The sequence below is a fragment of the Paraburkholderia phenazinium genome (assembly GCF_900141745.1).
GTDB lineage: Bacteria > Pseudomonadota > Gammaproteobacteria > Burkholderiales > Burkholderiaceae > Paraburkholderia > Paraburkholderia phenazinium_B.
Window position 1 is genome coordinate 3,326,741 of record NZ_FSRM01000001.1, and the last position, 57,671, is coordinate 3,384,411.

Consider the following 57,671-nt stretch of genomic DNA (forward strand, 5'->3'; position numbering starts at 1 on the left):
AGCGCACTTTTGGGAACCCAAAATTATAGCACGCGCAAGTTAAGGTTTTCTGGTATTCCCTTAGTTGCAACGCGCGCATGGGCCGTACGACTTCCATGCTGCCGACGGCCGGCCTCATATTTCCTTACATCGCATTTCGCGAATCGCGCAGCCACAACGCCTTAATCGATGGCCCTCGCGCGCAGGATTGTCCTCCATTACCGCCGATCTTTTAAGCGCTTGAGACGCCAGAGATCGTTGCCTAAGCTGTAATAACGCTTGCCGAGTCAATTAACGACAATTTATAATCCTGCATAGTCAACCATTGCAGTCGCATGAGAATCATGACCGATCAGATCCCCACGCCGCCGCCGGAAATCAGTTCCTATCAGCTCGGCGAAAGCGTCGGCTACCTGATTTCCCGCGTGAGATCGACCATGTCGAACGAGATCACGCAGCGCACCATGGCCGAACTCGGCATCACCAGCCAGCAAGGCAGCATCCTGTTCATGGTGGCCAGCGGCAAGTGTCTGCTGGCGGCGGAACTGGCCCGCGAATACGGCATCGATGCAAGCGCAGTCACGCGTCTGGTCGACCGGCTCGAAAAACGCGACCTGCTCACCCGGGTTCGCAGCAGTGAAGACCGGCGCGTCGTGCGGCTCGCGCTAACACCGGAAGGCCAAAGCGTGGCCGCCCGCATGCCGGCGATTTTCAACAGCGTCGTGGATGGCTTTCTGGCGGGCTTTACAGCCGAGGAAGTCGGTTTCCTGAAGAGCATGCTGCGCCGCGTGCTGATCAATAGCGGTTGTGATCTAACGGGCATAACCCGTGACGTAGCAAGCAATTCTGACGTCAAATCGTCATAAGCTGGTTGCACTGTCCATCATTACAATTCACTGACCATGAGTGCAGCGATGAAATCCCTTTCCCTGTCCGCGCCCGCCGTCTCGTGCCGGGCCGCTGTCGCCGCTGCGGTGACGGCGCTGGCCCTCGCGGGGTGCGCGAACTACAGCGGTATCAAGAGCGACAAGCAGATCGCGCCGGCGACGCAGTACGAATCGAGCCAGAGCCTGCCGGCGCAGGGCGGCCAGTGGCCGTCGCTCGACTGGGCCAATCAGTTCGGCGACCCGCAACTGCCACAGTTGATCGCAGAAGCGCTCGAAGGCAGTCCGTCGATCGCCCAGGCTCAGGCGCGGCTCGCAAAGGCTTCGTCCTATATCGAATCCACGCGCTCGGCGCTGTACCCAAAGGTCAACGGCAGCTATTCGTGGAACCGCGAGATTTTCTCGCAAAACTCGATCTACCCGCCGCCCTACGGTGGCACCTGGTACAGCGAAAACAACGTGCTGGCGAGCGCCTCCTGGGATCTGGACCTGTGGGGCAAGAACCGTCAGCGCCTTGGCCAGGCGGTCTCGCAGGAGAAAGCGGCGGAAGCCGACGTGCAGCAGGCGCGTGTGACGCTCGCCGCGTCGGTGGCGAGTACGTATAACCAGCTTGCCCAGCTGTACGCGCTGCGCGATATCGCTGCGCGCGAAATCGCCAATCGTCAGGACATTGGCCGCATCACCCATGGCCGCGTTGTCGCTGGTCTCGACACCAACGTCGAGCAGCAGACCGCCAACGGCAACATCGCGACGAGCCAGACCAACCTGAGCGATCTCGATGGCCAGATCGCCAACGTGCGCTATCAGCTGGGTGCGCTGCTTGGCAAGGGACCGGATCGCGGCTTGCAGATCGCCAAGCCGGTCCTGACGGTGGGCGACCCCGTCATCCTGCCGGATAACGTGCCTGCCGATCTGGTCTCGCGCCGCCCCGATATCGTCGCCGCACGCTGGCAGGTCGAAGCCGAGATGCACGACGTGAAGGAAGCGAAAGCAGAGTTCTTCCCGGACATCAATCTGTCCGCCGCTGCGGGCTTCGATGCGTTCGGATGGGGCAAATTCCTGACCTCGTCGAGCCGCAACATGCAGTTCGGGCCGGCCATCCACCTGCCGATCTTCGACGCCGGCGCCTTGCGCTCGCAGTTGAAAGGCCGCTACGCCGACTTCGACCTGGACGTCGCCAACTACAACCAGACGCTGATCAGCGCGCTGTCGGATGTCGCCACACAGATCACAACGATCCGTTCGATCGATCAGCAATCGGGTGACGCACAGCGCGCGCTCGACGCCTCGACCAAGGCATACCAGCTGGCCGTGATCCGCTACAAGGCGGGTCTGTCGGAACAACTGCAGGTGCTGACCGCCGACCAGAACCGCCTCGCCGCCGAACAGACGGTGACGAATCTGAAGATGCGCCGCCGCGACATGCAGATCGGTCTCATCAAGGCGCTCGGCGGCGGTTTCGACGCGACCCAGACTGGTCTCGTGGTACCGGCCGATGCACCGGACGGCGCGTCCGCCTCACCCGCGGCACAAGCGGCTCCGGCAGCGCAGACGACACCGGCCACGCCAACTGCTCAAGCGACCAGCACGGCACAAACAGCAGCACCGGCAGCGAACTGAATCCGAATGCCCACCCGAATAAACGACGCAGATTGAGAGAATACGGAGCATATCAATGAGCACCCCCCAGCAACCTGCTGCCAACGCACAACCGGCGAACAACAGCAAACGCAAGCGCATGATGGCGTTGCTCGTCATCGTGATCCTGATTGCCGCGATCGCCTACGGGTTTTACTACTTCCTCGTCGCGCGCTTCCACGAGTCGACTGACGACGCGTATGTGAACGGCAACGTCGTGCAGATCACGCCGCAAGTGACCGGTACGGTCATCGCGGTGAACGCCGACGATACGCAGACAGTCAAGGCCGGCGACCCGGTCGTCGTGCTGGACCCGGCGGATGCACGCGTCGCGCTGGAACAGTCCGAGGCCAATCTCGGCCAGGTGGTACGCCAGGTGCGCGGCCTGTTCGCCGACGACAACCAGTACCAGGCCCAGGTGGAAGTCCGTGAAGCGGATCTCTCACGCGCCCAGGACGACCTGCGCCGCCGCATGCTGGTCGCCCAGACCGGCGCCGTGTCGCAGGAAGAAATCTCGCACGCCCGTGATGCCGTGAAGAGCGCCCAGGCCGCACTCGACGCCGCGAAGCAACAGCTCGCATCGAACCGCGCGCTGACCGCCAACACGACGATTGCCGACCACCCGAACGTGGAAGCCGCAGCTGCCAAGGTGCGCGACGCCTATCTGGCGAGCGCCCGCAACACGCTGCCGGCGCCGGTCACCGGTTACGTTGCGAAGCGCTCGGTGCAGGTCGGCCAGCGCGTCTCGCCGGGCAATCCGCTGATGGCGATCGTGCCGCTGAACGGCGTGTGGGTCGACGCGAACTTCAAGGAAGTTCAGCTGAAGCATATGCGCATCGGCCAGCCGGTCGAACTGACGGCCGACGTGTATGGCTCGTCGGTGGTGTTCCACGGCAAGGTGGTCGGCTTCTCGGCTGGCACGGGCTCGGCGTTCTCGCTGCTGCCGGCACAGAACGCCACGGGTAACTGGATCAAGGTGGTGCAGCGTCTGCCGGTGCGGATCGCGCTCGACCCGCAGGAACTCGAAAAGCATCCGCTGCGTATCGGCCTGTCGATGGACGCCGACGTCAGCATCAAGGACGAAAACGGCGGTCAGCTGGGCGAAGCACCGAACACGATCTATCAGACCAACGTGTTCGACAAGTACGGCGATCAGGCCGACGCCGAAATCGCCCGCATCATTGCTGAAAACGCGGGTCAAGGCGGCGGTGGACAGAAGTCGGCTGCCCGCGATACCAATGCACCCGCCAAGGCAATGTAACGCTGCGCCACATTAAAACAAGGTTTCTGATACATGGCTCAGTCTCAAGCGCCCATTCCTCATCCGCCGTTAGAGGGGGCGCAGTTGGTGATCGGCACCATCGCGGTGTCGCTCGCCGTCTTCATGAACGTGCTCGACACCTCGATTGCAAACGTGTCGATCCCGTCCATCTCCGGGGATCTCGGCGTCTCGTCCGATCAAGGCACGTGGGTGATCACGTCGTTCGCGGTGGCGAACGCGATCTCCGTGCCCTTGACCGGCTGGCTCACCGAGCGCATCGGCCAGGTGCGCCTGTTCATGGCGTCGATCATCCTGTTCGTGATCTCATCGTGGATGTGCGGTCTTGCGCCGACGCTGCCCTTCCTGCTCGCCTCGCGCGTGCTGCAAGGCGCGGTCGCCGGGCCGATGATTCCGCTGTCTCAAACACTTTTGCTGGCCAGCTATCCACGCGCGAAGGCGCCCATGGCGCTTTCCATGTGGGCCATGACCACACTGATTGCACCGGTGGCCGGCCCGATTCTGGGCGGCTGGATCTCGGACAACATCTCATGGCCGTGGATCTTCTACGTCAACATTCCGGTCGGCACAATTGCCGCCATCGCCACGTGGACGATCTTCCGCAATCGCGATTCGGCAATCCGTAAGGCGCCGATCGACGGCGTGGGACTCGCCTTGCTGATCATCTGGGTCGGCTCGCTGCAGGTGATGCTCGACAAGGGTAAAGACCTCGACTGGTTCGCCTCCACCACGGTCGTGGTGCTAGCGCTGACCGCGGTGATCGCGCTCGCGTTCTTCATTGTCTGGGAACTGACGGCGGAACATCCTGTGGTCGACCTGTCGCTGTTCAGCAAGCGCAATTTCACCGGCGGCACGGTGGCGCTATCGATCGGCTATGGGCTCTACTTCGGCAACCTCGTGTTGTTGCCGCTGTGGTTGCAAACCGATCTGGGCTACACCGCCACCAACGCCGGTCTCGTTATGGCGCCGGTCGGCTTCTTCGCGGTGCTGCTCTCGCCCATCACCGGCAAGATTTTGCCGCGTACCGATCCGCGCTACATCGCCACGGCGTCGTTCCTGGTGTTCGCGCTGTGTTTCTGGATGCGTTCGCGCTATACCACCGGCGTCGACACGTTTTCGCTGCTGGTTCCCACGCTGATTCAGGGCATCGGCATGGCGGGGTTCTTTATTCCGCTGGTGTCGATCACGTTGTCAGGTCTGCCAGGCAACCGGATTCCGGCGGCATCGGGATTGTCGAACTTCGTGCGGATCATGTGCGGCGGTATCGGCACGTCGATTTTCCAGACTGCCTGGGATCACCGCACGATCCTGCATCACGCACGCCTGAGTGCCCAGGCCAACCTGTATAACCCGGTGTTCGATCAGTCGATACGTCAGATGGGTGCGGCCGGCTTCAGTCAGCCGCAGGCGTACGGTCTCTTCAACAATATGGTGACGCAGCAGGCGGCGCAGTTGGGGGTGAACGATCTGTTCTACGTCTCGGCAGGGATCTTCGTCGCGCTGATTGCGCTGATCTGGATCACGAAGCCTGAGCGAGCAGGTGGCGATGCCGGTGCAGCGGCGGCAGCGGCGCATTGACGGTTGATGTGGCTTCGAAGGCGGGACTTGAGCAGGTTTGGCTCAGCGTGATTGACTCAACGTCTTCGAAGCAAGCGCAGCAATGAAAAAGGCGGTACCGCAATGACGGGGCCGCCTTTTTTGTTTTTTGCGAATCGCGCCTTAGCTTGCCGCGTTCACCACGAGTCGCTCCGGCGCCAGCACGCCCTCGCCTAGCTTCGCGACGCCAAGCAGCTTGCTTTCCGCAGCGTAGACGCGCACACGCTCCGCAGCAGCCGCCTCTTTGGTCAACGTGAGATCGGCCAGACGCAGGCGCTGACCGTGCAGAAAGCGGCGTGCGCCTTCTTCATCGAGCTGCACTGCCGGGAAAGTCGAAAGCAGAGCGTCGACCGGCTGCAGCCACTTATCGCGCTCGGCTTCGGCCGCGTCGGACAACGCATCGAGCGTCACCGAATGTTCCAGCGTCAACGCGCCGACGCCCGTGCGCCGCAATGCAACCAGATGCGCGCCACAGCCAAGCGCCTCGCCGATATCCTCGGCCAGCGTGCGCACGTACGTTCCCTTGCTGCAAGTCACGCGGAACGTCACATCAGGCAGCGAGCAAGCCAGCATCTCAAGCGCATGAATCATCACCGGACGCCCTTGCCGCTCCACCACCTGACCCGCCCGTGCGTATTCGTACAGCGGTTTGCCGTCGCGCTTGAGCGCCGAATACATGGGCGGCACCTGCACGATGTCGCCGCGAAAGCGCTCCATCGCAGCAACGACCGCCGGCTGATCACAGGCCACTTCGCGCGTTTCGATCGCCTCGCCTTCCGCGTCGCCGGTAGCCGTGCGGATACCGAGGCGCATGGTGGCCTCGTAGGTCTTGTCGGCTTCGAGCAGATCCTGCGAGAACTTGGTCGCCTCGCCGAAACACAGCGGCAGCAAACCGGTGGCGAGGGGATCGAGCGTGCCGGTATGGCCAGCCTTCTTCGCCAGGTAAAGGCGCTTCACCCGGATCAGCGCGTCGTTGCTCGACAGGCCAATGGGCTTGTCGAGCAATAGCACACCATCGAGCGCGCGACGCGGCACACGGGGCCGTTGAGGTGCGGTCATATCAAAACGATGAGGACGAACGGGAAGTCAGCATGGGCAACATGCAGTCAACGGTGAGCATCGAGGAATCTGCAACACCGCGCGCAATCACTCGTCTTTCGCGCGGCTAGCGTTCGCCTCGTCGATCAGACGCGACATTTCCACAGCACGTTCGATGGTTTTGTCGTAGTGGAAATGCAGCGTCGGCACCGTGTGGATATGCAGGCGCTTGAACAACTGATTGTGCAGATGGCCAGCCGCATGAATCAGGCCTTGCAGCGTCTGTTGCGGGTCGCCGGTCAGCGTCGTGAAGTAGACCTTCGCGTGCGCGTAGTCCGGCGTCAGTTCGACGCTCTGAATCGTGACCATACCGATGCGCGGGTCTTTGATCTCGCGCAGCAGCTCGGACAGGTCGCGCTGGATCTGATCGGCGATCTGCACGTTGCGATTGGGAGAAGTACGTTTCTTAGGCATGGTGAATCCGTGATCCGCTCTGGCGGATAGCAATGGGGTTCGCGTCTCCCTGGCGGGGCCGCGAACGCACGCGAGCACAAAATGCACGCGCACAAAAACAAGGGGCGGAGGGGCGCAAGCGCCCGCCCCGCCCCTTCAGCGTTGCGCCTGAATTACAGCGAACGCGCGACTTCAGTGACTTCGAAGACTTCGAACTGGTCGCCTTCGATAATGTCGTTGAAGTTCTTGATCGACATACCGCACTCGAAGCCCTGACGCACTTCCTTGACGTCGTCCTTGAAGCGCTTGAGCGAATCGAGCTCGCCCGTATGAATCACGACGTTGTTGCGCAGCACGCGCACCGACGACGAGCGCTTGACGAAGCCGTCCGTGACCATACAACCGGCCACCGCGCCGACCTTCGGCACCTTGAAGACCTGACGAACTTCGACCATACCGGTGACGACTTCGCGCTTCTCCGGTGCCAGCATGCCCGACATCGCAGCCTTCACTTCATCCACAGCGTCATAGATGATGTTGTAGTAGCGAATGTCGATACCGTTGGACTCCGCCAGCTTGCGCGCCTGTGCATCCGCACGGGTGTTGAAGCCGATGATGACCGCCTTCGAAGCCGTTGCCAGGTTGACGTCGTTTTCGCTGATGCCGCCCACCGCGCCGTGCACGATCTGCACGCGCACTTCGTCGGTAGAGAGCTTTTGCAGCGATTGCACCAGCGCTTCCTGCGAACCCTGCACGTCGGCCTTGACGATAAGCGGCAGGTACTGCACTTCGCCTTCGCCCATCTGTTCCAGCATGTTCTCGAGCTTCGCGGCCTGTTGCTTGGCCAGCTTGACGTCGCGGAACTTGCCTTGACGGAACAGTGCGACTTCACGCGCCTTGCGGTCGTCCGGCATGACGATGACTTCTTCGCCAGCCTGCGGCACTTCCGACAAACCTTGAATCTCAACCGGGATCGACGGACCAGCCGACTTGGTCGGCTTGCCGGTCTCGTCGAGCATGGCGCGCACGCGGCCATAGGCGCTGCCTGCCAGCACGACGTCACCACGGTTCAACGTACCCGACTGAACCAGGATCGTTGCAACCGGACCCTTACCCTTATCGAGCTTCGCTTCGATGACCAGACCCTTGGCCGGCGCTTCGACCGGTGCCTTCAATTCCAGCACTTCGGCCTGCAGCAGCACGTTTTCGAGCAGGTCGTCGATGCCTGCGCCGGTCTTGGCCGACACCGACACGAACGGCGAATCGCCACCGTATTCTTCCGGCACGACGCCTTCCGCGACGAGTTCCTGCTTCACGCGCTCCGGATTCGCATCCGGCTTGTCGATCTTGTTGATCGCGACGACGAGCGGCACGCCGCCTGCCTTCGCGTGGGCAATCGCTTCCTTCGTCTGCGGCATCACGCCGTCGTCGGCTGCAACCACCAGAATCACAATGTCCGTTGCCTTCGCACCGCGAGCACGCATGGCCGTGAAGGCCTCGTGACCCGGCGTGTCGAGGAACGTGATCACGCCGCGCGGCGTTTCCACGTGGTACGCGCCAATATGCTGTGTAATCCCGCCCGCTTCACCCGCTGCCACCTTGGCGCGGCGGATGTAGTCGAGCAGCGACGTCTTGCCGTGGTCGACGTGACCCATGACCGTGACGACCGGCGGACGCGGCAGCGATTCTGCATCGGAGCTGACCTCGCCTTCGACCAGCATCGCTTCCGGATCGTCCAGCTTGGCCGCAACCGCATGATGGCCCAGTTCTTCGACGATGATCATCGCCGTTTCCTGGTCCAGCATCTGGTTGATCGTGACCATCTGGCCGAGCTTCATCATCGACTTGATGACTTCGGACGCCTTGACGGCCATCTTGTGCGCCAGATCGGCCACCGTAATCGTTTCCGGCACGTGCACTTCGCGCACGATCGGTTCGGTTGGCGCCTGGAACGTGGTGTTCTGATCCTGATGCTTGCCGCGACCCTTCGGGCCACCGCGCCAGCCGCGATCGACACCGCCGCTCGTATCGCCACGCGTCTTGATACCGCGGCGCTTCGCTGCGTCGTCCTGCCAGCCGCCCTTGCCCGCGCCCGGCTTCTTCTTGTCGCCAGCCGACGGTGCGGGAGTCGCAGACGGCGTTGCCGCCACCGGCTTCTTGGCAGCCGGACGCGCCGGCGCTTCGCCTGCCGGACGAGCCGGCTTGTGCAACGTGCCCTTGGCTTCCGCAGCCTTAGGCGCTTCAGCGGGCTTGACGGCCGCAGCCGGAGCAGCAGCAGGCTCAGGCGCCTTGGGCTGGGCCGCCTTGCGCGGCGTGCTCATCATTTCGCGAATGGCACGCGCTTCGGCTTCTGCCTTCGCACGGCGCTTGCTGATTTCTTCCTGCTCGGCGCGCGTCTTTTCCGCGGCCAGACGCGCTGCGTCTTCCGCCTTCTTCGCGGCTTCGCGTTGCGCCGCGCGTTCCGCTGCGGCGCGTTCGTCGTCCTGTTCGGTCGCCGCAGCCGGTGCTGCTACTTCGGGCTGCGCAGCTTGCACAACCTGCTCGACCTTCTTCTGCGTGGCAGTTTCGGCGGCGGCAGCAGCGCGCTTCTTCGCCGCTTCCTCTTCCGCACGACGCCGCTCGGCTTCGGCAGCCTGCTCACGCGCCTGACGCTCGGCTTCTTCGCGTTCGAGCTGTTCCTGACGCGCTTTCAGCTCCTGAGCCTGCTTTTCGAGCAGCTCGGCTTCGTGACGCGCTTCTTCCTCGCGACGCTGAAGTTCGAGGTCATCCGTATCGACGTCGGCCTCAGCCACATGATTCGATGCATCGCCGCCTTCGCCACCCGCTTCGTCGCGGCGGACGAACGTGCGCTTCTTGCGCACTTCGACCTGAATGGTACGAGCCTTACCCGTCGAATCAGACTGCTTGATTTCCGACGTATGCCGTTTCGTCAGCGTGATCTTGCGCTTGTCCGCATCAGTCGAGCCGTGAGACTTGCGCAAGTGGTCGAGCAGACGCGCCTTGTCCGTTTCGGACAGGGTGTCGTCTTCGCTCGCTTTAGTGACGCCTGCTGCCTGCAGCTGCTCAAGCAGCACGCCTGCAGGCATTTTCAGTTCCGCGGCAAATTGGGCTACGTTGTTACTCGCCATTCATTCCTCTTAATGCAAGGACCGATTCCTTGCGGTTAGCATCGTGTCATGCGGCCTGGGGCCGCTTCAATTTAGTGCGCCATGGTCATTTCTCACTGGAACCAATGTTCACGTGCTTTCATGATCAACGCCTTAGCGGCATCCTCTTCCATCGCGGTCATCTCGACCAATTCATCTACAGCCAGCTCGGCCAGATCGTCACGTGTGTGAATCTGATGTTCGGCCAGCTTCGCGAGCAGGTCGGCGTCGATGCCGTCCAGGCTCTTCAGGTCGAGTGCAACATTTTCGACCTTTTCTTCATTTGCGATTGCCATCGTCAGCAACGCATCGCGTGAGCGATTGCGCAGCTCGTGCACAGTGTCTTCGTCGAACGCTTCGATCTCGAGCATCTCGTTGAGCGGCACATAGGCGATCTCTTCGAGGCTGGTAAAGCCTTCGTCGATCAGGATGTCAGCCACTTCCTCGTCGACATCGAGACGCGCCATGAACAGGTCACGCAGAACACCGCGTTCCTGATTCTGCTTTTGCGCAGATTCGTCCGGCGTCATGATATTGATCTGCCAGCCGGTGAGTTCGCTGGCAAGACGCACGTTCTGGCCGCTACGGCCGATTGCGACCGCCAGTTCGTTCTCGTCGACGACGACGTCCATCGAATGCTTTTCTTCATCGACGACGATCGACTGCACGGCTGCCGGCGCGAGAGCGCCGATCACAAACTGGGCGGGATCTTCCGACCATAGCACGATGTCGACGTTTTCGCCACCGAGCTCGTTGCGCACAGCCTGCACGCGCGAACCGCGGATGCCGACACAGGTGCCGATCGGATCGATTCGCTTGTCGTAAGCGATCACGCCGATCTTGGCGCGCACGCCAGGGTCGCGCGCCGCCGCCTTGATCTCGAGCAGGCCCTGCTCGATTTCCGGCACTTCCATTTCGAACAGCTTCATCAGGAACTCGGGTGCCGTACGCGAAAGTTCGATCTGCGGACCGCGAGCGGTGCGATCGACTTTGGCGATGTAGGCGCGCACGCGGTCGCCCACGCGCAGGTTTTCCTTCGGAATCAGCTGGTCGCGGCGCAGCAGCGCTTCGACACGGCCCGATTCGACGATGAAATTACCCTTGTCGAGGCGCTTGACCGTACCGGTCATGATGTTCTCGCCGCGTTCCAGGAAGTCGTTCAGGATCTGCTCGCGCTCGGCGTCGCGCACCTTCTGCAGGATCACCTGCTTGGCGGCCTGCGCGCCGATACGGCCAAATTCGATCGACGGCACCGGTTCTTCGATGAACTCGTCGAGCTGCGCATCGGCCTTCTGTTCACGTGCTTCGAACAGCAGGATCTCCTGATCCGGCTCCTGCAGACCGGCTTCGTCCGGCACCACGCGCCAGCGGCGATACGTTTCGTGCTCGCCGCTTTCACGGTCGATATGGACGCGGATGTCCGCATCTTCTTCGAAGAGTTTTTTGGAGGCCGAAGCGAGAGCCGCTTCAAGCGCGGCAAATACCACGTCTTTGTCGACGTTCTTCTCGCGTGCCAGCGCATCCACCAGCATCAACACTTCGCGACTCATTGTTTGCGGCTCCTAAAGTCAAACTTTGGAACGAGGCGTGCTTTATCGATGTCCGCGAGCGTGAAATCGAGCATCGCGGCGCCTTCCTTCCCTTCAAATTCCAGACCGATCGTCTCGCCTTGCGGAGCATGCAGGATGCCCCGGTACGATTTCCGTCCGTCCAATGGCTTTTTCAATGTAATTGCCACTTCGCTGCCTGCGAAGCGTTCGAAATCCGCCAGTTTCTTCAGCGGGCGGTCGAGACCCGGCGACGATACTTCAAGCCGCTCATAATCGATATTTTCGACCGTCAGAACGTGCTGGAGCTGACGCGTGACCTTTTCGCAATCTTCGATTGCGATGCCGGCCGGCTGGTCAATGAAAATACACAGCATGCCGCGCCCGGTGCGCTCCAGATCGACGAGCTCGTAGCCGAGACCCACGACCGTGGTTTCAATCAGTTCCGTCAGTTGCACAGTGCCCTCTAAGATGTTCGCGCGGCAAGCCTGCCGGTTTTACCTGCAAACAACCTGCGGGCCGCGCGCCAAGCTGGCGCACGTTCGTGCTACCCGAGATGCCGAACCACAAACTAAAGCGGCAAAAAAAAATGGGCGAAACGCCCATCATCTTATTGCCGGTGGTCGCACCTGAGCCGCACATGAAAAGCCGCACGCCCAGCGACTCTGCGATTGTAGCCATTTTTCAGGACAAACGCAAACCGGCGCAGGGCATGAAACACGCATTTCCGCTTGATTTCACTGCGATCTTGGCTCAGATGGGGGCGAAAAGCGCATTGCGCAAGGTGTTCGGCGCAGCTTGCGGGGTTAGATCGCCAGTGGATCTCGCCCCGAATTTTGCATTCTGATTTTGCGGCCCGAATTTACGTTTTGTGGCGTGCTCGTCTTTTGCACGAAGCAGGCGTGCCCGACACGCCTGTCGAAACCCTTGCGCGGGCCGTATCCAGCCCTGCTGTCCTAGCGACCGCGCGAGCGTCCGCGAGGACCGCCGCCGCGATTCGCTCCGGCGTTCGGATTGCCGCCGCCCGAGCGGTTCGCATTGCCGCCGCGGTTGCCCGGGCCTGCACCCGGTCCGCGACCGCCGCCGTTGCCCGGGTTGCCACCCGCGGCGCCAGCGCGCTTGCCGCCGCCAGCAGCACGATTGCCGTTGCCCGACGGCGCACGGTTGCCATCGACTTCGCGGCCACCGCGCGGCACATTCGCCCCGCCACCGCTGCTCATCGGACCGGTGAAACCACCGCCGCTCGCACCCCGTCCCGCACCGCGACCGTAACCGCCGCCAAAGCCGGAACCGGCGCCACCGCCGAAACCACCACCTGCCGCACCGCGACGCTGACCACCGCCACGCGGCGGTTGCTGATCGAAACGGCCATGCGACATCAGCACCGGCTCGCGATTAATGAAGCCCATCGAGGTTTGCATCGGATCCGGCTGCTTGCGCTCAGGCGCCGCGCTGCGGCCACCCTTTTCTTCGCTGGTGGCCTTCAGCCCCACCGATGCCATCAGGCTGCGCACCTGGTTGTCTTCGAGTTCTTCCCAACGGCCGCGCTTCAGACCCTTCGGCAGCGAGATCGGGCCGTGGCGGGTACGGATCAGGCGGCTGACCATCAGGCCGGCTGCTTCGAACATGCGGCGCACCTCGCGATTGCGGCCTTCGGCCAGCGCGACGTGATACCAGTGATTGGTGCCTTCGCCGCCGCCATCGCGGATACGCAGGAAGTTCGCCGGGCCGTCTTCGAGTTCGACGCCGTGCAACAGTTTCTGACGCATCCCTTCGGCCAGCTCACCGACCACGCGTACCGCGTACTCGCGCTCGACGCTGTAACGCGGATGCATGAAGCGGTTTGCCAGATCGCCCGAGGTGGTCAGCATCAGCAGGCCTTCGGTGTTGAAGTCGAGACGGCCGACCGCCAGCCACTTGGCGGTTTTCATCGGCGGCAGCTTGTCGAACACCGACGGACGCCCTTCCGGATCGGCGTGACTGACAATTTCGCCAGTCGGCTTGTGGTACAGCAGCACGCGCGGCGGCTTGTTTTGCAGCTTGCGCTTGACCGGCTTGCCGTTAATGCGAACCTGATCGGTCGGCATGATGCGTTGACCGATGTGAGCCGGCTCGCCGTTGACCGAAACGCGGCCGGCGATGATCAGCTCTTCCATATCGCGGCGCGAACCCATGCCCGCTTCGGCGAGCACCTTGTGCAGCTTCGGTGCGTCGTCGTCCGGGGACAGCACTCGCTTCGGCGCAGCCGGCTTGCCACGACGCAGCATCGGGGCGCGCACGCCGCCGGTGGTGCTGTTGTCCGCGTCGAACGCGGGCGAGGTCACGTAAGAAAACAGATCGTCCGGGTTCGCGTCCGACGCGGCCGCGGCCACGACCGGCGCTTCGCCGCCACGGCGATTCTGACGCGGGCGGCCGCCTTCGCGCGGACCACCCTCACGGTTCGCCGCGCCTTCGCGCTTGCCACCTGCATTGCGGCGCGGACCCTGCCCCTTGGAGCCCGGTTCCTTGCGCGGCATGCGAACCTGCGCGACTACTTCGCCGTCCGGCGGCGCTTCCGTCACGACCGGTTCGGCCGCACCTTCCGCAGTCTTGTTCTTCGCCCCCGCGCGACGTCGCGCGATCAGGCTACGCGGCCCGCGGCGCAGTCCGCGGCGCGGACGTTCTTCGCCCTCGGCGCCTTCGGCGTTCGCCGGGCGATCGGACTCGCCTCCCGGTGCCTGCGAAGTACGCGTTTCGCCGGCGCGCGTGGCATGCACAGCGTGCTCGGATTCGGACGAATCGGTATCGTGGGTATCTGTCAAAACAACCTCAAAATGTCAGGTCGCGCGCGCCCGTTGCGGGCGCGGCAAAAAGTTCGGTTACGTCAGGCGCTGCGCGACTCGTTTTCGTCGTCGGTCAGTACGCCCGCGTCCTGTGCGACATCGTGGCGATCTTCTGGATCGCCATGCGCCACACGTGTCGGGTTCGACTCGACGGCGTGCTCCGTACCGCGGAGTTCGCCCGAGTCGTGCGCGGGTGTTGCGGGACCGGCCTGGGAGACCGGATCCTGATCTTGTGCAACCGGAGCGGCGCTTGCGGCGGCATCGGCTTGCGGTTCAGCATGTTCTTCAGCAGCAGTGCCGTGGTCCGGCTCTGCAAGGCCAGCTATTTCCGTTCCTGCCGGCGGCGCCGCCTCGGCGTCTTGAGCAAGCACATCTTCTTGAGCCGGGGCATCTTCATGTTCGGCAAAAGTGGGCTCGACACTATCGTGGGCACTGTTCAGCGCCGCAGCCACGGGCTGCTCTACGGCAACCGGTGCGTCAGCGGCCACGTCTTCCCCCGATACCGTAGCGTGGGCCGATGCCTCGGCGTCTATCTCTTCGTTCCCTTGCGCTACAGCGTCAGGAAATTCGATCGCATGCTGGCCCAGCAGATCGGCGTTCAGCTGCGCAGACGGATCGTCCAGCGGCGGCAATTCGTCAAGTGCCCGCAAACCGAGGTCGTCGAGAAACTGCCGGGTGGTCGCGTACAGCGCAGGCCTGCCGGGCACGTCACGATGGCCGATTACTTCGATCCAGCCTCTATCCTCGAGTTGCTTCACCACCTGCGTGTTCACCGTCACGCCACGAATCTCTTCGATATCGCCGCGTGTGACCGGTTGCCGATACGCAATAATCGCGAGCGTCTCGAGAACGGCGCGCGAGTATTTCGGCGGTTTCTCGGGATGCAGTCGATCCAGATACGAACGCATCGCGGGCTTGCTTTGAAACCGCCAGCCCGACGCAAGCCCAACCAGCTCTACGCCGCGCCCGGACCAATCGTGTTTCAGGTCTTCGAGCAACGTGCGAACCGTATCTGCCGACACGCCGTCGGCAAAGAGCTTGCGCAGCTCAGCGAGCTTTAAAGGCTCCTGCGCGCAGATCAAGGCAGTCTCGAGGACGATCTTCGCCTCTTGGGTATTCATGCAGCTAGGTCAGACCCTGTGGTCAAAGAACCGGATCAAACAGACGATTTGGAACTGAAGACGCGCTCGCCCGATTCTGATCGGTCATATTGATGGGAGCACGCACCGGGGGGAGGCGAAACAGGCAATCGAGCCAAACCCAGCCGGACGGAGCAGCGATATTCCTGCAAGGAATCGCGTGACTGAGCGCCATATTACGCAAAAACATTCAATGCGTAAAGACGAAATCCCGGCGACTCCCGCATTTCATGTGCATTTTCCGTACGCGCTTTTCAGCCCTGCATTTCGTTCCTGTGGACGCTTTAACGGCCGCCCGCTTCAAAACGGTGTCACAAGACGGACTCACCCGAGCCCAATACCGCTCTGCCGCGGCCACGGAAGCCACGCGTTCAGCTCGCAGCGTGCTGTGCGAGGAACTGCCCAAGCCGAGCGACGCCGGCGTCGAGGCGGGCCGGGTCGCAGGCGTAGCACCAGCGCACGAACCCCTCGCCCTCCTGACCGAAAGCGCTGCCGGGCGCGAGGCCCAGGCCCACCTCGCGCACCAGCGCCTTGCACAGGGCAAGACTCTGCGCCGCGCCTGGCAGCGAGAAGAACAGATACATCGCACCCAGCGGGGCCTTCACGTCGACCCCTGGCAGCGCGGAGAGCGCCTCGACCAGGTGATCGCGGGAAGTCTGCAGGTCGGCCACCAGTTGCCGCGTGAGCTGCTCGCCCTGCTGAACGGCGGCCACCCCTGCCAGTTGCACGAAGGCCGGCGCGCACGACGTGTTGTACTCGACCAGCTTGCCCAGATCGTCCATCAAGGCCGCCGGCGCGACGATCCAGCCGAGCCGCCAGCCGGTCATCAGCCACGCCTTCGAGAACGAGTTGACGCAGATCACGCGCTCGTCGCGTCCGGCCAGATCCAGAAAAGACGGCGCGCTGCGGGCCGCATCGCCAGCATAGTAAAGCCGCTCGTAGACCTCGTCGGCGACGATCCAGATGCCATGCCGCCGGCAATGCTCGAGCACGATGCGTTGCTGGTCCACGCTCATCACCCAGCCGGTCGGATTATTCGGCGAGTTGATCAGCAAGAGCTTCGTGTCCGGCGTGAGGGCAGCAAGCAGGCGCTCCAGATCAAGCGTCCAGCCTTGTGCGCCATAACCGAGCGCGACGGTCTCGACATGGGCGCCGAGGATCTTCGGAATCTCGACCAGATTCGGCCAGAGCGGCGTGACCGCCACCACCCGGTCGCCGGCGCCTACCACCAGCTGCGCAGCCAGCATCAAGGCGTTGACCCCGGCACTGGTGACCGCGATGTGGTTATCCGAGGTCGCGCCGTGCAGACGCGTCACGTAGCCGGCAAGCGTTTCGCGCAGTGGCGCAATGCCGAGGTTGTGGGTGTAGAAGGTGGCGCCCTGGGCGAGTGCATCGCTCGCCGCCGTCCGGATGAACTCCGGCGTCACGCGATCGGACTCGCCGAACCAGAACGGCAGCACGTTCTCCACACCAAACCCGGCGTTGGCCACTTCACGAATCTGGGAGGGGCGCAGCGCACGGACGGCGTCACGCGCGTTCGACAGGAAAGGGGCGGACAGATCGGATTCGCTCATCAAGACATCCAGGCAGGTCGGTTCAGGTTATGAGACATGTGTCACACAGGCCGATAGTTTAGCCAACTCGCCCCGTTCTACCGCAGATCCTCCGCGCGCGCCGGCAATTGCCGGATCAAGCCCCACACCGCCTCCGCCGCCGGCGACAGCGACCGGTCGCGCCGCCGCACCAGTTCGACCGTGCGCTCGGCGCGCGGCACCAGCGGCCGCGCCACCAGTGAGGTATCCGCGGGCAGCGGCAAAGCCAGCCACGGCAGCACGCTGACGCCCACGCCCGCCTCCACCAGCCCGAACACGGTGGCCGAATGCCCCAGTTCCTGCACCACCGTGGCGCTGACGCCATGCTCGCTCATGACGGCGTCGATGATCGGCCGGCTACCGGACGCGTAATCGAGCATCACGAGCCGCTGGCCTTCCAGGTCCGACCACGCTACCCGCGTCTTCGCCGCCAGCGGGTGATCGGCGCGCGAGACGAGACAGAACGAATCGGTCATCAGCGGCTCGCTCAGCAGATCGTCCGCGGAAAACGGCCCAATGACGACCCCGAAATCGACCTCGCCCGACTTGACCTTGCGCACCACATCGCTTTGCACGTCGTCGCGCAGCCCCAGTGTGATGAAGGGAAACTGCTTTCCACAACCCGCCACCACCTGTGGCATCAACCGGCAGGCGACCGTCGGGCTCGCCGCCACCACCACCCGCCCGCGCCGCTGCTCGCCGATCTCGCGAATCTCACGCAGCGTGTCGTCGAGATCGGCTAACAGACGCGAGACGCTCGATACCAGGTTGCCGCCCACGTCGGTCAACTGAACCTCGCGGGTGGTCCGGTCGATCAGCTTGAGGCCGATTTCCGCCTCCAACTCCCGCACGCAGCGGCTCACCGCCGACTGCGTCAGCCCGATCTCGTCGCCTGCGCGGCTAAAGCTCTGCAAGCGCGCGACCTCAATGAAAACCCTTAGCTGGCGCAGCGTGACATTCATCCTGCTTCCTCATCAATGACCTCATTTGATGAGCATTGTATTGTTTCTTTTGGTGCCTCACAGCCATTCGATCATTTCGCTGCGATGCAGCAATAAGGCGCAAACGCACGTTGCGCGGGCCTGATTGCACAAGATTGGTGATTGTCCCGATTTGCGGGACGGCTTTTTTGGATTCTTATACGCCCCTGACTAACGCCCGCGCTGGCCCGATGTTACGGGGCTTCGAGGTAGTTTTTAACAAGATGGCACGCTTCGTGCATTTGGATGCGCACTGGGTCGGCGCCATGGACCTGGTTGCATAACCAGAACCGTGGCTAGCCCGACCCCGCCTGGCACTCGCGATTGAGTGCATGGAGAGTGCGCGGCGCGGGGCAGCGCACCGGAGTTAGCTTCGCTGAGGTGAGACATGATGCTGTTCGACGATTTGAGAGACAACGAGTGGGCGCTGGTCGAGGCGTTGTTCTGTGCGGAGCCAGCACGGAGCGAACGACGCGGTCGGCCACGTGTGGAAGCGCGCGCGGTTGTCAATGCGGTTCTGTGGGTACTCTCGACGGGAGAAGGCTGGTCCAAGCTTCCCGGCCGTTACCCCTCGCCGCCGACCTGCCGCCGCCGTTTCGACGAGTGGCAAGCTGATGGTACGCTCGCCGAAATAGTCAAGCGACTCGGCACGAGCGGCCGGGAAATCTCGCTGCGTGGCCGGATTGGCGCGACGGCTGCCAAGCCGCCCGCACCGCCGAGCCGCGACCGCCTGCGCGGCGCCTTCTGGACCAATCCGGAATCGTGGCGCGCGCCGGTCAAGATGGCCTGAGACACCGTTGTTATGCCGCCGGGCGCCCTTGGGCGCCCGGCGTGTATCTGCCAGACTGAACCCAGCCTGGGCTGTGTCGGCGACGGCGCAGCCGCGAGAGTCGCCGACGTGCGCGGTACGCTGTTCATCAGCGCCGCGCCGCAATCCCGACTGCCGAGCTACAGACACGCAGTGAAACATCCATTTACGATTACTTACAGCGTGCTTTCGCTCCTGAGCATACCGTATGAGTATGCACAAAAACCCAAGCCAACGGGTTTGAATGGAGCCCAGCATGAAACCAATGTCACTGCTTCTGTGCGGCATTGTCGTTTCATTGATTGCCGCACCTACCTTCGCACAGCAAAGGTCCCAAGGTTGGAACTGGCGGCCTGACCGTACTGCCTCGCTCGAGACGTGGCAACAGGGCGAGCGCCCTCGGGAATTCACTCCGCCCGCACCGCGCGGCGATTTGCGCGGCGACATTGCAAGTAATGTACGCACGCGGCCGGAGCCGCCGCGCGAGAGCGAGCAACGCCGTCATTAAAACGACGCGTCAGCGGGCTCTGCACGAAAGCCCTGAATCGATTGCGAAACAGACAGCCCTGACGCGGGTAAACCTTGCGGAGAATCGCAGGAATTCGCGAGCATTCGTGGGAACCAGCGGGACTCGAGCCAGTCTCATCTATGCCATCAGCACAGCGTGGCAGTAGTAATTCCGGTACGCCCGTATCCTTGCGATACGGGCTTTTTTTGCGGATTTGCGAAAGTGCGCAGCAATGCCAAAGCACCGGCGGCGACGCGCCGGCGCCTGTCCTCGAACAGCGCAGTTTGACCTACGGGCGAACTTCCAGATCCGCCGTACGTCTCTCCGCGGCAACGTAATCGTTCATCCTGCGCGCGGTCCAGTTCAGCGAACGCTCATCGCGCTCGAGGCGGGCAAATTCGGCCCGGCCCCGGTCGGTCAGCACAGCGATGTCGACCGGCGCATGAAAACCCGGAGCAGGTGCAACCGTGCGTTGCCGAACCGTCTCCATCAAGCCGAGCGCGCGAAGATATTCGAATACACCCGGGCGCCGGGCCCACGGGACCTGGCGGTATTGCGCCCGCCGCAGCGCTTCAAGAACTGCTTCGTTGGAATACGTGGTCATCTCACTTCTTTCTTAAAGTGCAGCCCATGACACATCTTTGCGCAGCACATCACCGCGCCACCAGTGACGCGCGTAGCACCCACCCATGGCAGGAAGCGCATCGCAAGGGCGATGCCACCGTCTCCCGCCAGGCGCCACCTGTTATTCCATGTTTTGGGGTCCCCGATCGAACCTCGTGCTAGCGTCCTTTTCACGTGCCTATGATGCGACCGAGGTGGCGCGATAGCGGCAGGCGTGAATGTCCCCAAAAACCATACGTTACCCCATTTAAATTGATTCTATTCACTTTATTGGCGCTTTTTTTTGCAGCAATTCTGCTAACGAGGCGAGCGCGCGTCCCGCTCGCACTGGCCGTTATGGCCCTCTTCTGGCTGTTTGCGGCGGGCTGGCTAGCAGCGCCGCTGCTCGACTGGGCCCAACGCAATCCGCAACCCCTGACGCCCCCAAAGTACGGCGCGCACACGGTGATTGTGATGCTAGGCAGCGGCACCTACTATGACGACGATCATAAACTGGTCCCGAAGCGTGACGCATTGGCGCGGATCGCGACGAGCGCCGAAATCTATTCGGCATGCAAACGAACCGGCGCACTTTGCGAAGTCATCATCAGCGGCGGCAACCCGCAGAGGCACGAAGCGTCGGAAGCCGATACCTACCTGCCCTACCTGCTGCAGAGGCAGGTACCGCGTGCAGACGTCACCCTCGAAAACCGCAGTCTCACGACCTACGAGAACGCCCGTGACGTGGCCGCGCTCCTGCAGGCGCAGCACTACGATTCGTTGATCCTGGTCACGTCCGCGTTTCAGATGCCGCGCGCGCTGCTCGATTTCCATCGCTTCGGACTCGCGCCTGAACCCGTCATCTCCAATACGCGCCATGTACGCGTCGGACTGCTGCCGCGTTACGAGAATTTCGTCAACGCGGAGATTGCGTTGCATGAACTGGTCGGCATTGCGCAGTTTCATGTGTACCGGTGGCTCGGGTGGTTCTAAGTGCGGCGGTCGTGCGCGTGGCGGCCGCCGCGCATCGACGCTTCACGCTTTTAGTTAGTTATACGTACTTATTTGCGAGCCGCCCGCCGCATACCCCCGAAAGCGGCGGCAAGCTGGCGGCGTCGAGACCGCGCAGCTTCTTCCGACACTGCCCAGGGGCGGGCTCGCCACGCGGCAATAACGCCCGTTGCATATCGCCTGTCATCCCGGAAATAGGCCGCAAACGTAAGCAAATGTAACTATCCGTCAAAACTGTTACAAAGCTTCTGTTGGGGCGGATATTGCTCGCTAGAATGCACTGTCCTTCCTGATCGGACAGGCAGTACCTAGCCACAACCACTCTACGGAGGTAACGATGAAGAAAGTGTCCCTGGCGATCCTGGTTTCCCTCTCGGCCCTGACGGGCGCAGCGTATGCACAGACCGACAACGGCGTCACGATGAGTACCGATCCGGCCAAGGCCGCCGACGTCGAACAACGTGCCCAAGATTTGCAAGCCCAGCAACAAGCTGCGGAAAGCCAGCATTCTTCCATGCCGGCCATGCATCACAAGATGGAACACAAGAAGGCGCCGCATCATATGAAAGCGGCAAAGCCTGACGCGGCCAGCCAATAATTGCACGTGGCCCGCACCTGACCGTTTGGCTGCCCTGCGCAGCCGCTCAGCGAAGGTCGAAAAGCCGAAGCCGGTCATGCCAGCTTCGGCTTTTTGTTGTCTGCCGCGCGCAGGCGGTATGCTAAAGTCGCGCACCGAAGAACCACCCCCAACCCGTGCGCACCCTGGTGCGGAGGACAGAATGAGCAACATCCAGCTTGACATCGAATGGACCGAAGCGGCATCCCGCAAGATCGAAAAACTGATGCCGCGCGGCGGTCAGGAAGCGTACCTTGCGCTGCCACCGGTTGAATGTTTGCCGATGGAGGGCGACGTGCTGTTCCTCGGCCCCGATGGCAAACAACAACCGTTTATTGTCGCGGAACGCCAGTATCACCACGATGGCGATGCGGACTGGACCATCATCCTGATTCTCGACGTACCGCAGTCGACGCACTAAGCATTGCAGACAGACGGCGGGCGAAACGGGTGAAACGTTTTTTTCGCCGCCCGGTTTCCCCGACGGAATTGCCATCTCCGCGCCTTCCGCCGTGCTGAGTTCCGTTTAGCAAAGAGCAGGACATCTGCCGCCTCATGAACTGCATGCGGGCATGCTTGCGTGCATCGCGTTGCCGCCGCAAACATCTGCACAAATGCCCAAAAATCCGGCGTCGGAGAGAGACCCGACCTCGACTTTGGCGGGCAGCCTCCACACCCCCGTGCTACCGTTATTCCCATACGCAGACGGCCTTGCGCGTGTGTGATAACCCGTACATTCACGCGAAGTTCGAACTGCTAGACTGTTTTTCGACCTATTAGTCGGAGGCCAGCGTGGCTGGAATCGAGCTCCGTCTCTTCGGGCAGCGTCTTCGCCCTGCCAACGCCACGGCCCAGTTCCGGTGCGGCGCAGGACTTCGTTGTGCCGCATCGCACGCCTGAGACCACGCCACCATGCCCACCGTCGAAGAACTGACGCTGACCGGACTTCTGCCCCATCTGGTGCGCGACGAGAGCGGCTGGACCGCCACATGGCGGGCACTGACGCTGCATAGCGTGTTTCAGCCCGTACTCTCGATCACCCATCAACGCATAGTCGGTTATGAAGCGCTGTTGCGGGCCTTCGATCCCGTCGGGCTGCCCGTCACGCCGGATGTGCTGTTTTCGGGCACACGCTCGGCGAGCGAAGCACGCGAGCTTGACCGTATCTGCCGTTGCCTGCATGTGGCCAACTTCATGGAGCAGAACGTCCCGGTGGGGTGGCTGTTCCTCAACACGCGGCCGCAAGTGTTCGAAACCGGCTGGCCGCAACGCGCTTTTATCGACGAACTGTCTGCACACTTCGGACTGCCTCAGGAACGCATCGTCATCGAAGTGCTCGAGCAGCCGGCCGACGATGAATCGGCGGTGGCCAGCATGCTGAGCGCCTCTCAACCACGCGACTTCCTGATCGCCATCGACGACTTCGGCACCGGCTTTTCGAACTTCGACCGGGTGTGGCGCTTCCGCCCCGACATCGTCAAGCTCGACCGTTCGTTGGTGGCCCGCGCAGGCAAACGCCAGGGCGAGGAATCTCTGATCGGCCACCTGATCGCCATGCTGCACCAATCGGGGACGCTGGTGCTGGCCGAAGGCGTCGAGACCGACGATGAGCTGATGATCCTGATGCAGGCCGACGTGGACTTCGTCCAGGGGTTCTGGCTGGGCCAGCCGAAGGGCTCGGTACAGGCTGCCTGCGAGCGCGTGCCCGCGCTGATCGACTCGATGTGGCGCAAGTTCGCCGACTACGAACGCAAGTACGCGCGTCACCAGCGACTTGGCTTCGAAGGATTCGCAGAAGCCGTCCTGGCGGCAGCGGGCAGCTTCGCGGCGAACGGCGATCTGGCGCAGGCTGCCCAGTTCGTCTTTTCGATTCCGGAGGCGCGCCGGGTGTTCGTCACGGATGCGCAAGGGGAGCAAACCTCTCCGTCGATCTGTGCGCCATCGGTACCTGCGCCGCCCGAGCGGCTCGCGCCGCTATTGGCGACGACGCGCAGCAACTGGTCGCGCCGGGCCTACTTCAAGCATGCGCTAGCCGCACCTGGCCGGGTTGCCATGATGGGCCCGCACTACTCGCTGATCGACGGCGAAGACTGCTACACCGCAGCCGTCACACTCGAGCGCAACGGCGAGACAACGATCCTGTGCGTCGATTTCATTCCCACGGCCCGCAACGCGCCCGTCACGCGCAAGCGTTGAGGTCCAGTCCGGTTCAATCGTCGATGCGCCCGCCGCGGCCGGACTTGATCTCGCTGCGATGCGCCTTGGTTTCGAGCCGGCGCCGGTTCGACGCCCGCGTGGGCCGCGTTGCGACACGTGGGGTGCGGGTGACACTGACGCTCTGAATCAGTTCGTCGAGCCGCGCCAGTGCCGACGCACGATTCATCTCCTGGGTGCGATACTCCTGGGCCTTGATGATGACGACACCGTCACGCGTCAGCCGGCGATCCGACAGCGCAAGGAGCCGCATCTTCAGGACGTCGGGCAACGACGACGCGCGCACATCGAAGCGCAGATGTATCGCGCTCGACACCTTGTTGACGTTCTGCCCACCGGCCCCTTGCGCGCGCACAGCGGTCAGTTCGATTTCATTGGGCGGGATCGGATAGCGAGATGTCATGGCATGGTATGGAGCAACGAACACGCAAGTGTACACATGCGCCCTGAGGGCGTCTTGCGCATCAAAACACGCACATCAAAACAAACCAAAGAGCTTGCGCATAGGGAGCCGATTCCACCCGGGCTCCGCCATAGGCAAGCCGGCCCAATGCAGAAAAACGGTTGCCGCCTGCCCCTGCCTCGCCGATACTCGCACCCATCGCTTACAACGTAAATCAGAATGAAACTGCGCCCCGCTTTCCTGCTCGAACTGGCGGTCAACCTGCTGCTGCCATGGCTCGCGTACCGGCTCGCGGCGCCCCATTGGGGCGAGACCGGCGGCCTGATCGCTTCGGCCGTGCCGCCGGTGATCTGGAGCCTCGTCGAACTGGCTCGCTTTCGGCGCGTCGACGCCCTCAGCGTGATCGTGCTGCTCGGCATTGTGCTGTCGATCGGCGCGATGGCGCTGGGCGGCAGCCCGCGCATGCTGCTGTTGCGCGAGTCGCTGGTGTCCGGCGCAGTCGGCGTGGCTTTCCTGCTCTCGCTGCCGATGCCCCGGCCGCTGATCTTCTACCTCGCACGTGCCACTGTGGCGCGCGAAGTGGCTGGCGGCGGCGCACGCATCGACGCGCTGTGGAACGAGCGCCCCGCTTTCGCCTCCTCCATGCGCATGATGACCGCCGTATGGGGCGTGGGCCTCACCGGCGAAACGGCAATACGTTCGTGGATGGCCTGGACCTGGCCGATCGAACGCTTCCTGGTAGTCTCTCCGTTCATCGGCTACGGCATCTATGGCGGCCTGCTGGCCTGGACGCTGTGGTATCGCAAGAAATTGCGCGACCGCGCCGGCGGCGGCGTGCAGGCGAACAGCATGCCCGGCTAAGCAGCATTGGGCGGGCTAGCCCCAAACCTTGAGAGACAGCATAACAAACGCATCCACGCGACGAAACCTGGCCGAACGGACGAGGTCAGTTGAGCCCTAAAATCAGTTAGACTCATCATCGGTTTAGGGCTTCCCTGCAGCCTCATTTTTGTCGTGGTACGCAAACTCCAGGCAGTCGATGCGCTATTCGGTCGAGATCAAAAAATTCCTATATAGCCAGTACTTTTATGGCGGCCTGCGGATCGCGGTCGGCGTGTCGTTACCGGCTATCGTGTGCCTGCTTCTGTTTCATAACCAGGAGCTAGGCTTCACGATCGCGACCGGCGCGCTCGGCGCGTGCGTGGTCGATATGCCGGGGCCGCTCAAGTACAAGCACAACGAAATGCTGGCGTGCAGCGTGATCGGCTTTCTGTCCGCGCTCGCTACCGGCATCGCCACCGTCAACCCGGTGGCGCTGTGGTGCACCGTGGTGCCGCTGACCTTCGTGCTGTCGCTGATCGTCGTGTACGGCAACCGCTGGCCGCAGATCAGCTTCGCTACGCTCTTCATGATGATCATGACGCTTGAAGAGCACTTCACGCCGCTACAGGCGCTCGTCAATGCGGCGTGGATTCTGGCGGGCGGCCTCTGGTACACCTACTGGTCCACGTTCGTCAGCCGCTGGCAACTGCATCGTATCGAACAGCAGGCGCTCGCCGAAAGCGTGTTCGCCTGCGCGGACTACCTGCTCGCGCGCTCCGACTTCTACGATCTCGAGAACGACCTCGACGACTGCTACCGCAATCTGGTCGCCCGGCAAATCGCCGCGGTCGAACGTCAGGACGCCGCCCGCGACATCGTGCTGCGCAACCTGCCCAAGCTCAAGAGCGGCAAGCTCGAACCGCGCCGCGCCATGCTCTTCAACCTGTTCATCAATACGGTGGATCTCCACGAGCTATTCGTGGGCGCGCATACCGATTACCCCATGGTGCGCAACACGTTCGGCGGCTCGGACATGCTCACCTTCTATCGCGACCTGATCCGCAAGGCCGCCTCCGACCTGGAAGAAATCGGCCTTGCCGTCCTGCAGAATCACCCGCCGCGCAGCCGCATCAACGTGAAGGCCGAATTGCGCGCCATCGAGTTCGAGATCGAACTGATGCGCAAGCACGATATGCCGGCGAAAAATCCCGAGGCCTATTCGGCGGTCTCGGCTACGTTCAGGCGTCTGTGGAGCGCGACACGGCTGATCGACAAGATGCGCCAGAGCCTCTCCAGCGAGGCGCGCACCACGGAAACCGAACTTCGTCTGGACCAGGCGCTGTCTCGCTTCGTATCGAGCCGGCGCGTGCCGTTCGGGCAGATCTTCTCGAACCTGACCATGGCTTCGCCGAGCTTTCGTCACGCGCTGCGCGTGACGATTGCGGTGGCTATCGGTTTCTGGCTCGGGCGGCTGTTGCCGCTCACCAATGCGTACTGGATCGTGATGACCACCGTCATCATCCTGAAGCCAGGCTATTCGCTGACCAAGCAGCGCAACGGACAGCGGATTATCGGCACGCTGATCGGCTGTGCGGCGAGTATCGCGCTGATGGTGTTCGTCAAGAGTCCGCACATTCTGCTCGTCGTGATGTTCGCCTCGATGGTGATGAGCTACAGCCTCCTGCTGTTCAACTACGCCGCGAGCGTCGTGTTCACCTCGGCGTATGTGCTGCTGATGTTCCACCTGCTCGCGCCGGGCAGCATGCGGATCATCGGCGAACGGGCTATCGATACCGTGATCGGCTGTGCCATCGCGATTGCCGCCAGTCATCTGTTCCCCTACTGGGAATACCGGCTGATGGGCAAGCTCGTCAACAGCATGATTGCCGCCACCCGTCAGTATCTCGAAGCAAGCTGGTGGTGGAGCGGCAAGCCCACGACCGTCGCCACCGAGGTGGTGACGGAAGCCGGTGCGCGGGCGCCCGCTGCGGCGATGGCCGATCCGTCGGCGAGTCCCGTGGCTGCCAGCTTTGGTACAGCGGGATTCGGCGGCGCCAACTTTGGCACAGCGCAGCTTGCTGCGGTTGGGGCGAACGGCAACGGCGCAACCAGCACTGCGGCTGCGGCGGCTGCCGCGGCTCCAGCCGCCACGTCCGCCGCTTCAGCCGCAGCCGTCGCGCTCGAACGCGACTACCGCTACCGTCTCGCCCGCAAGAACGTGCACGTCGCGTTCGCCAATCTGGGACAGGCGTTCCAGCGCATGATGCTCGAGCCCAAGACAGCGCAAAAGTTCGTCCCTGAACTGAATGACCTGCTAGTGCGCAGTCACGTGCTGGCCTCGCAGATCACAGCAGCGGCGCCGTTGTTGCGCACCTCGGCGCAGCAGCCGGAAAGCGTCTCCCTGCAGCCGCTACAACGCGTACTGAGTGTCGTCCGGGACAATCTTACGGAAGCCGAGGCAGGCACCGCACCGCCCGCGAATCAGGCCGACTTGACCAAACAGCTTGCGCGCGATCTCGATGAGATGGTGATCGAGGCTGAGAAATCGGCAGACTATCCGGCGGAGGCCGTGCATGAGCTGAAACTGCTGTCGCATCAATGCAAGCAGATGCTCACGGCCGCGAATCTGATCCGTAGGGATGCCAGCGTGATTCGTCTGCCGGACGCATAGGTCGATAGGCCGCATCCGCCAGCGACCAAGGTGACACGCCGGTTGTGCTCTCCCACAGCGAAAGCGAAGTGCAGCCGCCAACGAAAGCGCGGCGGTGCCGCGCAGCGCTTCACTGCGATGCGCCGCTCGCACCGGCAGCCGCCGCTGCGGCCGAGGCGACGCTGGGCGCCACGGCGTTTTCACGGTCGAATTCGCGCTTTCCACTGATCGCGTTGTACAACAGCGTGGCAATCACAACCAGGACTGCGATCACGATAAACACGGCGATGCCAAAGGTCGGGTTCTTCTTGCGCGGTTCGTTCATGAGGCAGCTCGACTCTCGTGTAAATGAATGACCAGGAAGCCTGGCATTCTACGCCCACCCGGCTTGCGCGGGGCTTGCGGAATACGCCCTTCTCTGATGAGTCGCGGTTTCTGCGCGCCGGCTCGATAGCGAATGTGGCCCCTGTCATTGCCGTTCGCGCACACCCGTTCCCATCTCGAATATCGGGCTCGGCACCGCTTCATGGGACACCGTCACCGTGTCGAGCGCCGCAAGAAAATCCCTCACATCGAACAGTTCTCCAAGGCTTGCGACGCCGCCCCGCAACACGCCCTTGCCGCTCAGCAAACGCTCAGTCGCCTCGACGACAATCGGTGCGCTCACCGCATAGATGTCACGCCCCGTCGCGGTGACACGGCGCGTCACTCCACCCTGCGCGATCACGATGTCCACAACGAATTGTTGAGCCGACCGCCCCTGCTCATCATGCGCGCGAGGTGCGGGTGTATTCGGATCGCGAATGTCACGCAGGGCCGAAACAGCGAGCCAGGACTCGACGGTGTCAACATCCAGATGACGCGAGACCGTGAGCACCTCCGTAAAGGGAAGCATCATGACGTCCATGTTGCCGAACGGCGATGGAAATGACCACACGCCTTCGGGTACAGGCTGCGGTACAGGCGCCAGTGTTCCCTGCCCCTGGATAAGCCGTGTCGCGCGATTGCGTGCGCCCGTGAGGCGTGTTCCAGGCGTCGGATGCCAACTGTCCAGACCGATGGCGATATCCACCCTGTCGAGCCGCTTGTCTTTGTCTGCGGTTGCCGTAACGAGCAGATCGGCGAGCCCGCCGTAAAACGCCGCTGCAGGGATAAGCGTCACGCCAGCAGCGCGTGCCCGCGTGTCGCGATGCTCGATCAACGCCTGGAGCGCGGCCTGTTCCGCCGTCACGTCGAGATAAGGGATCCCGGCGCGCAACGCAGCATCGACGACCGGCAACGCCGTATCGAGAAAAGGGCCCGCGCAGTTGATAACGGCGTCCGTGCCGCGAAGCGCCGAGTCGAGTTGTTCAGGGTCATCGACTGCTGCCACTCGGAATGGAGTCGAGTCCCGCACGCTGCTTTGCGTCAAGCGCGCCGCGTTACGCCCTATCCGCACCACGCCAAAGCCACGCCGCATCAATTCCGCAACAACAAAGCTCCCCGTGTGGCCTGTGGCCCCGTAAACCGCAACAGTCATTCGATTATTCATGATGGACTTCACTCCTCGTCAGATTTGACAACGATACAGACCTGTCTGTTTTATAATACAGGTCCGTAGCGTCGTCAATACAGATCTGTAGCGCCATTCACTACCGGCTGCTATGATCAAACCCTGTTGCAGCAAAGAAACTCTTCGAGGTTGAGCCCGAATGAACAAGCGAGAACAAGCGCGCACGCTCGCACCTGACACGCGCGAGCGCATTCTGCGAACCGCCAGCGAGCTTTTCTATCGCGAGGGGACGCGCGCAGTGGGCGTCGACCTTATCGTGGAGCGTGCCGGCGTCGCCAAGACGAGCCTGTATCGTCACTTCGGAACGAAGGACGACCTGATCGAGGCCTTTCTTCTGCTTGAGGACGAAGACTTCTGGCAGCATTGGGACACGGTTGCGGCGCAGCACAAAGGGGCGCCGCGCGAGGAACTGGACGCACAGCTCCAATGGATCGGCGAACGCATTGCGCGTCCGGGCTATCGCGGCTGCCCGCAGATCAACATTGCCGCGGAATATGCCGACGAGAACCATCCGGCGCGCAAGGTCGCGGTGGCGCACAAGCGAGAATTGCGCCGGCGGCTCGGGGAACTGGCACACGCCTTACGCGTCGACGAGCCGGAGACTTTCGCTTTACGGCTGGGCACGATCATTGACGGCGCACTCAGCAGCGGACAGGCGCTGCACGCAGAGGGGCCTGTCCGGTTCCTGCAGGAACTGGCACACCTTCTGATTCCGAAAAAAGGCAGGAAGTAACTCGCCCGGCGTGTCTTACGAAACCATCGGTTTGCCTGGACGAGCGATGCATCCCTTTTGTTTCCCGCGCTTGATTTTGTATTGTGCGTGGCGGCGGACAACTATAACGATCCAGATCAATGGCGTATCCCATATGTCGTCCTCTTCGACATCTTTTTTCCAAGGTTAGCTAACTAAAACTTCGCTTCCCGCCGCGCGCAGAATTTCGCGACTTTACTTACGGCGGATTACCAGAACCGCTATCGCTTCTGTCGCTCGGTAGAATGCTATTGCGCTGCTTCACTCCCTCGTAGCGGCGCGGTTTTTCTCAACATATGTGTTAAGGCCCGCTCCCAGCGGGCCTCTTTTTTTGTAACGGCACAAAGCCGCGAAGACTGTAGCACTAGCGTAGTCATTTCCTGACAGATTTATCAGGAACCTCTCGAACGATGTCGTGCTAACTTTGGCAAAAATAGCTGATTAAAAAATTATAAAAAGCACTCCGAATCGTAAATCGCACTTCTATTCGTGTGCAGGCCATTTAAACAGCTTCTTTATTCATACGTAACCGGCTTCATTCGACCCATAGATCGTTTGGACCGCCGGGCCTTAGCAGTTGAGTTAAATCGATTCGCTTGTGCGAGTCGGCTGATCGAAACGGAGGACATGTGGACAGGACCAACTTCTTCTACTCCTATCGTGGATATGTCGTGTGCTGCGCCGCTGTTCGAAAAGACTCAGGCGCCTTTCGCGCGATCACGGAGATCGGTCGCTTTCACTGCGACTCCCCGCTCATTGTCGAGCACTCACCCTACAACGTCCTGTTTCTGGAGAGCCGTCAGGCGATCTACTACATGCTCAGGTGGGCAGAAGACTTGATTGACGACGTGCTCGAGAACCGCCACAGCGCGGAGAGAGTCGCCTTTTCAAGGTGATTGAGAAGAGGTACCCGTTGAAACATTATCTGTCTCCCGGCGCGGCCGCATCTTCGGCCATCCTGCGCCAGCGACCGCGGCGTGCACGCTACCCTATTCGCCCGCGCTGGCCCGCGCTGATTCATCGCTGGCGGAACGTGCCCGACTCTCAGCCGCTTGCCGTCTTTCGCTTGCTGATCACGCCAGACGGTCGAACCCAGCCGTCCGTTTTCCGCACAGATGATGCGTCCCGAGACGCACGCGCTTTTCCCACTGACTCAGCTCCGGATTTCACCAAACTCGACGTCGGTGTGCTTGTCCAGATATGCGATGCATCGGACGCACCTAACGGTGTCGGCGCGCTTGCAAACGGGAGCCGCGTCGCCGCTGGCAACGATGACGACAACGTGCAGTCCGAGTTGCCTGTTGCGAACGGTGCGGGACTGCCGTGACCAGGCGCCACGGCGTTCTCCGTTCGCGCGTTATTGGCTTGTTGCCGACGTGTAACCTCGGGAAAGTTAGATGATCAAACCGTCAGGTGTGTGAATTCATTCGCTGTGCTACGTTGTCACAGACGACATTCAGAGTCCCTCCATGTACCAGGCCACGACAAAGTGTTACTACCGCGGCTACGTGATTTATTGCGCAATCACTCGAGGAAAGTTCGGCGGTTATCTGGCGGCGGTTTCCATTGATCGGGGAGACGTCAGAAACCCGTCCTCGATCAGTTACGCGCCTCGCCATGTACTGTTTCAGAACGAGAATGAAGCGACCTATTTCGTGCTTCATTGGGCCGAACGTCGAATCGATAACCTGAGCGCAAGCGACCTTTATCAGTTAGGTAACCGAACAAAATCATCTGTTTCGCAAAGGAAGTAGAATTGTCGGTCGCCCGACTTCGACCCATCTGCTTCCTTCTGCGAGAACACAATGAACGTCACGATCGCGTACATAGAAGAACCTCCGTTCGGCTGGACCGATTCGGTGCAAGCTGCGACCGGCGCGGACATTGAACTCGCGGAAGCGGTTCTCACGGCGATCGGGGTCACGCATATCGACTACCACCTGACGACCTTCAACGAACTGCTACCCGGCGTCGAGGCGGGTCGCTGGGATATGAATGTCCCGCTCTTCGTTACACCTGAGCGCGCCGCGCACGTCGCATTCAGCTTGCCGGTCTGGGGCATCGGCGACGGATTTCTGGTCCGGGCGGGCAATCCGAAATCGCTCGATAGCTATGCCTCTGTAGCGGCAATGGATGATGCGCGCCTTGGGATCATCGCCGGACAGGTGCAACACGAGTCGGCGAGAGCGTCCGGCGTGCGAGAAGATCAATTCGTTATCTTCGACGAGCAGCCTGAGGCGATCGAGGCGCTGCGCTCGGGTGCAATCGATGCGTACGCGAGTACCGCGTTAGGGAACCGCATTTTGTCGGCCCGCATTGGCGGCGGGGAATTCGATGCCGTGGCACACGTCCCTGCTGATGGCGACGGACAACGCTCTCCGGTCGGCGCGTTTTCCTTCAACAAGGGCAATGATCGGCTGCGCGACGCGGTCAACGAACAACTTCGCTCATACTTGGGCTCCGCCGATCATCGGACCCGTATGGCGAAATACGGTCTGACGGACAAGGAGATTGACCCGGCACTTGCCCTCATGCGTATCAACTAAAGAACCGGCTGGACCGGTGCGGCAACGCCGTAGGCAGCGTGACCATAAACCGGCCGCTACCCCGTATACCTCACCGGCAGCGCCGTCGAATACTTGATCTGCTCCATCGCAAAGCTCGAGCTCACGTCATACAACGGCACAGCGCCAATCAACAGTTTGTATACCCGGTCGTAATCGTCGATATCCGACACCACCACCCGCAGCAGATAGTCGGTCTCGCCACTCATCCGGTACACCTCGACCACCTCGGGAATCGCCTGCACGGCGCGCGTAAATGTGGCGGCCCATTCTTCCGTGTGCTGGTTGGTCCGCACCGCGACGAACACCGTCGTGCCCACCCCAAGCTTGCGCGCGTCGCATAGCGCGACCTGGGCACGGATCACACCCGCTTCCTTGAGCCGCTGAAGCCGCTTCCAGCACGGCGTCTGCGACAGGTTCACGCGCTGCGCCAGTTCGGCGATCGGCATGGTCGCGTCGACCTGGAGCAACTCGAGCAGCTTGCGATCGATGATATCCATTCCCATACACACCCCCATCTAGAAAATTATTCTACTTTTTCGATTTCAAGGGGAATTATATGAAAACTCTTTCTCCGCGCAAACCGGTATAAATATCCCGATCCGATAACCGAATTCAAGCGCCTGAACAGCCCTTTATGAGCCACGAGACCTACCTGTCGCCCGCCGACCACTCCCCGCGAACGCTGGAACGCCTGTGCAACGCGCTCGACGCCGCCTTCGCGCAGTCCGCCGATGCTGCCGACCCGTCGCAACGCGCGGCGTTTGCACGTAGCATCCGCACGGCACTCGCCGAGGCCGCGGCAGACCCGGCGCTGCTCGCGCCGGCTCAGCGTGAGGGATCTGCAGAGTCGTACCGGCGTCATCTGCTGGCGGCGGATCCGCACGGCCGTTATGCCATCGCCGCACTGGTCTGGATGCCTGGGCAGGCAAGCCCCGTTCATGCCCATCGGACGTGGTGCGGTTATGCCGTGCTCGACGGCGCCTTGTCGGAGACGGTGTACGAGTGGAACGAGTCACAGCAGCGAGCCAGCGAAACCCGCTCACATCCGCGCGCGAGCGGTGCCGTGTCGTTTGTGCGGGCCGGATACAGTGGCATCCATCGGCTGGGCAATGCTAGCGACGCCCCCGCCGTCTCGCTGCATATCTACGGGGTCGAAGGATCCCAGATCGGCACCCACGTGAACGATCTGCTCGAGGTCGGCGATCGCGCACTACCCGTGGTGGAACCCGCGGTCGCCTGAGACGGCCCTAAGCCCCTCAGAGCACTCCGCCCTCCCTAAGACGCCAAACGCGCGTCTAACTTTTCCCCGCATCACCCGCGGTGGGAATCTGAGGTGCAACCGGCGCAGTGCCGGTTGACGGCGGCGCCGGCCGCGGTTCGTGCGAGACGTCCCGCGCCCCTGCCACCGCCAACTCCGCTGGACGTCCGCTTTGCCCGCCGTGCACCGCATGAGCGTGCTCCGTGGTTTGAACATGCACGGGTGCTTCATCCTCCGGCAACGGCTGCCCTTCGCTATCCTTCGACGACGTGAAAATCCGCATCTGCGGCACTGGAATCTCGATACCGGCTTCATCCATCTTGCGCTTCAGCCGCAGGTTAAAAGCGCGTGCCACACTCCATTGCTGCAGCGGTCGCGTCTTGATCTGCCCTTTCACGACCATCCAGTTCGGGTCGAACCGGTCGAGCCCCCACACCTCGATCGGGCCGAGCATCTCACGCCGGTAACGAAAATCGGACATCAGGTCGGCACCCACTTCGCGAATCAGTTGGGTGACCTGATCGACGTCGGCCGAAAAACCCATCCGCACTTCGAACACCGCGTAGGCAAAATCGCGTGAGAGGTTCTTCACGATCTTGATCTGCGAGAACGGAATGGCATGGATTGCGCCCTGCCCGTCGCGCAGCCGCACGGTGCGAATCGACAGATGCTCGACCGTACCCGCATGGCCGCCGTCGACATCGATCCAGTCGCCCACCGAGATGGTGTCCTCGATGATGATGAAGAGGCCCGTGATCAGGTCGGTCACGAGCGACTGCGCGCCGAAGCCGATTGCCAGACCGATCACGCCCGCGCCGGCAAGCAGCGGCGTCACGTTGATGCCGAGATTCGCTGCGGTGACAATGCCGGCGATCGTGACGATGGTCACGAACAGCGCATTGCGCACCAGCGGCAGCATGGTGCGGGCACGCGTGCTCGCGTTGCGCGATTTGTTACGCGGACCACTCGGATTGAGCGCTTCGGTAATCGCCGTATCGATCAGAATCCACAGCAGCCAAGCAATAAACAGCGTGGCGAAAATCGCCATGACGGCGTGCGCGATACCCCGCGCCGCGACGTTTTCCTCGATCACACTGGCGAGCGACACGCCCCACAGCCGCGCTGCAAGTTCCAGAAACGCCAGCCAGATGAACAGCGTCACCAGCGTGCCCGCGAAGCGCAGCAGTCTCCTCAGATAAGGCGAGCGGCGATGCCTGCGAATATTGCGCGGCCGCGTTGCGCGCAACACGATGGCGGACATGAAGAACGCCAGCACCAGAAACAGCGCCGTCACCACCGAGATCTGCAGTACGTTCTCGTTCGAACCCGAACCACCGATCGTCGCAACCACCGACGCACTTGCCAGCACCAGCACGGGCACATGCCAGAGCGAGGCGAGCACGTCGAACGCGTCGGTCGCGGCCTTGTGATCATGCCGCGGCTCGTAAGCCCGATTGCGGATCAGATGCGCCACCGGCCGGCGAAACGCCAGCGCGAAATACCCGGTCAGCACGGCGGCCGTCATGTTCGCCACGGTCGATACCAGCTCGGACAGATTCGATCCGAGCTGATGGGACACGTCGTAGTTCACCGCGGCATCGCCCAGTGCGCCGCACACGCCGATCACAAACAGCAGACGGCGCGCATGCTCGATCAGCACGCGCACGGCGACACGCCGGTGGCCCGAGCCGAACAGCGAAAACATGATGAGGCAGATCGCAGAAAATATCGCGCCTGCGACGATGCCGTAGGCCACCACCATCCCCAGCGTGCGGCCGAGTGCGTCAGGCATGGCGCGCGCAAACACGAGCGCGGCAAGGAAGGCCACGATCCACGGACCGACCCGCCGCAGCGCGAAAACCAGCAGTTCGCCCGCGGACGGATTCGGCTTGAGCGTGGCATCCACGCCATAGCGCGTATGCAAGCGGCGCTGCAGATAGATCAGGACCCAGGCGCAGGCACCCCATCCCGCCAGCATCGCCACCATGTCCAAAAGGATCTTGCCGAAACTCTGCGGCCCCTGGCTCGAGACGATGGTGTAGAGCTCGTTACCGGCCGCGTTGAAGCGCCCAGCCCAATAGCGCAATGGCGTACGGCCCTGATGCACGCCGGATTCGAACGAAGCGATCCCCGAGGCGATCGCACCCAGCAAACCCGGACTCGGTTGAGCGGGCGCGGCCGGTGCGACATTGCGAGTGACGTCGCGCAGCTTCTTCAACTGGGTGACGAGTGCGGTGCGCTGACGATCGTTGTCGAGCGTCGAGATCACGCTGTCGAGCGAATGGGCCAGTTCGGCCTGGCTCGCAGGCGACGGGGCAGATGCGGCTTCAGCGGCCGATGCCGCCGAAGCCGGATTGGCGGTCGCGCTATTGATCAGACTCTGCAAAGCCGGGATCACCGGCCCCGCAGCGGCCTGCGCGGCAGCAGGGGTCCACGCGAAACACGCAAAGCACGCCAGCACGCTGACCCACAGGCCGACCGGCCACGTGGCCAGCCACGCGCGCGCTGTCCGCACGGCACCGCGGGGGAAAGGGTCGGAATCCAGACGACGGAAAAAATAAGAGGCAGTGCGAAATGCCCGTTGCCCGCCGGTAGACGGCGCAGCCCCGGACTCACACCACTGTTGGCATGACTTCATGGCAATCCGTGACAAAACGGGAGACGCCAAGTGTAGCCCTAGTTGCCGCGGGAACGGATTTGCATGCGTAACGGAATGTTAGAACGCTTGCGCTGCGCTCAATACGCCGCCGTCGCGATCTTGCGGATGAAGCGCGCCGATTACACGACGCTCCGCGTCATTTGTCCATTTGCTTTTGCGCGTCGCTGCTGTCGGTGTCGCTCGATGCAGCGGAGGCCGACGAAGCCGCCGTCGTCTGATCCGACCACTGTTGCAGCTTGCGTCCCGCGCTTTGCAGGCCGGCGCCCGTCAACGATGCTGCCTGGTTGAGCTCGGCGCTCGCCGAACTGGCCGCGCCCTGCAGATTGGCCTGCGCACCCGAGGCAAGAGCCGACGGATCGACGGTGATAGTCGGTGCCGAGGCCGACTCGATGTTCTGCTTCGCCGTATCGACCTGCTGACCGACGTAGCTCGCAGCCTGGTTAATCGCCTGGCCGGCTTGCTGCGTGGCGTCATCCATCTTGCCGGCAAGCTGCCCAGCCGAAGCGTTATTTTTCTGGCACGCAGCCAGCACGCCCAGCAGGAGCAAGGCGGCAGCAGCGCGGCGCACAACAGATCGGCGAGTGAAGAGTGTCATTGTGGGATTTGAACCGCGGTAAGCGGCTTCTGCATACGGAAACGGGCCCATGATACGCCCTCACGCGGATTGCCCCGCACCTCGGGCACCTGAAAGCCGGTACGCGCGAAGCGGCGCGCGCGGCAAGCGTACGCGCAGGCGCGCGTTGCACCGCCCGTCGCTGTACTGTCAAACACGTTGGAGTAGACTCGCTGAACGTTCGATGTGTTCCGCAGTTCAACTGGAGGCATACGATGGCAGCAAAGAAGATTCTGTTCCTGACAGGCGATTTCGCCGAGGATTACGAAACAATGGTGCCGTTTCAGGCATTGCAGGCCGTAGGCCACGTGGTCGACGCGGTATGCCCCGGCAAGTCGGCAGGCGATCGCATCAAGACGGCGATTCACGACTTCGAAGGCGACCAGACCTACACCGAAAAACCTGGCCATCAGTTCACGTTGAACGCGACCTTCGACGATGTCGATCCCGGCCAATACGATGCGCTGGCGATCGCGGGTGGCCGTGCGCCGGAATATCTGCGCCTGAACCAGAAGGTGATCGACATCGTGCGTCAGTTCGCAGAACAGCGTAAGCCGATCGCCGCGATCTGCCACGCGGCCCAGCTGCTGGCCGCCGCCGACGTCATTCGCGGCAAGCGGATTTCCGCCTATCCGGCCTGCGCGCCCGAAGTGAAGCTTGCCGGCGGCGACTACGCCGACATTCCAGTCGACGCGGCGATCACCGACGGCCACTTCGTCACCGCGCCCGCATGGCCGGCGCATCCCGAATGGCTGAGACAATTTCTAGTGGTACTCGGCACACGCATCGAGCTATAAGACCGCTTTACACGTCGGGGGGACAATCGCGCCGCCTCGACGTATCCGTCCTCCTCCTCCGGCATCCCTGCCAAAGCATTCAGATACTTCCCACAGCACCAGACTCTCGTATTGGATACGCCAATGCGTTTGAGACTAGTCCGATAGTTCGCAACGAATGGCTTTCCTATAGTCGACGGTTGACTTTGGAGCCCCTTTCGATGGAACTGACCGACTGGATCGTCATTCTCGCAGTCGCCCTCTTTGCGATTGCCTTCTACTGCCGCCGCGCACCCGCGCGCTGGTCGCTCGAGAACCGGGCACGCCGCTTCACCGCGACACGCCTGCTCGTGCAAGCCGCGCTGTCATTGTGGGCTGCGGTGCTGATTCTGGTGCGCGGCCTGTTCGCACTGGATGGCCTGCTGGGCATGCGCCCGGCACCCCACACGATCATCGTGGGCGCGCTCGTGCTGATCGCGTTTGGCTGTTACTGGTCGATTCGCGGCAGCAAGCTACTGAAGCCGCGCCGCATCTTCACCGCATACTGAGTCCCGACGCGACGGCCGTCAGCAACTCAGGCTCTTCGCGCGGCGTACGCAACTCCGCTTCCGGCAACGAAAGATAGAAAGTCGTGCCGACCCCTTCGGTCGACTCCGCCCATACGCGGCCCCCATGCCGCTCGACCACCCGGCGCACTAGCGCCAGCCCAATCCCCTCGCCGGTCGCGACGTTGCCGTGCAAGCGCTGAAAAGCGTTGAACAGGCGCGGTATCGCGACGGCCGGAATGCCAAGTCCGTTGTCTCTCACATAGAAAATGCGCAACGAATGCACGCCGGGCGGCGATGGCGTCGTACCGATTTCGACACGTCCTTCGCGCGCCGGATCGAGGTAGTTGATCGCGTTACCCACCAGATTCGCGAAGACCTGCTCAAGCGCGGTCGGATCGCCCCACACCGACGGCAGATCATGAACCAACACGCGCGCGCGCTTCGACCTGATCGACACCTGCATCGCGTCGATCACCCGCTGCACGATATCGCGCACCCGCACCTGCTGACGGCGGTACTCCACCCGTCCAACGCGCGAGAGCCGCAACAGCGCGTCGATGATATGCGAGGCCCGCAGCACGGCGGTTTGCAGGTAATGCAAAGCCTCACCGATGTCTTCGTCCACCAGCCGTTCGATATGCTGCCGCCGCTCAGGCGTGAGCGACGACTGCCGCACCGCGGCGCGCAGATCGTCGCACGCATGAATCAGTTCTTTCGAAAAGCCCTGCAGGTTGACGAGCGGCGCGCGCAGATCGTGCGACACGCTGTAGATGAACATCTCGTTTTCCTGGGTCTGCTGACGCAGCGTCTCGTTGATGGCCGCCAGTTCATTGGCGCGGCGCGCGAGGTCGGACTGGAAGCGCGCCTGGATGCGCTCCGCCTCGAGCAGGCGTCGGCTGGTTTCATGCAACGTCTGATCGAGCCGGGCGACCTCGTCGGAGCCGGAGTCGACCGGCGCCAGCGGCTCGTTGCTGGCCAGCCGGCCCGCGTTGTCCGACAGCAGCGCGAGGCGCCCGCGCACGCCGCGCGTAAAGAGCCACACAGCTAGCGCGACAAACAGCAGCGAACCGAGCACGGCAACCAGTACCAGCACCTGTTGCCGTTCACGCGTCGCTTCGGCCTCCGTAGAACGCTGCACATCGAGGAGACGTTCTTCGTTCTGGAATGCCGCGACCTGGGCGCGGAAGCGATCGAGCACGTCGGTACTCGCCAGCTCGCTGAAACGCTCGACGACGTCACGCCGGCGCCCCGAGCGCAACAGGTCCTGGACCCGGTCCGACCACTGCCGGTAGGCCTGCACCGATTGGCGGATTTGCTCAGTGCGCTCGACCTGGGCCGGATTGTCGGCGACCAGATCGTTCAACTGGTCGATGCGCCTGTCGATATCCATCCACAGCGCCACGGGCGTCGTGACGTCGACGCTGTTGCTGAGAACAGCCCCGCGCAGCCGCACCGACTCAAGCAACACCGGCTCCAGAATCGCCGAGGTCTGGCGCAGGACGTCCTCGCTATGGGCCGCCCAGCGCTCTTCCTGGGTGGTGTCCACCTGTGCCTTCACCAGCGCCGAGAGCAGCGCAAGCTCGAACACGGCCGGAATCGCGATCAGCAACAGCCCTTTGGTTGTCAGTCTCATGCGTACGCGCAGTAGTTCGAGAGCCCGGCAGGCCGCGCTGGGGACGGTACATTATGTCGGCGTTTTGCGTAGTTGACAAAGGCCGTCAATACGACGAGCCGCCAGGCAGCGTGGGAAGACCCGAAAGACGCGCGGGGCGTGACAAATCCATGCAAGTGGCATGAACGGCCCGGCGGAACCCGGCGCCCCCACCTGTCCCCACATGAGCGCGGCAATGATAAAATTGCGCGCTGGAGATGGCATTCTCCCTTAACCGCCCACGTGGGGCTGATGATGCCTGTTTGCCCGGATGTCTGCGGACGCAGCCGCGTCTGCGCTCATTCCGGTTTTGTCGACATTCCGACTTTGCCAGGCGTCTTCCATGTATTGGTCCATTTTGGCTGTGGGTATCGGCGGTGCATTGGGTTCGTTGTTCCGCTGGTTCCTCGGTATCCGTCTGAACGCGGTATTTCCCCTTCTCCCTCTCGGCACCCTTGCCGCTAATGTGATTGCCGGATACGTGATCGGCGTGGCCGTGGCCTTCTTCGGCCGCTGGCCGGGGCTGGCGCCCGAGTGGCGCCTGTTCGTGATCACCGGATTGATGGGCGGCCTGTCCACCTTCTCCACCTTCTCCGCCGAGGTGGTGCAGCGCATGCAGGAGGGACGCTTCGGCTGGGCCGCCAGCGAGATCGCCATCCACGTCGCAGCTTCTCTGCTAATGACGATTCTCGGAATCGCAACGGTATCGCTCGTGTCACGCTAGGCCGTACTGGGTCAACGCAAGCACGGTCAAGCCTCCCCACCGCAATCGCGCAGTGAAATGCATTGCGCATAACACCTCTTGCATACTGCAGAGCCGCGTCCCTAAGGGACGTCTACGGCCGCGTCTGGGCACACGCCAATCCTTACTGCGTGGACGAAAAAAAAGGCGCCACGTTGCCGTGGCGCCTTAAAAAGTTCTAGCCATTCCGAGGGCCGTGCTAGAACCTGAGAGAGGGGACTCGAAAGTGCCGCCGGCTGACGCCAGGCAGGTGTTCCATGCCGGAACGCCTTGCGGGCGCGGGCGTTGCTGTCACAGCAGCGCGGCCCAACCGTCGGGCGCAAGCCATGCGCGCGCCTTCCTTTCGAAATGAGATTCCATTTTTTACGGTTATGCTGACTAAGTCAAGCAAAATCTTACTGATTGGCAATCTGTCAAGTGTGTCCTTCTATTACAATGAATTATCGGATGAAATGGGGTCAGCGTGCATCGTTATGGTGCAGGTTCGGTGCTGCCGCCCATGGTTCGGCAAGGCAGTACAAGTTCGCAAATTGAAATGATGTTTCATAAAAATGAGATGACGCACGAATCCAAGCCCCCACGCGGTACCGAGGCCGCCAAAGAGAAAGATGGCTCAGGAGACGAAGTTACCGCACTTGCCCGCGGCCTCACTGTGCTGCGTTGCATCGCGGCCGCGGACGCGCCGCTCAGCAACCGTGAACTGACCGAACTCACCGGTATTCCCAAGCCAACCGTTTCGCGCATCACTGCGACGCTTGTCAGCGCGGGTTTTCTGTTTCGCCTGCAGGACAGCGAACGCTTCGTCCTCACCTCTTCCGTACTGGAGCTAAGCAACGGCTTTCTGCGCAACTTCGATATTCGCGCCCGCTCGCGGCCGTTCCTGATCGAACTCGCCGAGCGCACATCGTTGTCCGTCCATCTGGCGGTGCGCGACCGGCTCGACATGGTCGTCATCGACGCCATCAAACCGCGTTCCGCGGTGCTGGTGTCGCGCCTCGAGGTCGGCTCTCGGATGAACCTGAGCCGCACCGCCGTGGGCCGCGCCTATCTCGCCGTGCTGACGGAACCCGAGCGCGAGAAACTGCTGCTGGGATTGCAGGCTGCCGAGGGCGACGACTGGGGGCATATTAGCAATCGCCTCCAGCAGGCGCTGCAGGAAACGGCGGCTCACGGTTTCGCGATTGCAACCGGTGAATGGCACGACGGATTGAATGCCATCGCAGCCGGCTTCATCGGCCCATCGGGCGAGCGCTACGCGGTCAATTGCGGTGGCTCTGCCCACCAGTGTCCGCGCGACTGGCTGATGACACGCGCCGCCCCGCTGCTACTCGAATGCATTTCCAGAATCGCCCTCGAGATTGGCGGCACGCCAGGACGACGCCTCGATACCTGACGCGCTCCCGGGACCATCGTCCTGACGCCCCACCGGCGCGCTGCGGACCCGTATCACATGCAGCGGCCCGAGGGGTGTAACGCACGTAACCAATCGAAAAATACACCACTAGACGGTAGCGAAGCCAGGGACGTAGGATCATGCTTTCGCGAAGCTTGCTGCGTGCGACCCGCGGCATCCAGACAAGGAGCAACGAGTTCGATACGGCAGGTTTCACCACCCGCCTGACGATCGCATATCAGTCACGTATCGATCTCGCAACGGTCCCAATCACGGTCACGTAACGGCTTTGCATCAAGATCCTTTTCCCGCGTTTCGCGTCGTCCCGCGCAGAACCTCTGCGTTGTATTTCGCACGCCTGCCTAACTCCACGCCAGCCACCTGATCGAATCGATGGACGAACAACAAAAGCATCCGGAAACTTCACGCACATCCGCCCCGGCTCAGCAGCCGTCTGGCGCGACCAGCCAGTCGGGAAGCCGTGGCAAACGGCATCGGGGACGCACGATCGGCCTGATCGTCGCCGCGCTCGTCGTCGTGGGCATCGTGGTGTGGCGCTGGCATCCGTGGGGCGGCGCCCCGGCCGGCGGTGCGAGCGCGCAAAGCGAAGGGGGCGGCCGTCACGGCCGTGGTGGTGCTGGCGCGTTCGCCAACCAGCCGCAACCGGTGCACGTGGCAACGGCGACGCAAGGCGACATGCCTGTGGTGCTGACCGCGCTCGGCACGGTCACGCCGCTCGCTACCGTGACCGTACAGACCCAGTTGAGCGGTACGCTGCAAACGGTGGCGTTCCAGGAAGGCCAGATGGTCAAGAAGGACGACCTGCTCGCGCAGATCGACCCACGTCCCTATCAGATCTCGCTTGAAAACGCCCAGGGCGCGCTGGCGCGCGACCAGGCGCTGCTGCAGACCGCGCGCCTCGACCTGAAACGCTATCAGACACTGCTTGCGCAGGATTCGATCGCAAGCCAGCAGGTCGACACGCAGGCGTCGCTGGTGCAGCAATACATCGGCACCGTCAAGTCGGATCAGGCCAACATTGACACCTACAAGCTCGACCTGATCTACGCGCGCATCACGGCGCCCGTGTCGGGTCGCGTGGGTCTGCGCCAGGTCGACCCGGGCAACTACGTCACGCCCAACCTGACCAACGGCCTTGTCGTGATCACGCAACTGCAGCCGATCAGCGTGATCTTTACAGTCTCCGAAGACAGCTTGCCGCAGATCATGAAGCAGGTGCAAGCGGGCGCCAAGCTGTCGGTGACAGCCTACGACCGCAGCAACACCACATCGCTCGCAACCGGCGCGCTGGAGACGCTCGACAACCAGATCGACACCACCACCGGCACGCTCAAACTGCGCGCCATGTTCAACAACCCGGACAACCTGCTGTTCCCCAACCAGTTCGTCAACGCGCGCCTACTAGTGAATACGATTCACGACGCCGTGATCGTGCCGACTTCGGCTGTGCTGAACGGTTCGATGGGCCAGTTCGTCTATGTCGTGCAGCCCGACAATACGGTGACGGTGCGCCAGGTCAAGACCGGCCCGGTCGACGGTGAACGCACCAGCATCGCCTCCGGCCTGCAAGCGGGCGAACGCATCGTGATCGACGGCTCCGACCGCCTCAAGGAAGGTGCGAAGATCACCATTCCGGCCGACCGTCCGCTCGGCGCCTCCGGTGGACGCGGCGCCTCGGGCGCGCACGGTGCGTCGGCCCCATGGGGTGCTTCTGGCGCGCACCAGCATCATCACAGACACGCGGCGCAAGCTTCGGAATAAAGGCTGACTGAACCCGCATGAATCCATCCCGCGCCTTTATTCTGCGCCCGGTCGGCACCGCCCTTCTGATGGCGGCGATCATGCTGGTCGGGCTTGTCGCGCTGCACTTCCTGCCGCTCTCGGCGTTGCCGGAAGTCGACTATCCGACCATCCAGGTGCAGACCTTCTATCCGGGCGCGAGTCCGGATGTGATGACATCCTCGGTCACCGCGCCGCTCGAGCGGCAGTTCGGACAGATGCCGTCGTTGAATCAGATGTCGTCGCAAAGCTCAGCGGGTTCCTCGATCATCACGCTGCAGTTCAGCCTCGACCTGCCGCTCGATATCGCCGAGCAGGAGGTTCAGGCCGCCATCAACGCAGCGGGCAACCTGCTGCCGTCCGACCTGCCCGCGCCGCCGATCTACGCCAAGGTCAACCCGGCCGACGCGCCGATCATCACGCTCGCGCTCACTTCGCCCACCATGCCGTTGACGCAGGTGCAGGACCTGGCCGACACGCGTCTTGCACAGAAGATCTCGCAGGTGGCGGGCGTGGGTCTCGTGAGCCTGTCCGGCGGCCAGCGCCCTGCTGTACGGATTCAGGCCAATCCGCGCGCACTGGCTGCGTATGGCCTGAATCTGGACGATCTGCGCACCACCATTTCGAACCTGAACGTCAATACGCCGAAGGGCAATTTCGACGGTCCGACGCGCGCCTACACGATCAACGCTAACGACCAGCTGACTGATGCCGACGCCTACAAGAGCGCGGTGATCGCCTACAAGAACGGCCGGCCGGTGATGCTGACGGATGTCGCCAGCATCGTGCAGGGCGCGGAAAACACCAAGCTCGGCGCGTGGGTGGACTCGACGCCGGCCATCATCCTGAACGTGCAGCGCCAGCCGGGCGCGAACGTGATCCAGGTGGTCGACAGTATCAAGGCGCTGCTGCCTCAGTTGCAGGAGTCGTTGCCGGCTGCACTCAACGTGCGGATCGTCACTGACCGGACCACCACGATCCGCGCCTCGGTGCGCGACGTGCAGTTCGAACTGCTGATGTCGGTGGTGCTGGTGGTGCTGGTGATGTATCTGTTCCTCGCCAATGTCTACGCGACCATCATCCCGAGCCTGTCCGTGCCGCTCTCGCTGATCGGCACGCTGGCGGTGATGTATCTGTGCGGTTTCTCGCTCGACAACCTCTCGCTGATGGCGCTCACCATCGCGACCGGCTTCGTGGTCGACGACGCCATCGTGATGATCGAGAACATTGCGCGCTACGTCGAAGAAGGCGAGACGGCGCTCGAAGCAGCGCTCAAGGGCTCGAAGCAGATCGGCTTCACGATCATTTCGTTGACGGTGTCGCTGATCGCCGTGCTGATTCCGCTGCTGTTCATGGGCGACGTGGTGGGACGTCTGTTCCACGAGTTCGCCATCACGCTGGCCGTGACCATCGTGATCTCGGCGGTCGTATCGCTCACGCTCGTGCCGATGATGTGCGCGAAGCTGCTGCGTCACACGCCGCCGAAGGAAGCGCACCGCTTCGAAACCAAAGCGCACGCCTTTATCGATTACATCATCGCGCGCTATGCCGTCGCGCTGACGTGGGTGCTGAACCGCGAGGGCGCCACGCTGTTTGTCGCCGTGCTCACGCTGGTGCTGACGGCCGTGCTGTACGTCTTTATCCCGAAAGGCTTCTTCCCGGTTCAGGACACCGGCGTGATCCAGGCGATTACCCAGGCGCCGCAGTCGGTCTCATACGAATCGATGGCGCAGCGCCAGCAGGAGCTGGCCGCGCAGATCCTGAAGAATCCGGATGTGGAGAGCCTGACCTCGTTCATCGGCGTGGACGGCAACAACATCACGCTGAACAGCGGCCGCATGCTGATCAACCTGAAGCCGCGCGACGACCGCAGTCACACCGCGAGCGACGTGATCCGGCAACTGCAAAAGGACGTCGCGCACATTCCCGGCGCGTCGCTGTTCATGCAGCCGGTGCAGGACCTGACGATCGATGCGACGGTCAGCCCCACGCAGTATCAGTTCATGCTGACCGATCCGAACATCAACGAGTTTACGAGCTGGGTGCCCAAGCTGGTCGAGCGTCTGAAGCAGGCGCCGGAACTCGCGGACGTCGCCACTGACCTGCAGGCGAACGGTGAATCGGTCTTTGTGCAGATCGACCGCGCCACTGCCTCGCGCTACGGCATTACCCCGGCCACCGTCGACAACGCGTTATACGACGCGTTCGGCCAGCGCATCGTCTCGACGATCTTCACGCAGTCGAACCAGTACCGCGTGATTCTCGAGGCGGAGCCTAAGGTCCAGCACTACGCCGATTCGCTGAACGCGATCTACCTGCCCTCCTCCACGTCGACGACCGGCCAGGTGCAGTTATCGTCCATCGCGAAGTTCATCGAGCAGCCTGCGCCGTTGCTCGTCACCCACCTGAGCCAATTCCCGGCCACCACCGTGTCGTTCAACCTCGCGCCGGGTGCGTCGCTGGGTGCGGCCGTCAAGGCGATCAATCAGGCAGAGAAGGACGTGGGCCTGCCGGCCTCGTTCCAGACCCGCTTCCAGGGCGCGGCGCTGGCGTTTCAGGCGTCGCTCGCGAACGAGCTGTTCCTGATCCTCGCGGCAATCGTCACGATGTATATCGTGCTGGGCGTGCTGTACGAGAGCTTCATCCATCCGATCACGATTCTTTCGACGCTGCCGTCGGCCGGCGTCGGTGCGTTGCTGGCGCTGTTGATCACCGGACATGACCTCGACATCATCGGCATCATCGGCATCGTGCTGCTGATCGGTATCGTGAAGAAGAACGCCATCATGATGATCGACTTCGCGCTCGAAGCGGAACGCGAACAGGGCAAGCCGCCTCGCGAGGCGATCTACCAGGCCTGTCTGCTACGTTTCCGCCCGATCCTGATGACGACCATGGCGGCACTGCTCGGTGCCCTGCCGCTGATGCTCGGCACCGGCGCGGGTTCAGAACTGCGCCGTCCGCTCGGGATTGCGATTGCCGGCGGCCTGATCGTGAGCCAGTTGCTGACGCTGTTCACGACACCGGTGATCTATCTCGGATTCGACTCGCTGGCGCGACGCGTGCGGGCCCGTTTCCACCACGACGATCCCGGCCACAACGCACCGCCGCCCGCCACGGATGCGGGGAACTGAGCGATGAATCTGTCGCGTCCGTTCATTGCCCGTCCCGTCGCCACGACGCTGCTGGCGGTCGGCATCGCGCTCGCCGGGGCATTCGCCTTTACGAAGCTGCCAGTCGCGCCCCTGCCGCAAGTGGACTTCCCGACCATCTCGGTGCAGGCCTCACTGCCGGGCGCGAGTCCCGAAACGGTGGCGACCAGTGTGGCGAGCCCGCTCGAGCGGCATCTGGGCTCGATTGCCGACGTCACCGAGATGACTTCGCAGAGCTCGGTGGGCTCGTCGCGGATTACGCTGCAGTTCGGCCTGAACCGCGACATCGACGGCGCCGCGCGCGACGTGCAGGCCGCCATCAACGCCGCGCGCGCCGATTTGCCCGCGAGCCTGCGCAGCAATCCGACGTACCACAAGGTCAATCCGTCAGACGCGCCGATCCTGATTCTCGCGCTGACGTCCAACACGCTGACAGCCGGTCAGCTATACGACTCCGCCGCCACGGTGCTGCAGCAATCGCTCTCGCAGGTGGATGGGATCGGCGAAGTGGATGTGAGCGGATCGGCCAATCCGGCGGTGCGCGTCGAACTGGAACCGCAGATGCTGTTCCACTACGGTATCGGCCTCGAAGACGTGCGCGCGGCACTTGCCGCGGCGAATGCGAACAGCCCAAAAGGTTCGATCGAGTTCGGCGCGACCCACGTCCAGCTCTACACCAACGACCAGGCGAGCAAAGCCACGCAGTACAAGGATCTGATCATTGCCTATCGCAACGGTTCGGCCGTGCACCTCTCGGATGTCTCGGAGGTGGTGGACTCGGTTGAGGACCTGCGCAACCTGGGCCTGTACAACGGCAAGCGCTCGGTGCTGGTGCTGTTGTATCGCCAACCGGGCGCGAACATCATCGACACCGTGGACCGCGTCAAGGAAATGCTGCCGCAACTGAAGGCGTCGCTCCCCGCCGATGTCGACGTATTCCCGACGGTCGACCGCTCCACCACGATCCGCGCCTCGCTGAAGGATACCGAACACACCTTGATGATTGCGGTAGCGCTGGTCGTGATGGTGGTGTTCCTGTTCCTGCGCAACTGGCGCGCAACGCTGATTCCGAGCGTCGCGGTGCCGATCTCGATCATTGGCACGTTCGCCGCGATGTACCTGATGGGTTTTTCGATCGACAACCTGTCGCTGATGGCGTTGACCATCGCGACCGGCTTCGTGGTCGACGATGCAATCGTGGTGCTCGAGAACATCTCACGGCATATCGAGGACGGCGTGCCGCGCATGAAGGCCGCGTTCCTGGGCGCACGCGAGGTCGGCTTCACGGTGGTGTCGATCAGCATCTCGCTGGTCGCCGTGTTCCTGCCGATCCTGCTGATGGGCGGCATCGTCGGGCGGCTGTTCCGCGAATTTGCGCTGACGCTGTCACTGGCGATCGGCGTCTCGCTGCTGGTCTCGCTGACGCTCACGCCGATGATGTGCTCCCGCCTGCTCAACGAGCCGCACGAACGAGAGGAAGAAGGACGCTTCGCGCGCTGGCTCGAACGCGGCTTCGCGGCGATGCAGCGTGGTTACGAGCGCACGCTCGGCTGGTCGCTGCGGCATCCGCTGCTGATCCTGCTGGTGCTGATCGCGACGATCGGGATCAACATCTGGCTCTACGTGATCATCCCGAAAGGCTTTTTTCCGCAGCAGGACACGGGCCGCCTCGTCGGCGGCATCCAGGCCGACCAGTCGACGTCCTTCCAGGCGATGAAAGGCAAGTTTTCGGAGATGATGAAGATCGTCGGTCAAAACCCTGCGGTGGACGGGGTAGTCGGCTTCACCGGAGGACGCCAGACCAATTCCGGCTTCATGTACGTGCAGTTGAAGGAGAAGCCAGGACGCCGCCTCTCTGCAGACCAGGTGATCGCACAGCTGCGCGGGCCGCTCTCCAACGTAGCGGGCGTGCGCACCTTCCTGCAGGCCGTGCAGGACATCCGCGTGGGCGGCCGGCAATCGAACGCGCAATACCAGTTCACGTTACTGGCCGATTCCACGACCGACCTCTATACATGGGGCCCGAAACTGACAGAAGCGCTGCAGGCACGGCCTGAACTGGCGGACGTGAATTCCGACCAGCAGCAAGGCGGCCTGGAATCGATGGTGACGATCGACCGCGCGAGTGCCGCGCGCCTGAACATCGAGCCGGCGCAGATCGACAACACGCTGTACGACGCATTCGGGCAGCGCCAGGTGTCGACGATTTACAACCCTTTGAACCAGTACCACGTAGTGATGGAAGTCGCGCCGAAATACTGGCAAAGCCCGGACATGCTGAACCAGATTTACATCAGCACGTCGGGGGGCAGCGCGAGCGGCACGCAGAGCACCAACGCGACGGTGGGCACGGTAACGGCGACGGTGGCAAACACCAGCAGCACGAGCAGCACCAGCGCCTCGAGTGGCGGCACGGGTGGCACGACCTCCTCAAGCGCAGCGGCGATTGCATCGGACTCGGCGCGCAACCTGGCGATCAATTCGCTGGCGGCGAGCGGCAAGTCGAGTGCGTCATCGGGGTCGGCGGTATCGACGTCGAAGGAGACGATGATTCCGTTGTCGGCGATTGCGAGCTTCGGACCGGGGAACACGCCGCTATCGGTGAATCACCAGAGCCAGTTCGTGGCCTCGACGATCTCGTTTAACTTGCCGCCAGGCAAGTCCTTGTCGGATGCAACGAAAGCGATTTACGACACGATGGGCGAGATTGGCATGCCGGGGACAATCCACGGCAGCTTCCAGGGGACGGCGCAGGCGTTTCAGCAATCGTTATCTGACATGCCGTTGCTGATTCTGGCTGCGCTGGCAGCGGTGTATATCGTGCTGGGGATTTTGTACGAGAGCTATATCCATCCGTTGACGATTCTGTCGACGTTGCCTTCGGCGGGCGTGGGGGCATTGCTGGCGTTGATGCTGTTTCAGACGGAGTTCAGCATCATTGCGTTGATCGGGGTGATTCTGCTGATCGGGATCGTGAAGAAGAACGCGATCATGATGATCGATTTTGCGATTGAGGCCTCGCGGCAGGGGTTGTCGTCTTATGACGCGATTCACCAGGCGTGTCTGTTGAGGTTTCGGCCGATCATGATGACGACTTGTGCTGCGCTGCTTGGGGCGTTGCCGTTGGCGTTCGGGAATGGGGATGGGGCTGAGCTTCGGGCGCCTCTTGGCATTGCCATTGTTGGCGGGTTGATTGTTAGTCAGGTGCTTACGCTTTATACCACTCCGGTTGTTTATCTCTATATGGATCGGATTCGGGTTAGGTGGGAAGGGAGGGGGCGGCGGGGCCGGCGCGGGCGGCCGGCGGCGCAGGTATAGGTTTGGGGTTTTTGCCTGCGCGGCGCTTGTCCGGGTTCTTATGGCGTTGGCCTTTCCTTGATGTCCTGGTGGTCTGTTTTTGCCTGCGGCGCCTTGGTTTGGCGGTTGCTCTTGCGGTGTTGGCCTTTCCTTGCATTCTTATCGGTCTATTAGCTTCGCCCCTGTGCGGGGCGGCACTTACTTTCTTTGCCGCCGCAAAGAAAGTAAGCAAAGAAAGCGGGCTTCCAACCGCTAGCCGGTAGGTGTCCACCACTCATCTTGATAACGGAGTGGTCCGCGCACAAAATCTGCCCTCGCACCACACCAGTTAGTGACAAAGGACTCATTCATCCCGCCCGCGCACTGCGTGCGCGGCGGATGGGTCTGCCGGCGAAAAAACACCTGCTAGGGGTCCGGGCAGTCGCGACTGCTTAGCGACACAGAGAAGCACCTCAGATCTGCTGACCGCGCTGGTGCGATTCCATTTCGTGAAAACCTGTGTCTGTTACACAAGGCAAGAACGATAGGCACGACTCCGGCAAAGGAGCGCCTCCAAAAACGTTCGAATTCCTACATAACGTGCAGAAGGCGTTATGCCCGACGGCGGAGCGCGCAGCGCAACGCTGGAACGGATGACTGCCTTGTCACTAGGGCGAATGGTGCGAGGGCGGGTCGCGTGCGCGGACCACTTCGTGTTCGCGCCAGTGGTGGACACCTACAGGCTAGCGGTTTGAAGCCCGCTTTCTTTGCTTACTTTCTTTGCGGCGGCAAAGAAAGTAAGTGCCGCCCCGCACAGGGGCGAAGCTAATAAACCACTAACAAAGCAAGGAAAGGCCAACACCGCAGGAACACCACCGAGCCAAGGCGCCGCAGGCAAAACCTCAAAGCCTCTGCTCAACAGCCAACCCAAAAACCCTCTTCCACTGCTTAGCCTGCCGCTCATCCCGCATGGGCAACGTCCAGACAGGACACTTAGCATCCCGAACCTTAAGCGCAAGCTGAAATCCCTGCCCAGCAGCCTCAACATCAGCCCCCAGAAGATCAGCAAAAATATAATCCCCCTGAGCGCCATGCAAATCCACCCTGCACAACCGCTTTCCGGCCGCAAGCCGGACTCCACCCCATTCAGCCTTCAATTCATGCGTCCAATCGCCGTCATGAATATTCGGGGCGACCTCGCGCCGGCGCCGCAGCCAATAAACCACCGCCGCAGCCACCAGAGCAACAACCACCGCAGCAACCCCAACCGCCACGGCCAGCCCACAATGCGCCAGCACCGCATCGAACGACCACACCGCGCCATAAATCAGCGCGGCCAGTACCGCCAGACCCACAACAATAGGCATCTCGGATCACCCCGCTAACCAGACCGGCTATCAGCGTAGCACGGCATTGTCCGCGGGATCATCAGCCGTCACTCACTGCGACTTATGCGTCGCCGCCCACTGCTTCACTGCCTCCAGCGTGTTCTCGACATGCTTGTCCGGCGACAGGCTCGTGTATTCGTAAATGATCTTGCCGTCCGGCGCAATCACGTACGACACCCGGTTCGCCATCGAGTTGTGCATCGGCAGCCCCGCGTCGTACGCGCCAATCACCTTCGCGTCCGCATCGGCCGCCACCGGGAATTTGCTGCGGCATTCGCTGACCGAAAATTTCGTCAACGTGTCGATGTTGTCGTGCGAAACGCCAATCACCGTCGCGCCATATTTCTTGTACTCGTCAACAGCATCCGCAAACTCATGCGCCTCTATCGTGCAACCCTTCGTGAAAGCCGCCGGGTAAAAGTACAGCACCACCGGCCCCTTCTTCAACTCGTCAGCCAGGTTGTAGGTGTAAGTCTTGCCTCCCAGCGACGCCTGAGTCGTGAAATCCGGCGCGGCCTCGCCCGGCTTGAGCGTCGCCGACGCAGTCAGCGAATACAGCCCAAACGTTGCCGACAATACCGTTGCCAGTAATACCGGCATGAACTTTCGTTTCATCTCGAGCCCCTCCAGGCGTTGACGCACGTGGTCCGTGCGATGAATGAAGCCACGCCCTGCGTCGCGCCGTCGGGCGCGTCAAGCCATGACTCAGCCGCTATTGGATCACGTCCCGGGAAACCACGCTGAAAGACCCCGCAAGGCGCCGGCCGCCCCTCTACTCCAGGCCCGCATGCGCGCCAAACCACGCCGCCGCGGACAGGTTCAATTCCGCCAGCACCTCCGGCGTCAACGCCGCAAACGCCTCGGGCACGTCGGGTCCGGCGGCGGTCAATGCGCCGTCGGCGCTCAGGTCTGCGCCCTGGTCAGCGGCCTCGGCGATGCCCAGAAGTGCACCGAGCGCCCCGCTATGCTCGACGATCGCATCGCGGATCAGCGGCGCCAGGCCAAGTTTGTCGAGCGTCTCGGCAGGCGTCGTGCCGAGCACCACGTGCACCAGCGAAAAAATTCCCGTCATAAACGCGGCGTCTGCGAATTCCTCGTCCGACGGGCGCAGCCAGCGCGCCGCCAGTTCCATGAAGCGCGAACGCGTGCCGGCCAGTTGCACCAGCGGATCGGAGCGCCACGGCAGATCGCCGCCGTCGGCGTACAGCAGCAGTTGCGCCCAGCGGGCAATCTGCCGCGTGCCGGTCGCGATGATCGCCTCGCGCAACGAAGCGATATTGCGTCCAAGCCCAAACGCGCTCGAATTGACGAGGCGCAGCAACTGCACCACGACGTTCGGGTTGCGCTTGAGTTCGGCTTCGAGCTCGATAATGCCGGCGTCGCGTGCCAGCAACGCCAGCAGGCGCAACAGCGCCGGACGCGACGACCGGTTGCGCGGCGCGGTCAGCACCTGCGGGCGGGCGAAGAAATATCCCTGGAACAGATGGAAGCCGAGGTCCCGGGCAAGCGCGAAGTCTTCGCGCGTTTCGACCTTCTCGGCAAGCAGCGTCTTGCCCTGCGCCAGCACGGCCCTGGCCAGTTTGGGCAGCGCCGCCCGGGGCGTGAGCAGAAAGTCGATCTTGACGATGTCGGTATACGGAAGCACAGCGAGCAAGCCTTCCGACAGCTCGCTCACGTCGTCGAGCGCCACCTGAAAGCCGGCGTTGCGCAGTTCGGCAAGGCGGCGCACCAGTTGGGCGTCGATGGCGACGGTCTCGAGAATTTCGAGCACGAAACGCTCTGGCGACATCAGGTGAACGATATCGTCGAATAACAGGTCGCGGCCGATGTTCACGAAGCCGCGATGATGTCCGAGCACCGCCGATACCCCGATTCCGCCAATCGTGCGCGCGACGACCTGCGCGGTCGCCTGCGCGTCGTCGCTGACTTCGGCATAATTGTGCGCGCCGGCCCGGAACAGCAGCTCGTAAGCGTACAGCGCGCCATCGCGATCGAGAATCGGCTGGCGGCCCAGATAGACAAAGGGCGCGTCGGCCGCTGCCTCGGCCCCCTGGGCGGACTGTGCAGGCACCTCGACTTGCCCGGGCTTGGCCCCGGCAGGAAACGGTTCAGACATGGCTCATCGGTGCATGGGTTCGAAAACGCTGCGCAGTGGGGCCACTCCCGCGTCCGCTGCGAGCATGGGGCGTAACTCTAGATAACGGACGGTAAGCCGCTTCACTTTAACTGAATCCGCACCGGGCCGCCAAGGCGGCCGGCGGTGAATCGGCGGTGCAGCATTACCATCGCTTGTCTCGAGCGACGCACCAGTCGCCATCATCAATATTTACAGCAACCGCTAAAGATTTTCGCGTGGGGGTCGTTATCTCGTTCTGATGGGCGGCTTCATGCCTCTCGACCACCCGCGCTGAACCGGCGGGACCGAGCCGGGCCGCCCGCAGACGAAAACGGGTTGCCAGCGAGAAACATGGAAGCGAACAGGATCACCGCGCCCCGCCGGGGCTCCTTGCGTACGGTCATCGAGCGGGTCCGTGCGTTAGGGCGCCGCCCGGAAGGCTTACCCCAACCGAGCGCAAGCCGCTCCCCCCTCGAGCAGGCCGTCGGTGCGGTCGACCTGCTTGCTCACGTCGACCGGGAGCTGCGCTTCCTCTACGTGTCCGAGGCGAGCCTGAGATTCATAGGCTACCACCGGGAATACTTACAGACCATTACACTGCACGACATCGTCGCGCCCGCGGACGCCGAGCGCCTCGACGCGCTGCTGGCCCGCGCCTCGGCCACCGGCAGCATCGAGAAAGCGACGCTCAGCCTGATCAAGTCGCTGACCTATCCGGTCACGGTTGAATTGCGCGTCGTGCGCAACAGCCACGACGGTGTCGAGGGCTTTGCGATTGCCGGCTTCGACGTGTCGGCCTGGCGCGCCACCGAAGAGCGCCTCACGCATGCCTTGCACCACGATCGCCTGACGGGCCTCGCCAATCAGTCCGCGCTGGTGCCGGCGCTGCTCGACGCCCAGCAGCAAGCCGACGCGCACGGTACGCCGGCCGCCCTGCTGCTGCTCGACATCGACGATTACCAGCGCGTGAACCGTGCGCTCGGCTACGATGCCGGCGACGACATGCTGCGCGAAACCGCCCGACGCATCTCGAACACCACCTCCGTGAGCGACCAGATCGCCCGGGTGGCGAGCGACGAATTCGCCATCCTCATGCCGGTCGCAGCCAGCCGCACCTATGCCGTGGCGGCCGCTGAAGCGCTGGCGCGACGTCTTCTGACCGCGATCCAGCAACCGTACGTGTTCAACGGCCAGCAGGTGCATCTGTCGGCGAGCATCGGCATTGCGCTCTATCCGGACGTGCGCCATGTCAACGACACCGCGGGCCGCGACAACAACCTGCTGCGTTGGGCCGACCACGCGCTGCTGCAGGCCAAGGCAGCGGGCGGCAACACCCTGGCGTTCTATGTGCCGGACGACGACCCCGCGGACGCCGAACGCCTGAAGCTCGAAGCCGATCTGTACGACGCCGTGCGCAACGGCGAATTCTCGCTGCACTTCCAGCCGATCACCAGCAGCCAGAGCCATGGCGTGGTGGGCGTGGAAGCGTTGATCCGGTGGCTTCATCCGGTGCATGGCCTCGTACCGCCGTCGATGTTCATTCCGCTCGCCGAATCGGTCGGGCTCATCAATTACCTTGGCAACTGGGTCCTCAAGATCGCCTGCATGCAGTTGATCCAGTGGGACATGCGCGGCATCAGGATGCAGTACGTCGCGGTCAATGTGTCGCCGCAGCAGTTCCGCGACCCGCGTTTCAAGGACAGCGTGCGCGAGGCCATCGAACTCACCGGGATCGACCCGCGCCGTCTCGTGTTCGAGATCACCGAAAGCCTGCTGATGCACGACCCGGCGCACGCGAAGGGCCTGCTGGAAGAGCTTACCGCGATGGGCATCCGCTTCGCGGTCGACGACTTCGGCACCGGCTACTCGAGTCTTGCGTACCTGCAACGCTTTCCCTTAGCGAAACTTAAGATCGACCGGAGTTTCGTCGAGAATCTGCTAACCTCCCGTAATGATCAGGCCATCGTTAGCGCGGTCGTGGGACTTGCGCAAACGCTAGACCTGGAGCTGGTCGCAGAAGGCGTGGAAACCGAGGAACAACGCACCCTGCTGACCGAAATGGGATGTGATCATATTCAGGGCTGGCTCGTCTGCAAGGCGTTGCCGTCCGAGGAACTGGCGCAGCGTTTCGAAGCACACACGTTGCACCTGCATGCGTCTTCTCATGCGGGCCCGGCGGACCCGGAAGAACTGGCGCACCTGCATCGAACACCGGCATGACGCCGGTCTGCGACTCAATGGAATACGTATGGCTTTAGCGGGAATCACATGGTAAAGGCAGCGGTGCTCGACAGGCTCTGGTCTCGAATGAGCGAGCGCGGCGATTTCCCCATGCTGTCGCAATCGCTGCGCACAACCATGGCTGCAATGAACAACGACGACCTCGACTTCACAGGTCTCGTGCAGGTCGTGTTGTCCGATTTTGCGTTGACCCAGAAGGTGCTGCGCCTCGCCAACTCGGCGATGTACATGGCCTTCGGCGGAAATATCACCACCGTGTCGCGCGCCTTGATGGTGCTCGGGATGGACGCGGTCGGCCACCTCGTGGTCGGCCTGAAGATCGTCGATCACTTTCATCACAGCGTGCCGCGCCGCATCGACGCGAAACTCGAACTGAACCGCACGCTGCTGTCGGGCTGCGTCGCCCGTAAGCTAACCGAGCGCGGCGACCTGCGCGCCGGCGAAGAAGCCGTCGTCTGCACGCTGATGCGCCAGATCGGCAAGCTGCTCGTGGTGTTCTATCTCGACGCCGAGTGGGACCAGATCCGCCGCCTGGTCGACACCAATATCGAGGAAAGCGAAGCCTGCATCACCGTGCTAGGCGTCACGTTCGACGAGATCGGCGAGGAAGCCGCGGTGCGCTGGCGCCTGCCCGACATGATCCGCTCCGGCATGGGCGAGTTCGATCCGCACGACACCGAAGAGTCCCGCCAGGTGCAATGGCTGCGCGCCATCACCAACTACTCCACCGAAGTCGCCGCCGTGCTGACCACGCCGAACATGTCGGACTGGCAGCGCGAGGCACGCATCGCCGAGCTCGCACACCGTTACGGCCGCGCGCTGAACACCGACCCCGAAGTGCTGCTGGAAATGAGCGTGGCGCTCGCCCGCGAAGAAGACGGCGAAGGCGTGATGCGCGAGATCGTGGAGCTGCGCGCCAACGCCGACGCGATTGCCCGCGAAGCGCTCGATCCCGAGGCACGCATCGCCGCGGGCGTCGAAGATCTGCGGGCGCTAAAAGCAGGTAGCGCACTCGGCCCGGCGCTGGCCATGGCCACCGAAACGGTGCACGCCGGTCTCGGTTTCGCGCGTACCGTCATGTTCGTGCGCCACAGCAGCGGTACGTTCAAGGCGCGTATGGGATTCGGGCCAAAGATCGAGGCTGCCCTGCCCGGTCTGACGTTCAATACCGCGTTCGAGCCCGACGTGTTCCATCTCGCGATTGCGAACTCGGTGGGCATCTTCATAGAAAATGCGCGCGACCCGAAGATGGTGGCGCGGCTGCCCGAATGGTTCCGGCGCAGTTTCGCGGATACCCGCTCGTTCGTGCTGCTGCCGGTGATGGGCGAGAATCAGACGACGGTCGCGCTTCTGTACGGCGACTGGTGCCAGGCCGACGAGGCACGGCGGATCTCGCAGGGCGAGATGGCAGCGTTGAATGAACTGGCGCGGGAGTTAGGGCGTTTTTTTTCCCATGCGCC

The 57,671-nt window shown here is 62.6% G+C and carries 46 protein-coding genes, 1 pseudogene and 1 riboswitch (1 of these 48 cut by a window edge); of the genes and pseudogenes, 27 read left to right on the forward strand and 20 right to left on the reverse strand.

Annotation, left to right across the window (positions count from 1 at the left end; translation table 11 throughout):
• The first annotated feature begins 323 nt into the window (after nucleotides 1-323).
• Genes BUS06_RS15000 through BUS06_RS15015 form a run of 4 tightly spaced genes read left to right on the forward strand, consistent with a single transcriptional unit; the run spans nucleotide 324 to nucleotide 5,358 of the window.
• Complete coding sequence (locus BUS06_RS15000) at nucleotides 324-845, forward strand: MarR family winged helix-turn-helix transcriptional regulator (RefSeq protein WP_074264979.1); 522 nt, start codon at nucleotides 324-326, stop codon at nucleotides 843-845.
• Nucleotides 846-893: 48 nt separating this feature from the next.
• Nucleotides 894-2,483, forward strand: a complete 1,590-nt coding sequence (locus tag BUS06_RS15005; RefSeq protein ID WP_074264980.1) for an efflux transporter outer membrane subunit — start codon at nucleotides 894-896, stop codon at nucleotides 2,481-2,483.
• A 55-nt stretch (nucleotides 2,484-2,538) separates the two neighbouring features.
• Nucleotides 2,539-3,762: an EmrA/EmrK family multidrug efflux transporter periplasmic adaptor subunit gene (locus tag BUS06_RS15010; protein ID WP_074264981.1), complete on the forward strand. Its 1,224-nt coding sequence runs from the start codon at nucleotides 2,539-2,541 to the stop codon at nucleotides 3,760-3,762.
• A gap of 33 nt (nucleotides 3,763-3,795) precedes the next feature.
• Nucleotides 3,796-5,358 (forward strand): DHA2 family efflux MFS transporter permease subunit, encoded by a 1,563-nt coding sequence (locus tag BUS06_RS15015; protein ID WP_074264982.1) that lies wholly within the window; start codon nucleotides 3,796-3,798, stop codon nucleotides 5,356-5,358.
• Between the two features lie 141 nt (nucleotides 5,359-5,499).
• On the opposite strand, the gene truB is transcribed toward BUS06_RS15015, so the two are convergent.
• From truB to rimP, 5 genes are all read right to left on the reverse strand, one after another.
• Nucleotides 5,500-6,435, reverse strand: a complete 936-nt coding sequence (truB, locus tag BUS06_RS15020) for a tRNA pseudouridine(55) synthase TruB (protein WP_074264983.1) — start codon at nucleotides 6,433-6,435, stop codon at nucleotides 5,500-5,502.
• An 87-nt stretch (nucleotides 6,436-6,522) separates the two neighbouring features.
• Nucleotides 6,523-6,888, reverse strand: coding sequence for a 30S ribosome-binding factor RbfA (rbfA, locus tag BUS06_RS15025; protein WP_074264984.1), 366 nt, complete (start codon nucleotides 6,886-6,888; stop codon nucleotides 6,523-6,525).
• 152 nt (nucleotides 6,889-7,040) lie between these two features.
• Nucleotides 7,041-9,995 (reverse strand): translation initiation factor IF-2, encoded by a 2,955-nt coding sequence (infB, locus tag BUS06_RS15030; RefSeq protein ID WP_074264985.1) that lies wholly within the window; start codon nucleotides 9,993-9,995, stop codon nucleotides 7,041-7,043.
• Between the two features lie 92 nt (nucleotides 9,996-10,087).
• A complete protein-coding gene (nusA, locus tag BUS06_RS15035) occupies nucleotides 10,088-11,563 on the reverse strand; it encodes a transcription termination factor NusA (RefSeq protein ID WP_074264986.1) in 1,476 nt (491 codons plus the stop codon).
• Entirely contained in the window at nucleotides 11,560-12,018 is a 459-nt protein-coding gene (rimP, locus tag BUS06_RS15040; protein WP_074264987.1) for a ribosome maturation factor RimP, read from the reverse strand. Before rimP ends, nusA begins: the two co-directional genes overlap by 4 nt.
• A gap of 98 nt (nucleotides 12,019-12,116) precedes the next feature.
• On the opposite strand from rimP, the gene BUS06_RS15045 reads away from it, so the two are divergent.
• A complete protein-coding gene (locus BUS06_RS15045) occupies nucleotides 12,117-12,407 on the forward strand; it encodes a hypothetical protein (protein WP_143787521.1) in 291 nt (96 codons plus the stop codon).
• A gap of 109 nt (nucleotides 12,408-12,516) precedes the next feature.
• Here BUS06_RS15045 and rluB read toward each other — a convergent pair whose 3' ends face one another.
• From rluB to BUS06_RS15065, 4 genes are all read right to left on the reverse strand, one after another.
• Complete coding sequence (rluB, locus tag BUS06_RS15050) at nucleotides 12,517-14,361, reverse strand: 23S rRNA pseudouridine(2605) synthase RluB (RefSeq protein WP_074264989.1); 1,845 nt, start codon at nucleotides 14,359-14,361, stop codon at nucleotides 12,517-12,519.
• 62 nt (nucleotides 14,362-14,423) lie between these two features.
• Nucleotides 14,424-15,503: an SMC-Scp complex subunit ScpB gene (gene scpB / locus BUS06_RS15055; RefSeq protein ID WP_074264990.1), complete on the reverse strand. Its 1,080-nt coding sequence runs from the start codon at nucleotides 15,501-15,503 to the stop codon at nucleotides 14,424-14,426.
• Between the two features lie 389 nt (nucleotides 15,504-15,892).
• A complete protein-coding gene (locus BUS06_RS15060; protein ID WP_074264991.1) occupies nucleotides 15,893-17,095 on the reverse strand; it encodes a pyridoxal phosphate-dependent aminotransferase in 1,203 nt (400 codons plus the stop codon).
• Nucleotides 17,096-17,172: 77 nt separating this feature from the next.
• Nucleotides 17,173-18,075 (reverse strand): LysR family transcriptional regulator, encoded by a 903-nt coding sequence (locus tag BUS06_RS15065; protein ID WP_074264992.1) that lies wholly within the window; start codon nucleotides 18,073-18,075, stop codon nucleotides 17,173-17,175.
• A 409-nt stretch (nucleotides 18,076-18,484) separates the two neighbouring features.
• Between BUS06_RS15065 and BUS06_RS15070 the strand changes: the two are divergent.
• Both BUS06_RS15070 and BUS06_RS15075 read left to right on the forward strand, forming a co-directional pair.
• A pseudogene (locus tag BUS06_RS15070) lies at nucleotides 18,485-18,880 on the forward strand (transposase); the annotation flags it as partial.
• Between the two features lie 277 nt (nucleotides 18,881-19,157).
• A complete protein-coding gene (locus BUS06_RS15075) occupies nucleotides 19,158-19,409 on the forward strand; it encodes a hypothetical protein (protein WP_074264993.1) in 252 nt (83 codons plus the stop codon).
• Between the two features lie 289 nt (nucleotides 19,410-19,698).
• Here the strand turns inward: BUS06_RS15075 and BUS06_RS15080 are convergent, their stop codons facing one another.
• On the reverse strand, nucleotides 19,699-20,013 hold the full coding sequence (locus tag BUS06_RS15080; RefSeq protein WP_074264994.1) for a hypothetical protein: 315 nt from the start codon (nucleotides 20,011-20,013) through the stop codon (nucleotides 19,699-19,701).
• Between the two features lie 272 nt (nucleotides 20,014-20,285).
• On the opposite strand from BUS06_RS15080, the gene BUS06_RS15085 reads away from it, so the two are divergent.
• The 4 genes from BUS06_RS15085 (at nucleotide 20,286) to BUS06_RS15100 (ending at nucleotide 23,835) form a co-directional block, all read left to right on the forward strand.
• On the forward strand, nucleotides 20,286-21,005 hold the full coding sequence (locus BUS06_RS15085; RefSeq protein ID WP_429287537.1) for a YdcF family protein: 720 nt from the start codon (nucleotides 20,286-20,288) through the stop codon (nucleotides 21,003-21,005).
• Between the two features lie 355 nt (nucleotides 21,006-21,360).
• Complete coding sequence (locus BUS06_RS15090) at nucleotides 21,361-21,621, forward strand: hypothetical protein (RefSeq protein ID WP_074264995.1); 261 nt, start codon at nucleotides 21,361-21,363, stop codon at nucleotides 21,619-21,621.
• 181 nt (nucleotides 21,622-21,802) lie between these two features.
• Nucleotides 21,803-22,060, forward strand: coding sequence for a DNA-binding protein (locus BUS06_RS15095; protein WP_074264996.1), 258 nt, complete (start codon nucleotides 21,803-21,805; stop codon nucleotides 22,058-22,060).
• A gap of 491 nt (nucleotides 22,061-22,551) precedes the next feature.
• Nucleotides 22,552-23,835: a sensor domain-containing phosphodiesterase gene (locus BUS06_RS15100; RefSeq protein ID WP_074264997.1), complete on the forward strand. Its 1,284-nt coding sequence runs from the start codon at nucleotides 22,552-22,554 to the stop codon at nucleotides 23,833-23,835.
• A 13-nt stretch (nucleotides 23,836-23,848) separates the two neighbouring features.
• On the opposite strand, the gene arfB is transcribed toward BUS06_RS15100, so the two are convergent.
• Nucleotides 23,849-24,256: an alternative ribosome rescue aminoacyl-tRNA hydrolase ArfB gene (gene arfB, locus BUS06_RS15105; protein ID WP_074264998.1), complete on the reverse strand. Its 408-nt coding sequence runs from the start codon at nucleotides 24,254-24,256 to the stop codon at nucleotides 23,849-23,851.
• 219 nt (nucleotides 24,257-24,475) lie between these two features.
• On the opposite strand from arfB, the gene BUS06_RS15110 reads away from it, so the two are divergent.
• Both BUS06_RS15110 and BUS06_RS15115 read left to right on the forward strand, forming a co-directional pair.
• Nucleotides 24,476-25,117, forward strand: coding sequence for a VC0807 family protein (locus tag BUS06_RS15110; RefSeq protein WP_074264999.1), 642 nt, complete (start codon nucleotides 24,476-24,478; stop codon nucleotides 25,115-25,117).
• A 178-nt stretch (nucleotides 25,118-25,295) separates the two neighbouring features.
• Nucleotides 25,296-27,749 carry an FUSC family protein gene (locus BUS06_RS15115; protein ID WP_074265000.1) on the forward strand — a complete coding sequence of 818 codons (2,454 nt, stop codon included), beginning with the start codon at nucleotides 25,296-25,298 and terminating at the stop codon, nucleotides 27,747-27,749.
• 109 nt (nucleotides 27,750-27,858) lie between these two features.
• On the opposite strand, the gene BUS06_RS15120 is transcribed toward BUS06_RS15115, so the two are convergent.
• Entirely contained in the window at nucleotides 27,859-28,053 is a 195-nt protein-coding gene (locus tag BUS06_RS15120) for a hypothetical protein (protein ID WP_074265001.1), read from the reverse strand.
• Nucleotides 28,054-28,197: 144 nt separating this feature from the next.
• On the reverse strand, nucleotides 28,198-29,259 hold the full coding sequence (locus BUS06_RS15125) for a saccharopine dehydrogenase family protein (protein ID WP_074265002.1): 1,062 nt from the start codon (nucleotides 29,257-29,259) through the stop codon (nucleotides 28,198-28,200).
• 160 nt (nucleotides 29,260-29,419) lie between these two features.
• On the opposite strand from BUS06_RS15125, the gene BUS06_RS15130 reads away from it, so the two are divergent.
• From BUS06_RS15130 to BUS06_RS15145, 3 genes are all read left to right on the forward strand, one after another.
• The gene (locus BUS06_RS15130; RefSeq protein WP_074265003.1) at nucleotides 29,420-30,013 is read left to right on the forward strand and encodes a TetR/AcrR family transcriptional regulator; all 594 of its coding nucleotides are present in this window, start codon (nucleotides 29,420-29,422) and stop codon (nucleotides 30,011-30,013) included.
• A 647-nt stretch (nucleotides 30,014-30,660) separates the two neighbouring features.
• Nucleotides 30,661-30,927 (forward strand): hypothetical protein, encoded by a 267-nt coding sequence (locus BUS06_RS15135; protein WP_074265004.1) that lies wholly within the window; start codon nucleotides 30,661-30,663, stop codon nucleotides 30,925-30,927.
• Nucleotides 30,928-31,836: 909 nt separating this feature from the next.
• Nucleotides 31,837-32,577, forward strand: coding sequence for a transporter substrate-binding domain-containing protein (locus BUS06_RS15145; RefSeq protein ID WP_074265006.1), 741 nt, complete (start codon nucleotides 31,837-31,839; stop codon nucleotides 32,575-32,577).
• A 56-nt stretch (nucleotides 32,578-32,633) separates the two neighbouring features.
• Here the strand turns inward: BUS06_RS15145 and BUS06_RS15150 are convergent, their stop codons facing one another.
• A complete protein-coding gene (locus tag BUS06_RS15150) occupies nucleotides 32,634-33,101 on the reverse strand; it encodes an Lrp/AsnC family transcriptional regulator (protein ID WP_074265007.1) in 468 nt (155 codons plus the stop codon).
• Nucleotides 33,102-33,232: 131 nt separating this feature from the next.
• On the opposite strand from BUS06_RS15150, the gene BUS06_RS15155 reads away from it, so the two are divergent.
• Nucleotides 33,233-33,838: a cysteine dioxygenase family protein gene (locus tag BUS06_RS15155; protein WP_074265008.1), complete on the forward strand. Its 606-nt coding sequence runs from the start codon at nucleotides 33,233-33,235 to the stop codon at nucleotides 33,836-33,838.
• Between the two features lie 55 nt (nucleotides 33,839-33,893).
• On the opposite strand, the gene BUS06_RS15160 is transcribed toward BUS06_RS15155, so the two are convergent.
• Nucleotides 33,894-36,494: a mechanosensitive ion channel family protein gene (locus BUS06_RS15160; RefSeq protein WP_074265009.1), complete on the reverse strand. Its 2,601-nt coding sequence runs from the start codon at nucleotides 36,492-36,494 to the stop codon at nucleotides 33,894-33,896.
• Nucleotides 36,495-36,651: 157 nt separating this feature from the next.
• A complete protein-coding gene (locus BUS06_RS15165; protein WP_074266106.1) occupies nucleotides 36,652-37,110 on the reverse strand; it encodes a BCAL1086 family glycoprotein in 459 nt (152 codons plus the stop codon).
• A gap of 233 nt (nucleotides 37,111-37,343) precedes the next feature.
• Here BUS06_RS15165 and BUS06_RS15170 point away from each other — a divergent pair, with 233 nt between their 5' ends.
• Both BUS06_RS15170 and BUS06_RS15175 read left to right on the forward strand, forming a co-directional pair.
• Entirely contained in the window at nucleotides 37,344-37,925 is a 582-nt protein-coding gene (locus tag BUS06_RS15170; protein WP_074265010.1) for a DJ-1/PfpI family protein, read from the forward strand.
• Between the two features lie 200 nt (nucleotides 37,926-38,125).
• Nucleotides 38,126-38,452: a hypothetical protein gene (locus BUS06_RS15175; protein ID WP_074265011.1), complete on the forward strand. Its 327-nt coding sequence runs from the start codon at nucleotides 38,126-38,128 to the stop codon at nucleotides 38,450-38,452.
• Here BUS06_RS15175 and BUS06_RS15180 read toward each other — a convergent pair.
• The gene (locus tag BUS06_RS15180) at nucleotides 38,439-40,085 is read right to left on the reverse strand and encodes a sensor histidine kinase (RefSeq protein ID WP_074265012.1); all 1,647 of its coding nucleotides are present in this window, start codon (nucleotides 40,083-40,085) and stop codon (nucleotides 38,439-38,441) included. The two genes, BUS06_RS15175 and BUS06_RS15180, sit on opposite strands and share 14 nt — an antisense overlap.
• Nucleotides 40,086-40,308: 223 nt before the next feature.
• Nucleotides 40,309-40,372: riboswitch (Fluoride riboswitch) on the forward strand.
• Nucleotides 40,373-40,446: 74 nt separating this feature from the next.
• Here BUS06_RS15180 and crcB point away from each other — a divergent pair.
• From crcB to BUS06_RS15205, 6 genes are all read left to right on the forward strand, one after another.
• Nucleotides 40,447-40,827 (forward strand): fluoride efflux transporter CrcB, encoded by a 381-nt coding sequence (crcB, locus tag BUS06_RS15185; protein ID WP_074265013.1) that lies wholly within the window; start codon nucleotides 40,447-40,449, stop codon nucleotides 40,825-40,827.
• A gap of 574 nt (nucleotides 40,828-41,401) precedes the next feature.
• Entirely contained in the window at nucleotides 41,402-42,238 is an 837-nt protein-coding gene (locus BUS06_RS15190; RefSeq protein WP_074266107.1) for an IclR family transcriptional regulator, read from the forward strand.
• Nucleotides 42,239-42,378: 140 nt separating this feature from the next.
• Nucleotides 42,379-42,522: a hypothetical protein gene (locus tag BUS06_RS37845; protein WP_167379390.1), complete on the forward strand. Its 144-nt coding sequence runs from the start codon at nucleotides 42,379-42,381 to the stop codon at nucleotides 42,520-42,522.
• A gap of 109 nt (nucleotides 42,523-42,631) precedes the next feature.
• Nucleotides 42,632-44,020, forward strand: coding sequence for an MdtA/MuxA family multidrug efflux RND transporter periplasmic adaptor subunit (locus BUS06_RS15195; protein ID WP_074265014.1), 1,389 nt, complete (start codon nucleotides 42,632-42,634; stop codon nucleotides 44,018-44,020).
• Between the two features lie 17 nt (nucleotides 44,021-44,037).
• On the forward strand, nucleotides 44,038-47,172 hold the full coding sequence (locus BUS06_RS15200; protein ID WP_074265015.1) for an MdtB/MuxB family multidrug efflux RND transporter permease subunit: 3,135 nt from the start codon (nucleotides 44,038-44,040) through the stop codon (nucleotides 47,170-47,172).
• A gap of 3 nt (nucleotides 47,173-47,175) precedes the next feature.
• Nucleotides 47,176-50,508 (forward strand): efflux RND transporter permease subunit, encoded by a 3,333-nt coding sequence (locus tag BUS06_RS15205; protein WP_074265016.1) that lies wholly within the window; start codon nucleotides 47,176-47,178, stop codon nucleotides 50,506-50,508.
• 860 nt (nucleotides 50,509-51,368) lie between these two features.
• Here the strand turns inward: BUS06_RS15205 and BUS06_RS15210 are convergent.
• The 3 genes from BUS06_RS15210 to BUS06_RS15220 all read right to left on the reverse strand — a co-directional run bounded on the left by BUS06_RS15210 (nucleotide 51,369) and on the right by BUS06_RS15220 (nucleotide 53,970).
• The gene (locus BUS06_RS15210) at nucleotides 51,369-51,833 is read right to left on the reverse strand and encodes a hypothetical protein (RefSeq protein ID WP_074265017.1); all 465 of its coding nucleotides are present in this window, start codon (nucleotides 51,831-51,833) and stop codon (nucleotides 51,369-51,371) included.
• A gap of 72 nt (nucleotides 51,834-51,905) precedes the next feature.
• Nucleotides 51,906-52,469: a peroxiredoxin gene (locus tag BUS06_RS15215; protein ID WP_074265018.1), complete on the reverse strand. Its 564-nt coding sequence runs from the start codon at nucleotides 52,467-52,469 to the stop codon at nucleotides 51,906-51,908.
• A gap of 157 nt (nucleotides 52,470-52,626) precedes the next feature.
• Nucleotides 52,627-53,970: an EAL and HDOD domain-containing protein gene (locus BUS06_RS15220; RefSeq protein ID WP_074265019.1), complete on the reverse strand. Its 1,344-nt coding sequence runs from the start codon at nucleotides 53,968-53,970 to the stop codon at nucleotides 52,627-52,629.
• 351 nt (nucleotides 53,971-54,321) lie between these two features.
• Between BUS06_RS15220 and BUS06_RS15225 the strand changes: the two genes are divergently transcribed.
• Entirely contained in the window at nucleotides 54,322-56,190 is a 1,869-nt protein-coding gene (locus tag BUS06_RS15225) for a putative bifunctional diguanylate cyclase/phosphodiesterase (protein WP_074265020.1), read from the forward strand.
• Nucleotides 56,191-56,238: 48 nt separating this feature from the next.
• Nucleotides 56,239-57,671: the 5' portion of an HDOD domain-containing protein gene (locus BUS06_RS15230; protein WP_074265021.1), read on the forward strand. It continues 25 nt past the right edge of the window; the window shows 1,433 of its 1,458 coding nt (coding positions 1-1,433); it begins with the start codon at nucleotides 56,239-56,241; the stop codon falls past the right edge of the window.

Bases quoted from the DNA above. Each gene is read 5' to 3' on its own strand.
- BUS06_RS15000 (WP_074264979.1), top strand. From the start codon at position 324: ATGACCGATCAGATCCCCACGCCGCCGCCGGAAATCAGTTCCTATCAG.
- BUS06_RS15005 (WP_074264980.1), top strand. From the start codon at position 894: ATGAAATCCCTTTCCCTGTCCGCGCCCGCCGTCTCGTGCCGGGCCGCT.
- BUS06_RS15010 (WP_074264981.1), top strand. From the start codon at position 2,539: ATGAGCACCCCCCAGCAACCTGCTGCCAACGCACAACCGGCGAACAAC.
- BUS06_RS15015 (WP_074264982.1), top strand. From the start codon at position 3,796: ATGGCTCAGTCTCAAGCGCCCATTCCTCATCCGCCGTTAGAGGGGGCG.
- truB (WP_074264983.1), bottom strand. From the start codon at position 6,435: ATGACCGCACCTCAACGGCCCCGTGTGCCGCGTCGCGCGCTCGATGGT.
- rbfA (WP_074264984.1), bottom strand. From the start codon at position 6,888: ATGCCTAAGAAACGTACTTCTCCCAATCGCAACGTGCAGATCGCCGAT.
- infB (WP_074264985.1), bottom strand. From the start codon at position 9,995: ATGGCGAGTAACAACGTAGCCCAATTTGCCGCGGAACTGAAAATGCCT.
- nusA (WP_074264986.1), bottom strand. From the start codon at position 11,563: ATGAGTCGCGAAGTGTTGATGCTGGTGGATGCGCTGGCACGCGAGAAG.
- BUS06_RS15045 (WP_143787521.1), top strand. From the start codon at position 12,117: ATGCCGAACCACAAACTAAAGCGGCAAAAAAAAATGGGCGAAACGCCC.
- scpB (WP_074264990.1), bottom strand. From the start codon at position 15,503: ATGAATACCCAAGAGGCGAAGATCGTCCTCGAGACTGCCTTGATCTGC.
- BUS06_RS15060 (WP_074264991.1), bottom strand. From the start codon at position 17,095: ATGAGCGAATCCGATCTGTCCGCCCCTTTCCTGTCGAACGCGCGTGAC.
- BUS06_RS15065 (WP_074264992.1), bottom strand. From the start codon at position 18,075: ATGAATGTCACGCTGCGCCAGCTAAGGGTTTTCATTGAGGTCGCGCGC.
- BUS06_RS15075 (WP_074264993.1), top strand. From the start codon at position 19,158: ATGAAACCAATGTCACTGCTTCTGTGCGGCATTGTCGTTTCATTGATT.
- BUS06_RS15080 (WP_074264994.1), bottom strand. From the start codon at position 20,013: ATGACCACGTATTCCAACGAAGCAGTTCTTGAAGCGCTGCGGCGGGCG.
- BUS06_RS15090 (WP_074264995.1), top strand. From the start codon at position 21,361: ATGAAGAAAGTGTCCCTGGCGATCCTGGTTTCCCTCTCGGCCCTGACG.
- BUS06_RS15095 (WP_074264996.1), top strand. From the start codon at position 21,803: ATGAGCAACATCCAGCTTGACATCGAATGGACCGAAGCGGCATCCCGC.
- BUS06_RS15100 (WP_074264997.1), top strand. From the start codon at position 22,552: ATGCCCACCGTCGAAGAACTGACGCTGACCGGACTTCTGCCCCATCTG.
- arfB (WP_074264998.1), bottom strand. From the start codon at position 24,256: ATGACATCTCGCTATCCGATCCCGCCCAATGAAATCGAACTGACCGCT.
- BUS06_RS15110 (WP_074264999.1), top strand. From the start codon at position 24,476: ATGAAACTGCGCCCCGCTTTCCTGCTCGAACTGGCGGTCAACCTGCTG.
- BUS06_RS15115 (WP_074265000.1), top strand. From the start codon at position 25,296: ATGCGCTATTCGGTCGAGATCAAAAAATTCCTATATAGCCAGTACTTT.
- BUS06_RS15120 (WP_074265001.1), bottom strand. From the start codon at position 28,053: ATGAACGAACCGCGCAAGAAGAACCCGACCTTTGGCATCGCCGTGTTT.
- BUS06_RS15125 (WP_074265002.1), bottom strand. From the start codon at position 29,259: ATGAATAATCGAATGACTGTTGCGGTTTACGGGGCCACAGGCCACACG.
- BUS06_RS15130 (WP_074265003.1), top strand. From the start codon at position 29,420: ATGAACAAGCGAGAACAAGCGCGCACGCTCGCACCTGACACGCGCGAG.
- BUS06_RS15145 (WP_074265006.1), top strand. From the start codon at position 31,837: ATGAACGTCACGATCGCGTACATAGAAGAACCTCCGTTCGGCTGGACC.
- BUS06_RS15150 (WP_074265007.1), bottom strand. From the start codon at position 33,101: ATGGGAATGGATATCATCGATCGCAAGCTGCTCGAGTTGCTCCAGGTC.
- BUS06_RS15155 (WP_074265008.1), top strand. From the start codon at position 33,233: ATGAGCCACGAGACCTACCTGTCGCCCGCCGACCACTCCCCGCGAACG.
- BUS06_RS15160 (WP_074265009.1), bottom strand. From the start codon at position 36,494: ATGAAGTCATGCCAACAGTGGTGTGAGTCCGGGGCTGCGCCGTCTACC.
- BUS06_RS15165 (WP_074266106.1), bottom strand. From the start codon at position 37,110: ATGACACTCTTCACTCGCCGATCTGTTGTGCGCCGCGCTGCTGCCGCC.
- BUS06_RS15170 (WP_074265010.1), top strand. From the start codon at position 37,344: ATGGCAGCAAAGAAGATTCTGTTCCTGACAGGCGATTTCGCCGAGGAT.
- BUS06_RS15175 (WP_074265011.1), top strand. From the start codon at position 38,126: ATGGAACTGACCGACTGGATCGTCATTCTCGCAGTCGCCCTCTTTGCG.
- BUS06_RS15180 (WP_074265012.1), bottom strand. From the start codon at position 40,085: ATGAGACTGACAACCAAAGGGCTGTTGCTGATCGCGATTCCGGCCGTG.
- crcB (WP_074265013.1), top strand. From the start codon at position 40,447: ATGTATTGGTCCATTTTGGCTGTGGGTATCGGCGGTGCATTGGGTTCG.
- BUS06_RS15190 (WP_074266107.1), top strand. From the start codon at position 41,402: ATGACGCACGAATCCAAGCCCCCACGCGGTACCGAGGCCGCCAAAGAG.
- BUS06_RS37845 (WP_167379390.1), top strand. From the start codon at position 42,379: ATGCTTTCGCGAAGCTTGCTGCGTGCGACCCGCGGCATCCAGACAAGG.
- BUS06_RS15195 (WP_074265014.1), top strand. From the start codon at position 42,632: ATGGACGAACAACAAAAGCATCCGGAAACTTCACGCACATCCGCCCCG.
- BUS06_RS15200 (WP_074265015.1), top strand. From the start codon at position 44,038: ATGAATCCATCCCGCGCCTTTATTCTGCGCCCGGTCGGCACCGCCCTT.
- BUS06_RS15205 (WP_074265016.1), top strand. From the start codon at position 47,176: ATGAATCTGTCGCGTCCGTTCATTGCCCGTCCCGTCGCCACGACGCTG.
- BUS06_RS15210 (WP_074265017.1), bottom strand. From the start codon at position 51,833: ATGCCTATTGTTGTGGGTCTGGCGGTACTGGCCGCGCTGATTTATGGC.
- BUS06_RS15215 (WP_074265018.1), bottom strand. From the start codon at position 52,469: ATGAAACGAAAGTTCATGCCGGTATTACTGGCAACGGTATTGTCGGCA.
- BUS06_RS15220 (WP_074265019.1), bottom strand. From the start codon at position 53,970: ATGTCTGAACCGTTTCCTGCCGGGGCCAAGCCCGGGCAAGTCGAGGTG.
- BUS06_RS15225 (WP_074265020.1), top strand. From the start codon at position 54,322: ATGGAAGCGAACAGGATCACCGCGCCCCGCCGGGGCTCCTTGCGTACG.